56 protein-coding genes (2 of these 56 running past the window's edge) are annotated in these 57,671 nt (G+C 44.7%); 20 read left to right on the forward strand and 36 right to left on the reverse strand.

Annotated elements, in window-relative coordinates:
- Window positions 1-459 carry the 5' portion of a phosphohydrolase gene (locus KIV41_RS17915; protein ID WP_285337234.1) on the reverse strand. The gene continues 102 nt to the left of window position 1, outside the view, so the window shows 459 of its 561 coding nt (coding positions 1-459); the start codon lies at window positions 457-459; its stop codon lies beyond the left edge, outside the window.
- Between the two features lie 147 nt (window positions 460-606).
- Here KIV41_RS17915 and KIV41_RS17920 point away from each other — a divergent pair, with 147 nt between their 5' ends.
- Entirely contained in the window at window positions 607-1,044 is a 438-nt protein-coding gene (locus KIV41_RS17920) for a DUF417 family protein (protein WP_285337236.1), read from the forward strand.
- Between the two features lie 39 nt (window positions 1,045-1,083).
- On the opposite strand, the gene KIV41_RS17925 is transcribed toward KIV41_RS17920, so the two are convergent.
- Together KIV41_RS17925 and KIV41_RS17930 are read right to left on the reverse strand one after the other, a co-directional pair.
- Window positions 1,084-1,554 (reverse strand): GNAT family N-acetyltransferase, encoded by a 471-nt coding sequence (locus KIV41_RS17925; RefSeq protein WP_285337238.1) that lies wholly within the window; start codon window positions 1,552-1,554, stop codon window positions 1,084-1,086.
- Window positions 1,555-1,639: 85 nt separating this feature from the next.
- Window positions 1,640-2,041 (reverse strand): PaaI family thioesterase, encoded by a 402-nt coding sequence (locus KIV41_RS17930; RefSeq protein ID WP_285337239.1) that lies wholly within the window; start codon window positions 2,039-2,041, stop codon window positions 1,640-1,642.
- 254 nt (window positions 2,042-2,295) lie between these two features.
- Between KIV41_RS17930 and gloA the strand changes: the two genes are divergently transcribed.
- Window positions 2,296-2,682 (forward strand): lactoylglutathione lyase, encoded by a 387-nt coding sequence (gloA, locus tag KIV41_RS17935; RefSeq protein WP_010452114.1) that lies wholly within the window; start codon window positions 2,296-2,298, stop codon window positions 2,680-2,682.
- A gap of 11 nt (window positions 2,683-2,693) precedes the next feature.
- Window positions 2,694-3,794 carry an alkene reductase gene (locus tag KIV41_RS17940; RefSeq protein WP_041052864.1) on the forward strand — a complete coding sequence of 367 codons (1,101 nt, stop codon included), beginning with the start codon at window positions 2,694-2,696 and terminating at the stop codon, window positions 3,792-3,794.
- A 150-nt stretch (window positions 3,795-3,944) separates the two neighbouring features.
- Here the strand turns inward: KIV41_RS17940 and KIV41_RS17945 are convergent, their stop codons facing one another.
- The gene (locus tag KIV41_RS17945) at window positions 3,945-4,220 is read right to left on the reverse strand and encodes a nitrogenase-stabilizing/protective protein NifW (protein ID WP_005441361.1); all 276 of its coding nucleotides are present in this window, start codon (window positions 4,218-4,220) and stop codon (window positions 3,945-3,947) included.
- Window positions 4,221-4,475: 255 nt separating this feature from the next.
- Here KIV41_RS17945 and KIV41_RS17950 point away from each other — a divergent pair, with 255 nt between their 5' ends.
- Window positions 4,476-6,323, forward strand: coding sequence for an acyltransferase family protein (locus KIV41_RS17950; protein ID WP_285337326.1), 1,848 nt, complete (start codon window positions 4,476-4,478; stop codon window positions 6,321-6,323).
- A gap of 47 nt (window positions 6,324-6,370) precedes the next feature.
- On the opposite strand, the gene KIV41_RS17955 is transcribed toward KIV41_RS17950, so the two are convergent.
- From KIV41_RS17955 to KIV41_RS17965, 3 genes are all read right to left on the reverse strand, one after another.
- Window positions 6,371-6,841, reverse strand: a complete 471-nt coding sequence (locus KIV41_RS17955) for an RES family NAD+ phosphorylase (RefSeq protein ID WP_005447071.1) — start codon at window positions 6,839-6,841, stop codon at window positions 6,371-6,373.
- Between the two features lies 1 nt (window position 6,842).
- On the reverse strand, window positions 6,843-7,295 hold the full coding sequence (locus KIV41_RS17960) for an antitoxin Xre/MbcA/ParS toxin-binding domain-containing protein (protein ID WP_005426938.1): 453 nt from the start codon (window positions 7,293-7,295) through the stop codon (window positions 6,843-6,845).
- Window positions 7,296-7,408: 113 nt separating this feature from the next.
- Window positions 7,409-8,950 carry a glutamate synthase-related protein gene (locus tag KIV41_RS17965; protein ID WP_285337243.1) on the reverse strand — a complete coding sequence of 514 codons (1,542 nt, stop codon included), beginning with the start codon at window positions 8,948-8,950 and terminating at the stop codon, window positions 7,409-7,411.
- Window positions 8,951-9,079: 129 nt separating this feature from the next.
- Between KIV41_RS17965 and KIV41_RS17970 the strand changes: the two genes are divergently transcribed.
- Window positions 9,080-9,559, forward strand: coding sequence for an aminoacyl-tRNA deacylase (locus tag KIV41_RS17970; RefSeq protein WP_009699021.1), 480 nt, complete (start codon window positions 9,080-9,082; stop codon window positions 9,557-9,559).
- Between the two features lie 87 nt (window positions 9,560-9,646).
- On the opposite strand, the gene KIV41_RS17975 is transcribed toward KIV41_RS17970, so the two are convergent.
- The 5 genes from KIV41_RS17975 to KIV41_RS17995 all read right to left on the reverse strand — a co-directional run bounded on the left by KIV41_RS17975 (window position 9,647) and on the right by KIV41_RS17995 (window position 13,765).
- On the reverse strand, window positions 9,647-10,624 hold the full coding sequence (locus tag KIV41_RS17975) for a ribonuclease Z (RefSeq protein WP_045384948.1): 978 nt from the start codon (window positions 10,622-10,624) through the stop codon (window positions 9,647-9,649).
- A gap of 103 nt (window positions 10,625-10,727) precedes the next feature.
- Complete coding sequence (locus KIV41_RS17980) at window positions 10,728-12,134, reverse strand: coniferyl aldehyde dehydrogenase (protein WP_285337245.1); 1,407 nt, start codon at window positions 12,132-12,134, stop codon at window positions 10,728-10,730.
- A 128-nt stretch (window positions 12,135-12,262) separates the two neighbouring features.
- On the reverse strand, window positions 12,263-12,673 hold the full coding sequence (locus tag KIV41_RS17985; RefSeq protein WP_285337246.1) for a GNAT family N-acetyltransferase: 411 nt from the start codon (window positions 12,671-12,673) through the stop codon (window positions 12,263-12,265).
- 65 nt (window positions 12,674-12,738) lie between these two features.
- Window positions 12,739-13,299 (reverse strand): GNAT family N-acetyltransferase, encoded by a 561-nt coding sequence (locus KIV41_RS17990; RefSeq protein ID WP_285337247.1) that lies wholly within the window; start codon window positions 13,297-13,299, stop codon window positions 12,739-12,741.
- Window positions 13,300-13,312: 13 nt separating this feature from the next.
- Entirely contained in the window at window positions 13,313-13,765 is a 453-nt protein-coding gene (locus KIV41_RS17995) for an NUDIX domain-containing protein (RefSeq protein ID WP_285337248.1), read from the reverse strand.
- A gap of 149 nt (window positions 13,766-13,914) precedes the next feature.
- Here KIV41_RS17995 and KIV41_RS18000 point away from each other — a divergent pair, with 149 nt between their 5' ends.
- The gene (locus KIV41_RS18000; RefSeq protein WP_285337250.1) at window positions 13,915-14,814 is read left to right on the forward strand and encodes a DMT family transporter; all 900 of its coding nucleotides are present in this window, start codon (window positions 13,915-13,917) and stop codon (window positions 14,812-14,814) included.
- A gap of 89 nt (window positions 14,815-14,903) precedes the next feature.
- Here KIV41_RS18000 and KIV41_RS18005 read toward each other — a convergent pair whose 3' ends face one another.
- Window positions 14,904-15,218: a multidrug efflux SMR transporter gene (locus tag KIV41_RS18005; RefSeq protein WP_010452144.1), complete on the reverse strand. Its 315-nt coding sequence runs from the start codon at window positions 15,216-15,218 to the stop codon at window positions 14,904-14,906.
- 367 nt (window positions 15,219-15,585) lie between these two features.
- On the opposite strand from KIV41_RS18005, the gene KIV41_RS18010 reads away from it, so the two are divergent.
- The gene (locus tag KIV41_RS18010; RefSeq protein ID WP_285337251.1) at window positions 15,586-16,965 is read left to right on the forward strand and encodes an endonuclease/exonuclease/phosphatase family protein; all 1,380 of its coding nucleotides are present in this window, start codon (window positions 15,586-15,588) and stop codon (window positions 16,963-16,965) included.
- Between the two features lie 435 nt (window positions 16,966-17,400).
- On the opposite strand, the gene KIV41_RS18015 is transcribed toward KIV41_RS18010, so the two are convergent.
- From KIV41_RS18015 to KIV41_RS18040, 6 genes are all read right to left on the reverse strand, one after another.
- The gene (locus KIV41_RS18015) at window positions 17,401-17,934 is read right to left on the reverse strand and encodes a hypothetical protein (protein ID WP_038887235.1); all 534 of its coding nucleotides are present in this window, start codon (window positions 17,932-17,934) and stop codon (window positions 17,401-17,403) included.
- Window positions 17,928-18,314, reverse strand: coding sequence for an MAPEG family protein (locus KIV41_RS18020; protein ID WP_285337253.1), 387 nt, complete (start codon window positions 18,312-18,314; stop codon window positions 17,928-17,930). The genes KIV41_RS18015 and KIV41_RS18020 overlap by 7 nt, the downstream gene beginning before the upstream one ends.
- A 164-nt stretch (window positions 18,315-18,478) precedes the next feature.
- Window positions 18,479-19,384 carry an EamA family transporter RarD gene (rarD, locus tag KIV41_RS18025; protein WP_071234397.1) on the reverse strand — a complete coding sequence of 302 codons (906 nt, stop codon included), beginning with the start codon at window positions 19,382-19,384 and terminating at the stop codon, window positions 18,479-18,481.
- 83 nt (window positions 19,385-19,467) lie between these two features.
- Window positions 19,468-20,190, reverse strand: coding sequence for a sulfite exporter TauE/SafE family protein (locus KIV41_RS18030; RefSeq protein ID WP_285337254.1), 723 nt, complete (start codon window positions 20,188-20,190; stop codon window positions 19,468-19,470).
- Between the two features lie 463 nt (window positions 20,191-20,653).
- Window positions 20,654-21,634 (reverse strand): chemotaxis protein, encoded by a 981-nt coding sequence (locus KIV41_RS18035; protein WP_010452160.1) that lies wholly within the window; start codon window positions 21,632-21,634, stop codon window positions 20,654-20,656.
- 251 nt (window positions 21,635-21,885) lie between these two features.
- Window positions 21,886-22,611, reverse strand: a complete 726-nt coding sequence (locus KIV41_RS18040; protein WP_285337255.1) for a nitroreductase family protein — start codon at window positions 22,609-22,611, stop codon at window positions 21,886-21,888.
- Between the two features lie 291 nt (window positions 22,612-22,902).
- Between KIV41_RS18040 and ylqF the strand changes: the two genes are divergently transcribed.
- A complete protein-coding gene (ylqF, locus tag KIV41_RS18045; protein ID WP_103411635.1) occupies window positions 22,903-23,847 on the forward strand; it encodes a ribosome biogenesis GTPase YlqF in 945 nt (314 codons plus the stop codon).
- A gap of 296 nt (window positions 23,848-24,143) precedes the next feature.
- The gene (cqsA, locus tag KIV41_RS18050) at window positions 24,144-25,325 is read left to right on the forward strand and encodes an alpha-hydroxyketone-type quorum-sensing autoinducer synthase (protein WP_285337257.1); all 1,182 of its coding nucleotides are present in this window, start codon (window positions 24,144-24,146) and stop codon (window positions 25,323-25,325) included.
- 46 nt (window positions 25,326-25,371) lie between these two features.
- Here the strand turns inward: cqsA and KIV41_RS18055 are convergent, their stop codons facing one another.
- The gene (locus tag KIV41_RS18055; RefSeq protein ID WP_285337327.1) at window positions 25,372-27,417 is read right to left on the reverse strand and encodes a response regulator; all 2,046 of its coding nucleotides are present in this window, start codon (window positions 27,415-27,417) and stop codon (window positions 25,372-25,374) included.
- 243 nt (window positions 27,418-27,660) lie between these two features.
- Entirely contained in the window at window positions 27,661-28,209 is a 549-nt protein-coding gene (locus KIV41_RS18060; protein WP_010452170.1) for a GNAT family N-acetyltransferase, read from the reverse strand.
- Window positions 28,210-28,500: 291 nt separating this feature from the next.
- Here KIV41_RS18060 and KIV41_RS18065 point away from each other — a divergent pair, with 291 nt between their 5' ends.
- From KIV41_RS18065 to KIV41_RS18080, 4 genes are all read left to right on the forward strand, one after another.
- Window positions 28,501-29,625, forward strand: a complete 1,125-nt coding sequence (locus KIV41_RS18065; protein ID WP_285337258.1) for a fatty acid desaturase — start codon at window positions 28,501-28,503, stop codon at window positions 29,623-29,625.
- Between the two features lie 375 nt (window positions 29,626-30,000).
- Entirely contained in the window at window positions 30,001-31,368 is a 1,368-nt protein-coding gene (gene dcuC / locus KIV41_RS18070) for an anaerobic C4-dicarboxylate transporter DcuC (RefSeq protein WP_010452174.1), read from the forward strand.
- 225 nt (window positions 31,369-31,593) lie between these two features.
- On the forward strand, window positions 31,594-32,184 hold the full coding sequence (locus KIV41_RS18075; RefSeq protein ID WP_010452175.1) for a LemA family protein: 591 nt from the start codon (window positions 31,594-31,596) through the stop codon (window positions 32,182-32,184).
- Window positions 32,184-34,052, forward strand: coding sequence for a M48 family metallopeptidase (locus KIV41_RS18080; protein ID WP_285337259.1), 1,869 nt, complete (start codon window positions 32,184-32,186; stop codon window positions 34,050-34,052). The genes KIV41_RS18075 and KIV41_RS18080 overlap by 1 nt, the downstream gene beginning before the upstream one ends.
- A 65-nt stretch (window positions 34,053-34,117) precedes the next feature.
- Here KIV41_RS18080 and KIV41_RS18085 read toward each other — a convergent pair whose 3' ends face one another.
- The gene (locus tag KIV41_RS18085) at window positions 34,118-34,474 is read right to left on the reverse strand and encodes a hypothetical protein (RefSeq protein ID WP_005447150.1); all 357 of its coding nucleotides are present in this window, start codon (window positions 34,472-34,474) and stop codon (window positions 34,118-34,120) included.
- Window positions 34,475-35,050: 576 nt separating this feature from the next.
- Between KIV41_RS18085 and KIV41_RS18090 the strand changes: the two genes are divergently transcribed.
- Both KIV41_RS18090 and KIV41_RS18095 read left to right on the forward strand, forming a co-directional pair.
- The gene (locus tag KIV41_RS18090; RefSeq protein WP_009704178.1) at window positions 35,051-36,283 is read left to right on the forward strand and encodes an OFA family MFS transporter; all 1,233 of its coding nucleotides are present in this window, start codon (window positions 35,051-35,053) and stop codon (window positions 36,281-36,283) included.
- Window positions 36,284-36,378: 95 nt separating this feature from the next.
- Window positions 36,379-37,995, forward strand: a complete 1,617-nt coding sequence (locus tag KIV41_RS18095) for a VRR-NUC domain-containing protein (RefSeq protein ID WP_045387024.1) — start codon at window positions 36,379-36,381, stop codon at window positions 37,993-37,995.
- Between the two features lie 19 nt (window positions 37,996-38,014).
- Here the strand turns inward: KIV41_RS18095 and KIV41_RS18100 are convergent, their stop codons facing one another.
- The gene (locus KIV41_RS18100; RefSeq protein WP_285337262.1) at window positions 38,015-39,088 is read right to left on the reverse strand and encodes a tetratricopeptide repeat protein; all 1,074 of its coding nucleotides are present in this window, start codon (window positions 39,086-39,088) and stop codon (window positions 38,015-38,017) included.
- Window positions 39,089-39,098: 10 nt separating this feature from the next.
- Window positions 39,099-40,421, reverse strand: coding sequence for an anaerobic sulfatase maturase (locus KIV41_RS18105; protein ID WP_285337263.1), 1,323 nt, complete (start codon window positions 40,419-40,421; stop codon window positions 39,099-39,101).
- Between the two features lie 176 nt (window positions 40,422-40,597).
- Between KIV41_RS18105 and KIV41_RS18110 the strand changes: the two genes are divergently transcribed.
- From KIV41_RS18110 to KIV41_RS18125, 4 genes are all read left to right on the forward strand, one after another.
- Window positions 40,598-41,386, forward strand: a complete 789-nt coding sequence (locus KIV41_RS18110) for an SUMF1/EgtB/PvdO family nonheme iron enzyme (protein WP_285337265.1) — start codon at window positions 40,598-40,600, stop codon at window positions 41,384-41,386.
- 166 nt (window positions 41,387-41,552) lie between these two features.
- Window positions 41,553-42,533 carry an HAD family phosphatase gene (locus tag KIV41_RS18115; RefSeq protein ID WP_285337266.1) on the forward strand — a complete coding sequence of 327 codons (981 nt, stop codon included), beginning with the start codon at window positions 41,553-41,555 and terminating at the stop codon, window positions 42,531-42,533.
- Window positions 42,534-42,670: 137 nt separating this feature from the next.
- The gene (locus KIV41_RS18120; RefSeq protein WP_285337268.1) at window positions 42,671-43,318 is read left to right on the forward strand and encodes an AcfA family outer membrane beta-barrel protein; all 648 of its coding nucleotides are present in this window, start codon (window positions 42,671-42,673) and stop codon (window positions 43,316-43,318) included.
- A 17-nt stretch (window positions 43,319-43,335) separates the two neighbouring features.
- Window positions 43,336-43,671 (forward strand): YgiW/YdeI family stress tolerance OB fold protein, encoded by a 336-nt coding sequence (locus tag KIV41_RS18125; protein WP_005437727.1) that lies wholly within the window; start codon window positions 43,336-43,338, stop codon window positions 43,669-43,671.
- Window positions 43,672-43,736: 65 nt separating this feature from the next.
- On the opposite strand, the gene yegS is transcribed toward KIV41_RS18125, so the two are convergent.
- From yegS to KIV41_RS18180, 11 genes are all read right to left on the reverse strand, one after another.
- Window positions 43,737-44,639 (reverse strand): lipid kinase YegS, encoded by a 903-nt coding sequence (gene yegS / locus KIV41_RS18130; RefSeq protein ID WP_285337270.1) that lies wholly within the window; start codon window positions 44,637-44,639, stop codon window positions 43,737-43,739.
- 12 nt (window positions 44,640-44,651) lie between these two features.
- Window positions 44,652-45,554, reverse strand: a complete 903-nt coding sequence (locus tag KIV41_RS18135; protein WP_005437729.1) for a LysR family transcriptional regulator — start codon at window positions 45,552-45,554, stop codon at window positions 44,652-44,654.
- Window positions 45,555-45,693: 139 nt separating this feature from the next.
- On the reverse strand, window positions 45,694-46,119 hold the full coding sequence (locus KIV41_RS18140) for a bifunctional diaminohydroxyphosphoribosylaminopyrimidine deaminase/5-amino-6-(5-phosphoribosylamino)uracil reductase RibD (RefSeq protein WP_285337271.1): 426 nt from the start codon (window positions 46,117-46,119) through the stop codon (window positions 45,694-45,696).
- Between the two features lie 240 nt (window positions 46,120-46,359).
- Window positions 46,360-47,676 carry a BatD family protein gene (locus tag KIV41_RS18145; RefSeq protein WP_285337272.1) on the reverse strand — a complete coding sequence of 439 codons (1,317 nt, stop codon included), beginning with the start codon at window positions 47,674-47,676 and terminating at the stop codon, window positions 46,360-46,362.
- On the reverse strand, window positions 47,673-49,418 hold the full coding sequence (locus KIV41_RS18150; protein WP_285337274.1) for a VWA domain-containing protein: 1,746 nt from the start codon (window positions 49,416-49,418) through the stop codon (window positions 47,673-47,675). Before KIV41_RS18150 ends, KIV41_RS18145 begins: the two co-directional genes overlap by 4 nt.
- Window positions 49,411-50,502, reverse strand: coding sequence for a VWA domain-containing protein (locus KIV41_RS18155; RefSeq protein WP_285337276.1), 1,092 nt, complete (start codon window positions 50,500-50,502; stop codon window positions 49,411-49,413). The genes KIV41_RS18150 and KIV41_RS18155 overlap by 8 nt, the downstream gene beginning before the upstream one ends.
- A complete protein-coding gene (locus KIV41_RS18160) occupies window positions 50,495-51,046 on the reverse strand; it encodes a DUF4381 domain-containing protein (RefSeq protein ID WP_191118062.1) in 552 nt (183 codons plus the stop codon). Before KIV41_RS18160 ends, KIV41_RS18155 begins: the two co-directional genes overlap by 8 nt.
- On the reverse strand, window positions 51,047-52,009 hold the full coding sequence (locus tag KIV41_RS18165) for a DUF58 domain-containing protein (protein ID WP_285337278.1): 963 nt from the start codon (window positions 52,007-52,009) through the stop codon (window positions 51,047-51,049).
- Between the two features lie 12 nt (window positions 52,010-52,021).
- Window positions 52,022-53,005: a MoxR family ATPase gene (locus KIV41_RS18170; RefSeq protein ID WP_020196641.1), complete on the reverse strand. Its 984-nt coding sequence runs from the start codon at window positions 53,003-53,005 to the stop codon at window positions 52,022-52,024.
- A gap of 65 nt (window positions 53,006-53,070) precedes the next feature.
- Window positions 53,071-54,387: an anaerobic sulfatase maturase gene (locus KIV41_RS18175; RefSeq protein ID WP_050925576.1), complete on the reverse strand. Its 1,317-nt coding sequence runs from the start codon at window positions 54,385-54,387 to the stop codon at window positions 53,071-53,073.
- A 95-nt stretch (window positions 54,388-54,482) separates the two neighbouring features.
- Entirely contained in the window at window positions 54,483-56,000 is a 1,518-nt protein-coding gene (locus tag KIV41_RS18180; RefSeq protein ID WP_020196643.1) for an arylsulfatase, read from the reverse strand.
- 127 nt (window positions 56,001-56,127) lie between these two features.
- Here KIV41_RS18180 and KIV41_RS18185 point away from each other — a divergent pair, with 127 nt between their 5' ends.
- Window positions 56,128-56,997 (forward strand): LysR family transcriptional regulator, encoded by an 870-nt coding sequence (locus KIV41_RS18185; RefSeq protein WP_285337281.1) that lies wholly within the window; start codon window positions 56,128-56,130, stop codon window positions 56,995-56,997.
- Here the strand turns inward: KIV41_RS18185 and KIV41_RS18190 are convergent.
- Window positions 56,984-57,671 carry the 3' end of a multiheme c-type cytochrome gene (locus KIV41_RS18190; protein WP_285337282.1) on the reverse strand. Its footprint extends 1,619 nt past the window's final position, so the window shows 688 of its 2,307 coding nt (coding positions 1,620-2,307); its start codon lies off the right edge, out of view — the gene reads right to left on this strand; its stop codon occupies window positions 56,984-56,986. The two genes, KIV41_RS18185 and KIV41_RS18190, sit on opposite strands and share 14 nt — an antisense overlap.

Below are 57,671 nucleotides of genomic sequence, written 5' to 3' on the forward strand. Positions count from 1 at the left end.
TGGAAATGCCGCTTCCACTTCTGCAATGACTTCTTTACTCAACCCCTTACGAACGCTGCCTTTGGTTGCATCAATCCAGTCTGCTTTTCGGCATGCTTCGATGACTTTCTGGTGCGGCCCTTTATACGGCGAAATCTTATGGTGCCAATGAATAGCACCGCGCAAAGCATCAGGATCTACCCCCCAGTCAAAGTGTTCATTATCTGCCAATGCCACGGCTTCAGAGGGTTCGAGATAAGCCAATTCATGGTCAGTCCACAAACCAATGTCATGATAAACAAATGCCGTTTCAACTAACTGCTCGTATTGCTCATCATTACCGAGGAAATGCATCGCATAAGTGATGGTTCGATAAACATGATTACGATAGCCCGGAAAGTCATCTCCGATTTGATCTTTATATTTGGCAAACAGCAATTCGACGCGTGGACGCTCCAATTTAATTTCGATATTTTCCATGCTGCCCCCCTATTACTTTTCAATAACAAGAATAGCAGCCGCTCTGTACAGATGCCGAAGAACTTTCTTTAAAAACATTCATTATCTTTGAAATTTTACTTTATGCAAAGAGGTCTCCTCCAAGTAACTTATTAATGGAGCACATTTATGCAAAAAAACATGACTGCTGTTAGCGAACGAAATATTGGCTATAGTCTTGGGGTTCTGGGAGTAGCATTGGTATTAGCTTGGATCGGTATATACAAGTTTACTCCGACTGAAGCAGACCTCATTAAACCATTAGTAGAGAATCATCCTGCCATGAGGTGGTTGTACTCCGTCATATCCGTGCAAGCCGTATCAAACCTTATTGGTGCTGTGGAAATCATTGTCGCTATTGGATTGGTAGTAGGTTTAAAAAATCGAAAGGTCGGCTTCTTTTCAGGTGTTTTTGCTACCGTAATTTTTCTATCTACACTTAGCTTCCTGATCACAACACCAAATACTTGGAAAGTGTCTGATGGAATTTTAATAACGAACTTCTTCTTAGTAAAAGATATATTATTTCTGTCAATCTCAATTAGTGTAATTGAAAAGAACAGATAATATTGGCTCGTGATAAATAGAGGAATCATAGTAATTCCTCTATTTATTAAGCTCCTTTTCCATTAAAAAGTTAGTCAGCGTTTGCCCTCTGATATCTACTGACTGCTGCTTAGCTACAATGAATCCGTGACGTTCGAAAAACGGTTTTGCGGTTAAGCTGACATTAGCGTATAAGCGATGGTTGAAGTTTCGCTCACCCTCTGCGATTAGCTGCTGCATCAACGCTGTGCCAACTCCCTTCCCTTGATGTTGCCAGTGACAAAAGAAGTGATCGACATATCCATCTGGTTGTAAATCTGCATACCCAACAACTTGTCCATCAAGTAACACGACAAATGGATTTAATAACGCTATTTTCTTGTTCCAGTCTTCAGCTACATAGATGTTTGGTGCCCAAGCGCTTACCTGTGCGTCCGTATAATCGTTTATACATATTTTTCTGACCGTATAGTAGAAAAGCGTTCTCAATGTTTCTTCATCACCACTTTCAAAGCGTCTAATTTCTAACATTCTGCCTCCTTTGCTACTTTTACGTTGCCACAATCTCAACTCTATCGCTCACGCTTTCGGCCAAAAATTTGATATTAGCCGTCATCTAAGGCTTGGGGCGAACAAACTTGGCCGTTGCAGATACTCGAGTTTCATCACCGACTTCTAAGCATGCAACCAAATGGAAAATGCCTCTTGTTTCTTTCACGATGCTTGCAGTGACACGTAGCTCTTCACTGACCTTAATGGGTGCATGAAAGCGCATTTCTAATTGAGCGGTCAACGCCTTCACTCCATTTGCTAGCAAACAATGAGTCATTGCACCATCCACCAAGCATGTTGCAATGCCGCCATGCAGTAAACCGCTATAACCTTGGTGATGTTCGTTTACTATAAATGATGCGACTACGCTGTTTTTATCTTGAGTTTGGTATTCCACCCCTAATGAGTAAGGGTTCCCTTTGGAACATACTGCGCAATAGTGATGGGAGGTTAATGTTTCACACATAAGATCGTCCTTAAAAGTTATTAGCATATGCCAATTACCTTTCAATGAGCTCTCTGTAAACATTGTTTCCAATTGACACTGTTCTTACACGTCAAGTAAATCACGCCTCTATAAAAATACATTATTAAAATTATAATCAACGATAATTTTACGTTTCATTACCTTCACTTTATCTTTAGCTTCAACAAGGTTGCTTGTTGAGATGGCTCTGTCACTCCAACGATAGCTAACAAGCCGAGATAAGAAGGTTAAATATGAAATTTCTTCACACTATGATCCGCGTTGCTGATCTAGATAAGTCCATTGAGTTTTACACCAAAGTTCTTGGTATGAGCGAGCTTGATCGCTTCGAAAACACAGAATACCGCTACACACTTGTGTTTGTCGGTAACGCAGACCAACCAGGAAGCGCGACGATTGAACTGACTTACAACTGGGACACAGATAGCTATGACCTAGGTAACGCGTTCGGTCACATGGCATTGGGTTGTGAAGATATTTACGCTGCATGCGACAAAATCAAAGCACTTGGTGGCAATGTCACTCGTGAACCTGGTCCAATGAAAGGCGGTGAAACTCATATCGCATTCATTAAAGACCCTGACGGTTACCAAATCGAATTGATTCAAACAAGCAAATAACGAGGTTAGTCATGAAAGATACATTGTTTCAACCTGTACAACTTGGTTCTCTAACGCTTCAGAACCGTATCGTTATGCCACCAATGACTCGCTCTCGTGCAAGCCAACCTGGCAATGTAGCAAACGACATGATGGCTGAGTACTATGCACAGCGCGCATCTGCGGGTTTGATTGTTGCAGAAGGCACACAGATTTCACCTATGGGTCAAGGTTACGCTTGGACTCCGGGTATTTACAGCCAAGAACAAATCGCAGGTTGGAAAAAAGTCACTGACGCAGTACATGCAAAAGACGGCGCGATCTTCGCTCAGCTTTGGCACGTAGGCCGTGTAACTCACCCTGACAACATCGGTGGTGAACAACCAATTTCTTCTTCTGCACTAAAAGCAGAAAACGTGAAAGTGTTTATCGATAACGGCACGGATGAACCTGGTTTCGTTGACGTGGTAGAACCGCGTGAGATGACGAAAGAAGACATCAAAGTGGTTATTGAAGAGTACCGTCAAGCGGCATTGAATGCGATTGAAGCGGGCTTTGATGGCATCGAGCTGCACGCAGCAAACGGCTACCTTGTAAACCAGTTCATCGATTCTGAAGCAAACAACCGTACAGATGAATACGGTGGTTCAGTTGAAAACCGTCTACGTTTTTTGGGTGAAGTGGTTGAAGCGATGACTCAAGCGATTGGTGCTGATCGCGTTGGTGTTCGTCTTGCTCCGTTTACGTCACTAAACGGTACTGTAGATAAAACACCAGTAGAAACTTACACAGCTGCTGCGGCACTGCTTGATAAGCTAAACGTTGTTTACATGCACATTGCAGAAGTAGACTGGGATGACGCACCAGATACGCCTGCTGAGTTCAAAACAGCCGTTCGTGAAGCTTACAAAGGCACCATCATTTATGCTGGTCGCTACAACACAGAGAAAGCAGCTGAAGCTCTAGAAAGTGGCTTGGCAGATATGGTTGGCTTTGGTCGTCCGTTCATCGCGAACCCTGACCTACCGAACCGTATCAAGAACGATTACCCGTTAGCGGCTCACGATCCTGCGACGCTGTTTGGTGGTAACGAAAAAGGTCTGTTGGATTACCCGACTTACCAAGCAAACTAAACCGTTGAGCTTGCCTAGTTCAGCCGACTTATTTGAATAGGCAAGTTGAATAGACAAAAACCCCGCAGATGAGTTTGAATGCATCTGCGGGGGTTTCTTTTTTAGCGCCCAGTGTTATCAGACATTATGGCTTGGGTATTGAAATGCGTTCTAACGACGCTGACAAGAAGTGCAACCACGACAAGCCGAGCGTGTGGTTTTATCCAACAAACTTCGCTGCACTTTGCAGTATGCGTTCTTTAATGCACGGCGAGCCGCAAACCAATCTTCAGGCTTAGTCAGAATCAAATAGCCATTGAAGCGCTTCACTAATTCCACTCTGTGTTTATCAATAAAGCGGCTGTCAAAACCAATATCGAAGTAATCCAAAGCTTCTTCGATACAAGTAAAGCTGGCAATCTTGGCTTGAATATCGTTTTGGCTCATAGCCTCGTTTCTGAGTTTGTTCACTTGGCTTTCAGTATAAAAACTTCCGTTCAACCGTTCTTTGATTTACATCCGTAGCACGTCATTTTGCTAGAAACCGCTGAGTTTTAAATTTTCAAAATGAAAATCAATATAAGAAGTCATCCTGCAAAACTCTTCTCACCTTCAGAATAGTTTTTAACTCACTGATTTTATGAGCCTAATTTTTGGTGCGCATTTTGCGTTAGTGAGTTTGTTGACTAGGGAGAGATGATGATGACTTACCGAGCAGAAATAGATGGATTAAGAGCGATTGCCGTCATATTGGTGATCTTCTTCCACGCAGACATCGAAGCGTTCGCTGGTGGCTTTATTGGCGTAGACGTGTTCTTCGTGATCAGTGGCTATTTAATTACCACAATTGTGATAAACGATTTGGATAAGAACCAATTCAGCCTTGCTGATTTCTACGAGCGCCGTATTCGTAGGATTCTGCCCTTACTGCTGCTGGTTATTGCAGTATGTTACCTACTCTCTTGGTGGTTGTTCCTTCCACATGCACACAAAGAGGTGGGCGAGTTTTCTGTGTCTTCCATTCTGTCCGCTTCTAATGTTTTGCTTTACCTCAAAGGGCACAATTATTTTGGGCTGGAAGAACAAGCCAATCCACTCTTTCATACTTGGAGCTTAGGTGTAGAAGAACAATACTACATTGTCATCCCTCTTCTGCTCATGCTTCTGGCACGTGGCAAGCTCATGTCTTACCTCACCTTCTTCATTGCGGTGTTTGCACTAAGCCTGATGACTATTTGGTACGTCAGTGGTGATCCTGATTTCGCCTTTTACATGATTTTCTCTCGTGCGTGGGAACTGGCGGCGGGCTCTCTGATTGCCCTAGTGATGCGCAAGACCGTTATCAAACCCAACAACACCCTCGCAATGATTGGTTTAACCCTAGTTCTCGCCTCTGCTTTGTTGTTTGATAAATCAAAAGATGGCGCTGGGCTCATGCTGTTAATCCCTGTGATTGGCACCGCACTTATCATCTTGTTCTCATCCAAAGACAACACGCTGGGTAAAGCTCTAAGTCTCAAATCGGTGGTTTTTGTTGGGTTGATCAGCTACAGCCTTTATTTGTGGCACATACCATTGCTGGTTTTTTATCGATATGTGCTGACCGCAGGACAAGAGTTCAGCCTAGCGTTTTATCTTGTCGCTCTATTTGTCTTTTCTTACCTAACTTGGCGCTTTGTTGAAAAGCCTTTCCGTAGCCGCAGAAAAATCGGCATGAGCACACTTGCTGCCTCACTTGTGTTAATCACCCTGCCGCTGCTTGCTTTTGGTGTCGTCGGTCATAAAAACGGAGGCTTTCCCGACCGTAGCGCATTTTTTGAAGCCATGCGTGTAAACAATGGCTACGGCATTGCATGTAATGGTAATACAACCATCAACGACACTTGTTCATCATCTTCAGAGCCTACTGTCGCAGTATTGGGTAACAGCCACAGCATGGTCTTTGTTCAGCAGCTCTCGAATGACACACCTACGGGAGTTGTCCAGCTTACGCAAGATTCTTGTGCGGTGGGTTATGTCGACGTGATTGCAGGAGTCAATAATCTATCGTGTCGAAGCTTCTTCACCGATGCAGTAGAAACCATTCAGAATACGCCTTCAATTCGACGCGTGGTGATTTCTTCTAACTTCAATAAAGAGCTCTCTAAGCAAGACTACCAAGCTTCGCTCACCCATCTATTGAACGAGTTAGAAGACAGAGAAATCGTTGTCTTTGGTCCAACACCCTCTGCACCGCATGCTATTGGCGAATGCTTATGGAAAGCGCAATTGTTTGGTGACAACACAGGCAATGAATGTGACTTTTCGCCGAAGCAGTCACACCCGCATCATGTAGCGACGCTGGCAGCGTACTTTGACCAATTTGAACATGTGGAGTTTGTCGACCTTACTAACTACATCTGCCAAGAGGGTAAATGCGCAATGAAAGTGGGCAGCAACAATGCCATGTACACCGATTCAAGCCACCTCTCTTACAAAGGCGCAGAAATTGTATTGAGTAGCTATCAGAAGGAGTTGAGTGACAATCAACAACTGACTGCTCAGCATTAACCCAATGACAAAAGAGAGCTCAGCGCTAATCCAAACGCTGAGCTTTTTCATTTGAAGATTCGCGGGTCGAAAGCAAAATCAAGCTTCTCTGCTTTCTTCAGGATGTCTTTCATCTTGGGATGGTTTGGATTGACGACGTAGTTGTTGTCACGAGGAGAAATTGTCGAAGGTACTTGCAGTGCAGCAAACTCAGGATGTGGATCGTTGAGAAACTGGTCGCCGATGTATTGTGTGGATTCACTAGCAGGAATGGAGCGCCAAGTGACTGGTAAGTCTTCTTCATCCAGTGCAGCAATTAAGTACTCTGGCATCTCGATACGATACAAATCGTAAAGCTTGGTGATCGCCGGATCGTTGTTTACATGAACGAAAACTTCTAACGAGCAAAGAGATTCGGATTGAGAAAAGTACAGTGCTTCGGTTCCTTTCGAGTTCCATCGCCCACCGTATAGCTTGGCACCGATTGGGCTAAATGGAGACTCAGAGAACTTCTTTTGAGTCAGTCGATAGAGCTTCATATTACGAGAATACCCCGTGCTCTAGTCGTCCAATCAAATCTTTGACGATTTCAAAATCAACCGTGGTTGACACCATGTCTAGTGGGCGCTTGCCACCCAAACCGTAAACATTCTCACGCATCCAACCTAGTGCGCGTTCTTCATCATCAAACAGTTCTGTTGCTAGCTTAAGTAGCATCGCTAAACGATAGATGGCATCACTCTCTTGCGTGTTGAAGCGCTCTTCGTTTTTGAGTCGACGTTTGATGGTGCTCACCGGGATCAATGTGACGTGTTGGAATTCGCTTTGAGAAAGCTTCACACGCTCGACGATATTACGGTATACCTTTGGCTCAAAGCCTTTATGAACCGCATCGGTACGACCGGTTTCGGCATCTTCAATGCCCAGCATAAACCAGAAGTTTGCCTTATGAGGCAGCTTCGGTTTAAAGCTTTTTAATGTTGCCGTTGCCATACTGAGCTCCTATAGACCAAATGGTCTTAATATTATGGTCCATATGAGCTCAATTATCAATCGCACAAATTGCAGCCACAGTAAAACAGGCGCTAATCAGAGCAAGAGAAACGTTAAGGCTTGTCTACGCCTGCGTATTTCACCCCAGAAAGCAACGCCATATCGCGATTCCAAGTGGCGAGGTCGTGTTGATTAAACTTGCTGAGATCATCGTGTCCACACGCTCTTGCCATCACTTGCATCAACTCAACCGAGGCTTCAAAGAAGTTCTTCAATTGACCCGACGCTTTATCCACATTCAACCGCTGTCTTAAATCGGCTTTTTGCGTTGCAATGCCTGCTGGACAATTGTTGGTATTGCACATTCTCGCGGCTACACAACCTATCGACTGCATCGCACTGTTAGAAATCGCAACGCCATCTGCCCCGAGCGCCATCGCTTTTACAAAGTCCATTGGAACACGCAGTCCACCCGTGACAATTAACGTGACACGGTCACTCACACCTTGGGCATCCAGATAGCGTCTTGCTCTAGCGAGAGCGGGAATGGTTGGCACGCTGATATGATCACGGAACATAGCAGGCGCTGCGCCCGTGCCACCTCCACGACCATCCAAAATGATGTAGTCCGCACTGGCATCAAGTGCGAACTGAATATCTTCTTCGATATGGTTTGCACTGAGCTTGAAGCCTATCGGGATACCACCTGTCACTTCACGTACCCGATCTGCAAACTTTTTAAAATCTTCTGCGGTATGCAGATCTTTAAACGTCGGTGGTGAAATCGCAGATTGCCCTTCGGGAATACCACGCACTTGCGATATTTTGCCCACATTTTTATTGGCTGGTAGATGACCACCAGTCCCTGTTTTTGCTCCCTGCCCACCTTTAAAGTGGAAAGCTTGAACATTGAGCAACTTAGATTCGTCATAACCAAACTGCGCACTCGCCAGTTCATAGAAATAACGGGAGTTCGCCGCTTGTTCTTCTGGCAGCATGCCACCTTCTCCAGAGCAAATTCCGGTTCCAGCTAACTCCGCACCTTTCGCGAGTGAGATTTTGGCTTCTTCTGATAACGCGCCAAAGCTCATGTCAGAGACAAACAACGGAATTTTTAGCACCAGCGGCTTCTTCGCTTTTGGACCAATTACCAATTCGGTTTTGACTGGCACATCCTCCATCAGAGGTTTGGTTGCCATTTGTGCGACCATCATTTGCAGGTCATCCCAATGTGGCAATTGGTCTCTCGGCACACCCATCGCCGTCATCGGTCCATGGTGCCCTAACTTTGATAGCCCTTCTCTTGCCAATTGGTGAATAAACTCAACCGTGGGTTCTTCTTGCGTCGCCACTGCAATCGGGATCTCGTTATTTCCTGCCTGGATACCCGGACCTTCTTGTCCCACTTGCTCAGAGGTAAACTGCTTATGCGTACCATCGCAGAAAGGCGCATTTGCGGTGTGCTTACACTGACACAGATACGCATCCTCATCCTTCTCAGCGACAAAGCTCATGGGTTTATAATCGGTTCCGGCGTGGGAGCCATCACAATAAGGTTGGTTCTTCGATCGCCCGCATCGACAAAAGTAATATTCTTGTCCTTGCACAAGCTCAACTTTGATGGGTTTGTTATCCGCTATTACTGGTTTGCTCATTTTGCTTCCCTTTTTCAATGCCATACTCTGTGGTTGGCTTTCAGTAAGCGTAGAACAGCTCAAGTAAAGCGTCAGGGGAATAGAGATTTACCTATACTTTATGTGGGTCTCAACACTCTGGAGGCTAACATGACCATGTCAACTCGGCTCGACCACTATTTGACTGAGCACCATATTCACTTTCAAACCGTGAACCACAGTCATAGTAATAGTTCGCTGCAAAGCGGTGTTGCAGCGGGTATCCCTCTCAATAACTTGGCAAAAGGCGTGATTTTGGAAGATCACCAAGGTCGTCATATGATGGCTGTCTTGCCTGCGAATAATAAAATCAGCTTGTCTCGATTGAATGACGAGCTCAACGCCTCTTTCCATTTAATCAAAGAAAGAGAAGTCTATCGTTTGTTTACCGATTGCGATAACGGTGCAATACCTCCAGTGGGTAGCGCTTATCACATGGCAACCATTTGCGATGAAATGCTCGCCAATTTAGAGCATGTGTATTTGGAAGCAGGCGATCACGAAACCTTGATTAAGTTGGATAAAGAAGCGTTCCGTGAACTGATGGGAGAAAGTCGTTTTCTACGCTTTAGTAGTCAGGTATTTCATTAGTCTTACGCTGCAATGAATGCGGTATCTAGAACATGTTGGCTCTTGTTGTGACGATTTCATTTTAAATTGCTTTCGCGACAAGAGCCTTTATTCGTTCTTATCTTCAGCGTCTTTAACCTCCTCAACCAAACCCGCCCTGTCAATTCGATAATGCGCGAGATCGTGAGCAAGAAAGAGATGACCAGAGTAATCGGTTTGAGCTTCTTTCCGGATCTGCTCGATCGAGACTTCCGCTTCAGGGCTAAATTGATAGCGAAGACTAAAGTGAGTGAGAATCAAGCTCGGAACTTGTTTTGCCTGCGCATAACTGGCGACTTGTGAGGAATAGGCGTGACCAACTTCTCCCGCTCGCTCTTTCATCGCTTCTGAGTACGTTGATTCGTGTACCAACAGATGCGCGCCTTCAATTAGACTATCGAGCTTCTCTGGGGTGTCGTTATCACCACAAATGATCGCTTTTCTCGGTGGATGCGCAAGCTTAGTAAACGCCTTACTCATTAGGGTTTGCCCTTGGTACTCGACATCATTGCCACGGACAAGTTCTCCCCAGATAGGTCCCCTCGGTATGTTCAATTGTTCAAGCTTATCGATGTCTGGATACATTCGAATAGTTGACTCTTCAAAACAGTAAGCAAAGCTAGGAACGCGATGCGAAAGTGCAGTTGCGGTAATCGTAAACTGACCAATTTCAATCGAATCAAACTGCTCTACTTCGATGAAGTGAAGTTCAAATGGCAGATAGAGTTTGGTGAACGCTTGAGTCGCTTCAAGCCACTGTTTAATCCCCTCTGGGGCAATGATCGTCAGAGGATCTTTACGGTTATTCATACCCGCACTGGCGAGCAAACCCGGTAAGCCATAGCAATGGTCACCGTGAATATGAGTAATACAGATGGCTTGTAAATAATTAAGTGATAACGGAGTGTGGAGCAACTGGTGTTGAGTCGCCTCTCCGCAGTCAACTAGAAACCACCCTTTCCCCTTGCTCTCCAGCAAAGCAGTCGCAGAAACATTACGGGATTTTGTTGGAACTCCAGAAGACGTCCCTAAGAAATACAGCTCCATATGCCTATTCAATACTCCATTAACTACCATTATTTTAACTTACATGAATTGAAAAAGCCGTCCTACCGACGGCTTTGATGAGTGAAGTTCCGAAGCGTACGACTCACCTCATAAACAACTTTTGTAATGCTTTTATTGCCATGCCACGACGCTCCATCAACATACCCACACGAGGTAACCACGTTGGTGTATTTAGAACAGTTTTGGCATGACTAAAGGTTCTAAAACCTTCCTCGCCATGGTAGTGACCGATACCAGATTCACCAATACCACCAAATGGCGCGTCTTCCGCACCGACGTGCAAAATCGTGTCATTCACCCCAACCCCGCCACTGTGGGTATTACGGGTAATTCGATCAATAACACTCTTGTCTTCTGACATGATGTATAGAGCAAGTGGACGTTGATTCTGGTTGATGTAGTCGATGACCTCTTGAATGTCACGGTAGGGCTTGATTGGCATGAGAGGACCAAAAATCTCTTCCTGCATAATGGTCATCTCTTCCGAAACATTGGTCACTAGATGCGGATACAATAGTCGACCCTCTGCGCTCGTCTCGGACACGGTATGTATTTCTGCGCCCTTGGCTTTGGCATCTTCCAATACTGCTTTTAAGCGGTCGTACTGTCGCTGATTGATGATATGAGTAAAGCCTTGGTCGTTCTGGCCTTTGAGGTACAGCGCTTCAAAACGTTGTAGGAACAGCACGACAAACTCGTTGATTCTTCCCTCTGGTACAAAGGCATAATCTGGTGCAACACAGATTTGTCCAGCATTGATGCATTTACCAAATAGAATCGCATCAACCGCCTTATTCAAGTTAGCGTCATCCGCCACGATGACTGGAGATTTACCACCGAGCTCCAACGTAATTGGGGTTAAATTTTCCGCTGCAGCACGAGCAACCGCGCGACCAACATTGGTTGAGCCGGTAAACAGCAGATGATCAAATGGCAACTTGCTGAACGCTTGAGCAACTTCCGCTTCGCCTTCTACGACTTCAACATCTTCAGGTAAAGCTCGACAAATCTCAGAAATCACTTTGTTGGTCATAGGGGTGAATTCGGAAAGTTTCATCATCACTCGGTTACCCGCAGCAAGCGCAGTCACTAATGGCGATAAACTAAGAATGACTGGGAAGTTCCAAGGAGAGATGATGCCAACCACGCCAACCGGTTGGTATTCAACGGTGACTTTAGAAGGCGCAAGCAACAAACCTGCATGACGACGACTTGGCTTACACCATTTATTGAGGCGTTTTAGGGTGTAATTGATTTGGGCAACCGTCGGCAATACATCCGTCATTGCCGTATCAAATTCAGAGCGGTAACCAAAGTCGGCGCTTAAAGCTTCCACCAGCGCTTGCTGCTTATTCAAAATAGTCTGCTTAAGAAGGTTCAGCTTTTGCTTTCTTACCTCTAAAACTGGATAAGGCTCAGCATTGTATGCGGCTTTGAGCTTATCCAATTTTTGTTGCAGCAGTTGACCAACTTCGACGATCGCATTCATGTTTTTCTCCTTGTGCACCCGATAAAGGCCAATGTCGCACTTATGTACGATTCAAAGTTAACATAAGGGCAACATTCTGACTATTAACGCACTAAGGAAATTAGAGTTCAAACTCAGATTTATTTTGGTTAAAGCGCAAGCTTCATTTTGTAATAAGGAACGTCAGATTTGTAGAAGCGCTCACCTTCAACTTGCATCCCAAACTTTTCGTAGAAAGCCAAGGCCGATTCTCTCGCATCGCACCAGAAATACTCAACAGGTGAAAACTTAAAGCTTTCTAACACACATCGAATCATGGACGAACCAATACCCTGCCCTTGATACTCAGGCAAGATGGCAAACTTGCGCAATCGAGCTTGATTGTCATCTCGGTATATCGACGCCACCCCCACCAATGCGTTGTCGACGAATGCGCCAAAATGCTCCGCTTCCTCGTCACCTTCTACTTGGCAATGTTCGATGGGTTTATTTGCCCATAGTACTTGATGGCGAATTGGCATCGCATCTTGCCAAGTGATGGTATGAATGCTTATTTCCATTGCTCTTTTCCTTTCCAGCTCACTCATCCCTTTATATCGCCACAACGAATTTTAAGCTACTATTTTCAATTACTTATTGTAGCCAGATCCAGCTCATAAATACCCAGTCGTTGAGAAGAATCTAGGGTTTCAAAATCATGTTCAACGTATTCCTTTAATATCGCACCAGCACGTTCTGCAATTTTGATGCTTGGTATATTGTCTTCCATACAATGGAACTGGATAACGTTAGCATTGCCTCTCTCTTGAATCAGTGGCACTAACGTCATCAAGACAAGATCGATAATTTGATGACCACGCCCTTTCTCTGCCAACCAATATCCAATCTCAGTCACTTTGCTTTGTGTCTCGACACCTTTAATGCCAAGCACTCCTACGAACTCTTGATTTAAGTTTAACGCGAACCAATAGGCATCAAGTGCATTTGAATTAATTCGCTGAGAAATATACGCAACTGCTTCCCTGCGGTTCGTAACCCAATCTGTCCAAGGTAGGTATTGAGCTAAACTCTCCCGACTCTCATTAACCGCCGAGAGTAAGATAGCTGCATGCTTAGTCAGTAAAGGCTCAATGGAAATACGCTCCGAAATTTGCAGAGCCTTATGTTGTTCATAACCTTGATACATAGTGATTCAGTATTTAACTTTGCTTAATCAAAGTGAATGGCGTGAGTTCATTTTCTACGTAGTTCTTCCAGACGTGCTCGTAGAGCTGGTGCTGGTTAGCAAATGGCGCGAGCTGTTTGGCTTCTTCTAATGTACACCAACGATAATCAGTATGTTCGTGATTTAGCGTTACCGTTTGATTCGGTTTACAGAACAAGACAAAACAAGGAATGACCATGATTCGATTCTTGTGTGCCTCATAAAACTGTTCTAGAAAATCTGCGCTATGGAGCTCTACATCTTCGATTTGTGTCTCTTCCTTAAGCTCTCGTACGATGGTTTGCCAACCCGCTTCGCCCCCTTCGACGCCACCAGCAACATGACACCAATAACCACCTTTCACTCGCTCTAGTAGCAGCATTTTCTTTATGCCGTCGAACTCAGAAATCACCACACCAGACACATGCGTTGCTTGAATAGGAATCATGCACTTTCCTTATAGGTTTATTGTTTTCAAATCAGAACGGGACAGTCTACCTTGTATCAAGCGGATAAGGGGGCTTAATCACAAGGTGCTGATCTTTTTGCCAGTTTAGTGTGCTAAAGTGCGATCTCCCTCAATAAACGAGCAGTAAGATGCCTAACTCAATCAATTCGATGATTCCCATTGGCGTGCGCTTTATGGTGCTGTCCGCTTTTGGCTTTGCACTGATGTCTGCCACCGTAAAGCATGTTAGCTTGCACGGCATTCCTGTATTTGAAATCGTAGCAGCAAGGGCACTGGTCTCATTGGTGATCAGCTATCTCGATGTAAAACGCAAAGGCATTTCAGTTTGGGGTAATAATAAACCTCTCCTTTTCGCGCGAGGCGCTGTAGGCACCATGGCTTTGATGTGTGTGTACTATTCTGTTACAACGCTACCACTAGCTGAAGCGACCATTTTCCAGTACATCCACCCTGTATTTACTGCCTTACTTGCCGTTTTCTTCCTTAAAGAACGTATCCAGCCTTCGACGTTTATTTGTATCGCTCTATGTTTGCTTGGGGTATACGTGATGGTGAGGCCGGAAAGCGGTCCAGACGCCGAACATGCCTTACCCATGTTCAGTGTGATGATTGCTATCTTTGGTGCTTTTGGCAGCTCCATCGCGTACGTAATCGTACGTAAGTTAAGCCAGACCGAAGACAGCTCCGTGATCATTTTTTACTTCCCGTTGGTGGCGTTGCCTGCATCGATTCTTTTGATTGGTGATCAATTCGTCATACCAGATTTGTATCTAACCATGATGCTCGTTTTGGTCGGCGTCTTTACGCAAATAGGACAACTGGGTCTCACGAAAGCAATGCAAACCCAAGAAGCAGGCAAAGCATCGGCCTACTCTTATGTACAGATCATTTTCTCTGTCGTTTTGGGCATCATTTTCTTTGGTGAATTACCTTCGGCGTGGACATACTTAGGTGGCGCATTAATCGTAACAGGCGCGCTGATCAACGTATTTGGTCAGCATCTTAAGTTGCCGTTTGTAACACGATAGCAATCGCCCTTCTACTTACGTTTCGTTTGATCGAAAAACAATAAAGCCAGAGCATCACTCTGGCTTTTCTTTTGGCTGTATTTGTAACGCTAAGCTGCGAACTTCAAACCCGCGATACCCGCAACAATGAGCAGTAAACTGATAAGCTTAATTAGCGTCGCTGGTTCATCAAATAAATAGATACTGGCAATTGCGGTACCTATCGCGCCAATACCGACCCAAACTCCATAAGCCACACCTAGCGGTAACGTTCTAAGCGCGATACCCAGTAACCAAAAGCTTAACCCCATAAAGCCAATAGTGAATGCAGATGGTGCAAGCTTACTAAAACCTTCGGTGTATTTGAGCCCAACTGCCCATGCGACTTCGCATAGACCTGCAAGAAAAAGAATTGCCCAAGCCATTGAGAGATTCCAAATGATTGGGGTCGTCCCCGATAGTGATGAGAGCGGTGAGGTCGTCCTCACTTCTTGTGAGCACACAGTATAAAGAAAATCATCCACTACCCAAACTCCGATTGGTAACGAACTAGACCCATTTAAACTGATTGATATGAAATATAAATCCATGGCAATTAAATAAAACGGACATCATTATTTAACAGTTTGAATATAACCTTCTGGTGTTGAAAACGTTGCATTAGCCTCACAAATCACAAATAAACTGATTACATATGCAAATACGCAATCGATTGTGTGACAAGGATCGCTTACAAAAGCTACTGATAACTTTAGTATTTGCGCGAATCCAATTATAAGGTATGACATACCCATGAAACATTTCAAAACTCCCTTAGCTCTCCTTATTGGCGCAGCACTATTAACTGGCTGTGATGATGACGATATCAAATATGTTCAACCTCAAGACGTAAAGATCGCCACTTATAACCTTTCTTTTGATCGCAGTACGTTTGAAGACCTTGTAGCAGAAATGCAAGTTGAGCCAGCAAAACAAACGGAACTTGTCACCGCTTACCTTGATGGCACCATCGCAGATGAAGATAAAACAATGGCTGAAAAAGTCATTCAAATCCGTAACGTGGCAGCTATTATTCAGAAAAACCGTCCTGACGTGCTAATGATGGCAGAGTTCAACAACGATGGTACTGGCGAAGATAAAGTGGCACTGGAAGGATTCCAGAAGAACTACCTATCTATCGCACAAAGCCTTGAAGGCGCAGGCGGCGATGCAAACCTTGAGCCTATCGAATACCCTTACGCAGAATCTTACTCAACAAACACGGGCCTAAACAGCGGTCTTGACCTAGACAACAACGGCACCGCAGGTCAACTTCCTGGCGATGCGTGGGGCTTTGGTTTCTACCATGGCCAGTATGCGTTTGCTTTGATGTCTAAATACAAGATCGATACAGAAAACACACGTACTTTCCAAGAATTCAAATGGAAAGACATGGAAGGTGCTCAAATCCCAACGATTACAATCTGTGACGGTTCGCAAACTATCCCTGATGGCATGGAGTGTGGAGACGACTGGTACACTGCAGATGAGTGGGATGTCGTTCGCCTGTCTTCTAAAAACCACGTAGACGCACCAATTATCATCCCGACAGAGAAAGGTGATGAAGTTATTCACTTACTAATGTCTCACCCTACTCCTCCTGTTTTTGATCCAGGTAAAAACAAAGTACAAAATGGTGCTGAAGTTGAATTCTGGCATCACTATGTACAAGGCAAAGAGTACTTCTACGATGACGCAGGAAACAAAGGTGGTCTAGCGGAAGGTGCGAAGTTTGTAATGATGGGCGACCAAAACCTAGATCCATTGGATGGCGATGGCTTTAGCGACATCATGCAAGCGTTCCACAATGATCCACTGGTAAACCAAGATGTGATGAATGGTGAGCTTTACCCAACTAGCTTCGGTGCTGCGGAACACGCGGTAGATAGCAGTTCCACTCACCCAATCCCTAACCGCATCACTTCGACGTTCGGTCTGGGTGTTGACTATGCAATGCCTTCAGCAAACCTAAATGTGGTTGATTCCGGCGTTTACTGGGCTGCATCATATGAAGAAGGTTACCCTTTGTTCGTTGACAAGCGCATTGCTGATGTTGATGGGAATGGGATCCCAGGAGAAGGTAAAGATGTCTCTTCTGACCACCGTATGATCTGGATTAAAGCTCAGTTCTAAGCGCTGTTGTTCTTACATTTAAATACAACAAAGCCTCGATTAATACCGAGGCTTTTATTGTTCAGAACTCAAACTACCAACTAGATTTTGAATACGGGTAAAAGCTATCACAGATCTCTCGAATATTAGAGCACAAACCGTAGCAAGTAAAACATGAACCGATTATGAAAAAAAAGCCAACCACAAAACTTATGATTGGCTGTGTATACGTGTGAACAATCTGGTCCACTAACAACGTCAGTTGGCTAGGTGACCCTCGGCTTAAAAGGGTCGTAAGTACTAATGCATTCACCGTGCCAACTTACAGACGCACTAAAACCAGTTGTTATTTAACCAATTGCATTAAAACTCAATTAACAACACCAGCCTTTACATTAAATTGAGTGCATTATGCGAACATCTCTTTGCAAATCGCAATCACTTGCTTTGCAAAACTTACGGCTTACGAGCAAGATCCCGAGCTAAAATAAGCGCTAACCCAAATATCTGAAGAAACAAGCCTATGCTTTTGTACCAAGCAATCTTTTCTTCCAAGGTTGACATCACTTCGCTAATCTCTAAGTTCTCTAGATAGTAACTGTCGATTCGCTCTCTATCATTGCTCTGGGCTTGGTTGATCTCTGACATCAAATTCGATAATTGCGAGACGTTTATAGCACTGACTTTCTTACCTGTCCAAGCTGACAAATGCCCTTGTAAAACTTGACTCACCTCTTCAGATGGCAATTCGAACTGAGCAAGGTGTAAGTGCAATAACAACACTTCCCGCTTCCTTTCTAGCGTTTCAACGCTGTCCCAAGCCAACTGTATCGAATAGAGGTTCTCAGCCTTTTTCTCCGCGAGTAGTCCGGTTTCTTTACCCAATTTATCTAACACGACACTGGTTAGAATAATTGCCGCAATGTTGAGTATTAATCCAACAAGAACAAGCAACCACGCTGGAGGTAAATAGGTCGATTTTTTTACCATAAGTTTCCGTAGGGTAAATAGATTAAGTTAAGAGCCACTAAACCAATCATAGTAAAGAAGGTTAACTTCATCCCTGTCACTCGACCTTTTAGGTCTTCTGCTAATATTCCTCTGGCATGAATGACACGCCCAATAACAAAAGCAGTACCCGCAAGATGTATCCATAAAACCGATGCACCATTGTATTCCAGTAGGGCCATTAGAATCAGAGTTATAGGTATGTATTCACTGGCGTTACTTTGGGCACTGCGAGCGATTTGAAGAGACTCAACACCACCATCCGCATAAGCGATTTTGTTGCTGCGACGTTGCTTTATGACTTGAAAAGCAAGCCAGATGAGCAGTAGAGCGAGAGCGGACGCGTAGAGAGCGGTAATCATAAAACTTCCTTCTTTAGATATTGTTATGTTCGAACACTTGCACAGTACCAGCATTCTTTCGAGGCTAACTATACCCAAGTAACCGTGAGATGCTTGGTTGAGCAAGGATCACTTGGGTATATATCTTATATAAGCCAGCTCTATGAATCCAAAGAAGAAATTGACTAAAGTGAGTGGTTTGCCAACTTTTTACGTTTCGATCGCTTTACAACGCCTTCACAAATAGTGAACAACAGACCAACCCAAATAAAGGCAAAAGTCACTGCTTTTACACTATCGAACAACTCACCAAAAAAGACCACGGCCAACACGAATTGAAGGCTCGGTTCAATGTATTGCATCAGACCAACAGTAGACAAGTTAGTGATACGAATCGCGATTGAGTAGAAGATCAATGGCAATATGGTCACTGGCGCACTTCCTAAATAAAGCATGAAAGTCGTCATATCTACCGTAGACGTCAACTCACCTACTGACCACTGCTTGATCAATAAATACGCTAACGCGAAAGGCGTAAGAACCACAGCCTCTATAAATAAAGTTGTGCTCCAATCAAATTTAATTTTCTTCTTAAACAGGCCATAAAGTGAGAAGAACAACCCCATTGTAAGAGCCACTAACGGTAACTGCCCGTATTGAATCACTTGGTACATCACACCAACCGTTACCAATAGGATCGCAGTAAACTGCCCTTTTGAGAGCTTATCGCCTAAGACGAAGACTCCCAGAGCTACTGAAATTAGGGGACCAATGAAGAAACCCAAACTCGCATCAATGACTCGGTTATTCGTTAACGCCCAGGTAAACGCAACCCAAGAGATACACATCAAGCTGCTCGCCACAAACGTATAGCAAAGCGATTTTTTATCTTGCCAAATCACATTCCAGTTGGGCTTGTGACGAGTAATTGCAAGCACCAAAATAAAGCCTACAGGCACAGAACCAATAATACGTAGCGCTAATAGCTCATCCATTGACGCATTTGGTAGGAAGCGATAATAAACAGGCAGCAATCCCCAAATAATGAAGGATAGTGCAGCCATAAAATTGCCGTAACGACTGTTATTCATAACTAACTCGACAAATAAAAAGTGACGCGATTCTATAGAGCAAAGTAAGTTTGTAAAGTGAATTTGAGAACGAAGATCCGCTATTACAGGGCTAGACCTTGAATCACTGCCGTAATACCGCTGACAAAACAGAGTATCAGCGCGCCAAAGCGAATTTTTTCTTTTGGTAGAGTTTGCGTTGTTTTAATTGCTAACCAGTAACCAAGAGCCCCCGCGGGTAAAAGCGGTAAAGTTATCACCAAATGGTGAAGTGTGAAGAATCCAACCGGAATTTGCACCACTAGCGAGATAATAGAGCTAAAAACAAAGAAAGCAGAAAGATTACCACGTAACTGGTTGGCTTCTTGATGTTGCAACAACAAAGCCATTGGAGGTCCACCAATTGCAGAACTTGTACCAAATAAGCCAGAGAAGAAACCAGCAAACGTCATACGACCCGGAGTCGGCTCTATACGAAATGGAAGAACACTGACTGCCACGGCAAAAAGTACAAGAAAACCAATCCAAAGCGTGAGAGCTTCTGTTGAAACAAAAAACAGTAGCGCCCCACCCGCTAACGATCCAGGAATTCGACCAATTAGCGCCATCTTTAAACCGCCAATTTCAACGCTGCTACGATGCTTCATCGCATTCATCAAAGAAATAAATAACGCAACAAGGCAAATTGGAGCAGGCACATATTCCGGAGCCCAAAGAATAAGTAAGGGCGCAGCCACAATAGCCAAGCCAAAACCGATAGCAGTTTGTACGTAAGAACCGAGGAATATCAGTCCCATAGCAAGCAAATTAGTAGAATCGAAACCCATCGACGTTATCTTATATATGATGTAGTTATTGGAGATTTAATTAAATATAAATTACTTATAAATAATAATTTCTCACCCCGTGTAGAATTCATCAAAGTTATTAAAAAAACAATCAAAATATTTCCTGATCAGCCTTCAATCACTTCTTCTTTTTCTCGCTATTGAAAGTAGCTAATACGGTTACTGTAATAGATACCGATAATCAGAACTGACCTATACTGTTTCCAGGCATTGATGGTTTGGGTTCAGATTAGAAGATTCTATGGTATCCATCAGGTTCAAGCCCTGATGCAATACTGATTGCAACAGCCTATGCTCCACGAACAAGTCCAATATAATTCAATACGGTATTTTTTATGGGTGGCTTCAATCAGCAAACAAAAGTGGCGAGCTCAAAATTCTTCCTTACCTTGAATAAAAGAAAGGCTGCCAATCGGCAGCCTCTTTTAGTTTATTCTGGAACTTACGTGAAATTAAACACGTATTTATCCATCATATTCACCATGCGACCAATCTCTGGCTTGGTAATGGTATCATTTGCACCAAGAGCAAGGGCTTTTGCTCGGTTATCTTCACTCATCAGAGACGAGAACATAACAATAGGCATTTCCTTGAATGCTTCTGTATCACGTAGGCGCTTAACTAAGTGCATACCATCCATTCTCGGCATCTCAACGTCTGTAACAACTGCATCCAGTAGCTCTTTCACTGGCAAGTTTTCTTCTTTAGCAACTTCAATCAAACTCATCAATTTTTCATGAGCTTCACCGCCGTCTTTACAGGTTATAACGTTATACCCTGCCGATGCTAACGTATCTTGAATTAGCGAGCGAATAAACGCAGAGTCATCCACGACCATAACTGTCTTGCTATTGCGTTTGCCAACCATTCTTTGATTAAGATCCACAGACTTATCACCTGTAACATCGTATTTTTCCATACTCAGTTCAGGGTTGATATCTGCGATAATCTTTTCGAAATCAAGAATCATGATCAAGTTGCCATCTTTACGCACAACAGCCACGACACAATCTTGTTCACCAGCTTCAAGGAACTGGCTTGGTGACTCAACATCATTCCAAGAAATTCGATGAATACGTGAGATGCTGTCGATCAAGAAGCCATTGGTCATCTTGTTAAAATCTGTCACGATAACGAACTTACGCTCAATATCTTGACGAGTTTGAACACCTAACCAGCCAGCAAGATCAACTAAGGGAGTTAACACCTCACGAGATGAGAATACTCCTATCATGTGTGGCTGAGCGTTAGGATAATCCGTAGTTTCTGGTACACGAATAACCTCACGAACCTTAGCTACGTTGATGCCGTAATAGCATGTCTTCGTCGTGCCATCAGGTAATTTTTTCTCTAAATGAAACTCAATAATTTCAAGTTCATTAGTACCACTTTCTGTCAAAATTGTGCTGGTTACGTTACTCATAAAACCACTTTATCCAAGCTGTAGATCGATCAAGATGAACGATGTCTCCCATAAACATCTGGAAGCAATATTTCCAAGTCTCCTTTTTTAGTCCTTACAATAGGTTTTGTAAATAAATAAAAGGATACTTACTGCACACTTCTCTGCATCGCATTGAAATTTGGTCTCATTTTAGACAAATTCGACCTAGTTTGACTAGCAGAGATTAAGCTCTACGTATTTATCGGCATAGAGTTATAAAGCTTTACCTATTAATACATTTTAACCACCGACTCATTTTCAACGCGGTGTCGAGCTCCATAAATGCCCTCAGGAGTTCTCACTCCACAACTGATCACCATGGTAATTTGATCACTACTACGCAATCCCAGTAACTCCTTTACTCTCTTGGAGTCGAAGCCTTCCATTGGACAAGTATCGTATCCTTTGTCTCGCATCGCGTACATGAACGTCATTGCCGCAAGAGAAACACTTTTATGAAGACAAACACGGAGATCAGATTTACTGACCTCTCGCACCATTGGTTTACTGCGTCCTAACCACCAGCTATAAACCTTCCTAACTGCGCCACGGAAGCCAATCGCATCGTTGTTGTAAACCATAGGGATTAATTTTTCGTAATACTTTAGAGCGCGCTTGGCCGCAACGTCGTCACGGCCTTCGAAAGCTTGACGCACAGTCTCTGCGTTGCGCTTTGCGCGCTCTTTCCAGTTATGGGTCGTTGCTACAAATACGACTAACTCATTTGCCGTCTTGGCTGCATTTTGTCCCATACAATAATCGGCCAGTTTCATTCGCTTATCTTCTGAGATCACACGATGGAACTCCCACATCTGCATGTTGCTACTATTAGGGCTGAGTGTCGCGAGTTCTAACGCATGCGCTACATCATCATGGTTAAAGTTTGCGTTTGCATCGTATTTTCGTACGGAACGGCGCGAGTGAATAATTTGTTGAAGTGAAGAAGAATCTGACATCTTTAGTATTCGTGTAATTGATATTGCTAGTTACTCGTTAGTCTACACTTAAGCTGCAAGAAGAAGACACTGTATTTTTAACCACAATTACTTTACCGATTTCACTCCGACAAGCACAGTTTTTGTACACCCGGATAGTTAAACAAGCAACTATACAAGGTCAAACCAACTTTCCGTGTTAGAATTACCTAATTATGCGACGACGTAGCTACCTCTTGTGCTTACGGTATTACCGACGCTCCCTTTATATGTCATAGCAAGATTGAGAATTACTAAAGGTTATATATTCAAATGGTTAACAACTCTATCCAGTGGTTTCCGGGCCACATGCATAAAGCCCAAAAAGAGATTGCAGAAGCAATCCCTCAAATTGATGTCATTATTGAAGTGCTTGATGCTCGTATCCCTTTTAGTAGTGAAAACCCTATGATTGCGGAACTCAAGGGAGATAAGCCTGTAGTAAAAGTGCTTAACAAACGCGATCTTGCAGATCCGGAGTTGACTCAAGTTTGGATTGACCACTTCGAGAAAGAGCACAACGTAAAAGCGATTGCCATTACTACCTCTCAACAGTCCGAAGTCCAAAAAATTATGGAGTTGGTACGCAAGCTTGCTCCGCATCGCGAAGAAATTGGTAAGAACATTCGTACCATGATCATGGGTATTCCAAACGTTGGTAAATCCACCATTATCAATGCGTTGGCGGGTCGAACTATCGCAGTGACAGGCAACCAACCAGCGGTTACACGTCGTCAGCAACGTATTAACCTTCAAAATGGTATCGTTCTTTCTGACACTCCGGGGATTCTATGGCCAAAAGTAGAAAACCCACACAGTGGCTTCCGTCTTGCTGCAACTGGCGCGGTAAAGGACACCGCAATGGAATACGATGAAGTAGCCTTCTACACGGTGGAATACCTAGCGGCTCACTACCCTGAAAAGCTAAAAGAGCGTTACCAAATCGACGAACTGCCACAATCGGATATCGAGATGATGGAAGAGATCGGTCGTCGCCGTGGTGCATTGCGTGCTGGCGGACGAGTAGATCTTCACAAAGTATCGGAAATCCTTCTTCACGAACTTCGTCAAGGCACACTGGGTCAAATTACTCTTGAGCTACCAGAGATGATTACTCAAGAGCTAATCGAAGTAGAAATCGAAACCGCTCGTAAAGAAGAAGAGAAAGCGAAACGTAAAGAAGAACGTCGTAAGCGTTACCTTCGTAATAAGCGATAAAAATACTCTCAAATACAATTAAAAGCGCGAGTCATCGCGCTTTTTTTGTCACTATGAAACCCAAAATCAACACTAACCGGTTCGCCTATTTGGCCTCAAAAAGTCACCTTAGACTGCCTGTATTAGTAGATTGCATCCCCACAAGCCTATATGCGATTTAGCATAGTTAAAGCCTTAAATATTGAGTTTGCATGGGCTCTCAAACTTATGCAACTTGGGTAATGACACTTCTCTCACAATACGGATCATACACAGTGTCAGCGCTGACGTTTTCTGTATAACGAAGAGAGTATATTATGAGTGACAAAGCTAAAATAAAACCACTTCCTTCCTTTGTTGAGGAGCGTCTGGACTTTTACATCCATGATTTAATAGCAAAAAATCAAAACAAAAAACACCTTGTACTAGGAAAACGCCCAACGGATAGTTCAGTGGTGATGCAAAGTAACGACTACCTATCCTTGTCAAGCAACCGACAGATTCAAGCTGACCACCAGCACGCTATATCAGAAGATGATGATAACGTCGTAATGTCGGCAATTTTTTTACAAGATGAACAATCTAAGCCTAAATTTGAACAGCAACTTGCTGATTTTACGGGAATGGAAAGTTGTTTATTGTCCCAATCAGGTTGGGCTGCAAATGTTGGCTTATTACAAACGATATGTGCACCACAAACTCCGGTCTATATCGACTTCTTCGCCCACATGTCATTGTGGGAGGGAGCTCGTATCGCTGGAGCTGAAATTCACCCGTTCATGCACAACAACATGAGCCACCTTCAAAAGCAAATCAAGCGACACGGTGAGGGCATTATTATCGTTGATTCTATTTACAGCACTATTGGAACCATAGCGCCCCTCGAAACAATCTACGAAATTGCTTCTGAATCAAACTGCGCTCTTATCGTCGATGAGTCACATTCATTAGGTACACATGGCCCTGCAGGAGCCGGGCTAGTAAAAGCACTTGGTTTAACGAGTAAAGTAGATTTTATTACGGTTAGCTTAGCCAAAACATTTGCTTATCGGGCAGGCGCAATCTTGGGCCCGAAAAAGCTATCTCAATCGCTCCCGTTTGTTGCGTATCCTGCTATTTTTAGCTCGACAATTCTTCCTCAAGAAGTTGTCCGCTTGGAATCTACGCTGAACGTTATTAAAAGTGCGGATGACAAACGAAAAGCTTTGTTTGCACGTTCATCATCTTTAAGAACCGGACTAAAGCAGATTGGATTTCAGATTCGTAGTGAATCACAGATCATTGCTTTGGAATGTGGAAGCGAAGAGAACACGGAAAAAGTGAGGGACTTTCTAGAGGAGCATGATGTATTTGGAGCCGTTTTCTGTCGACCAGCTACAGGAAAAAACAAGAATATCATTCGTTTTTCTATCAACGCTGATATCACAACAGCTCAAGTCGAACACGTATTGGCCGTGTGCGAAAAGGCTTTCAATAACCCTGGACTAGAATTTGTCTAAATAACTGTTTTAGTACGAATAAACTCGGAGCTCAGTTCGCTGAGCTCTATATCCAATGAGCAATTTTGTCAAACAATCGAGCTTTATCAGCTGGCTTGACGATAAAATCAGACATACCTGATGACTCTATCTTTTCAAGTGTCACCGGTGAGCTATCACCTGTATGTGCAATAATTGGAATCGTCGAGTAAGCACACTTCGAACTACGAATCTTGCGCGATGTTTCAATCCCATCCATCACTGGCATTTCAATATCCATTAAAATTAAATCAATACTTTCAGAACTCAAAGCTTCCAGTGCTTGTTCGCCATCTTCTTTCTGAATAACATCAAACCCCTGCTTTTCTAACAACAACGCTGTGAACTTTCGTAGCGATTCGTTATCGTCAACGACCATGATAGTCCTTCTGTTATCGTGCTCTATTTCTCTAATAGGGGCCGCAGCAGACTCATAATCAACATCAAACAATAACCGTTCAATAGTCGTGTAAGTGTTTAGTAACCAAGCTTGAGTCTCCATCCAGATAGGGAAATAACCAGCCTTAATTGGGCGAGATGGTGAATGTTGCTGGAATAAGTAAACGATTCGCCCTTCTGTAAATGATAGAAGTGATTCAATTCTATCCAGCTGTGTACCTCGGATATCAATACTTTCAAGGTCGACAAAAATCACGTCATACTCGAACTCGTACTCTTTCTTATTGAAGACATCCAACGTATTAATAACATCAAACTGAAACCCCATATGACGACTTAAGTCTGTCGCCTTACTCACTAGGATCTTTTGGTTAGATATCAACAGTACTGATTTCAACTTGATTAACTCATCCTTTATTTCTTCTACTACTGGCGAATTAAGAAGAGGAAATGTCAGCGTAAATTGAGACCACTCTCCAAGCTCAGAGACACATTTAATATCACCACCGAAGGAGCGCATGACCTTCTTACAAAATGGTAAGCCAAGCCCATAATTTCCAGATTTACCGGTTGTATAGAAGTCCCTAAAAATGTTTTCAAGAGCCTCAACCGATATCCCAGCCCCATTATCAGTAACAACAATACGGTTGGCATTATCGTTCGACTCAACGGTCACGTGAATATGGAAGTCTTCTGAACTGCGATGATGAAATGCATTTTTAAATAGGTTGTAAACTACGTACTTTAACAAAGTGTCACTACCTAAAAAGTCAAAGCTACTCCGGATATCGATTGATATTGCCGCCCTATCTGACGCTCGCTTGTAGCTGAAACTTTCAATTGCATTTTCAATCACTTGTTGGACATTATGCTTTTTAAAGGTAGCGCGAGAAACTCTATTCTCATCTATTGATGTCAGCAACAAATCGATGGTCTCATTACCTGACTGAATCATTTTCATTGCGTCATCGCTAATCTCGCGCAATAACTCAATATCTTCAATGGACAGTTGATAAGTGTCTTTTTTCTCTTGTTTTGGATCTGGAATAATTGACTGCATCACATCGATGGAAGAGCAAAGCCCGCTTAACGGGTTACGCATTTCGTGAGCAATCCCCGCTCCAAATGACTTAGCTATTGATACTTTTGCTTCATGTTCAACTTGGTTTCTAAAATAAAATAGATTGCCGAAAAGATAGATAAACAAAAAGATCGGAACATGTGTCCAATCCATCGTTATATGCAGGTGAAACCCTTTCGAGGCCCACGCAAAAAACGTAGCCAGAAAAACCCCAACGAACGTTTGGATAAACATCACTCGAGTGATATGGACCAAAAGGATATGCAAAAAAATCGCCGACATAAATGACATAACCCAAACATTGGACCAATCATTCATCAGCAACATATAGAAAAAGAAAAATGGTAAGCAAAGGGTTATAGCAAACTGATAGTACCAATGCATGTTTGCTTTTAGGCGAGAGCTTAATTTGTTTCTAACGATAATCCCGAGAAATAGAAGTGAGCAAAACAAGCGCAGCGGTAAGTTTTCGTATGCCTGTGGGAACAGGTACTCCCATACAATAAAGTACGTCGGAAAGCCAACAAACCCCATCCAACCAACTAACGTCAGATTCGGCTCTGCATACTGGTATACCTTACGCAATGCATCCATACTATCGTGCCAACGACCCATTTAAACCTATTTCATTGAAATTATAGACATAACAACTCTAGAACTAATTATATATCAGTTAATACAGTGATGCAGCGCAGCGATCTTTCTTTTGTTTGTGACACGTGTTTTCTATTTGAGATCTATTGTTTCTTTGAGTGCTTTTTAAGCAGCAATAATAGATGAGAGAAACAAAAAAAGCAGCTCTTGGCTGCTTTGTTGTTGAGGTAATACTCTTAAGAATCAGGAGTAAACGACGTGCTCTTCTATCCCAGACACTAATGACTGAGCATTCGTCCATCGAAACACTTTTTCTAATACTTCACTGCCGCCTGGAGCTCGCCAATTTCGCTCTTTACATTCCTGACCACCAAGATGTCGATAGAACTCGACTGCTTGCGTATTTTGAGACACGACCTCCAAGTAAAGGCCGCTGTCTTTAAAGTATTGTTGATGCCACTCAGCAACAGCTAACAAAAGCTGCTTTCCTATGCCACGACCGCGATAGCCATCATCAACATGCAAAGCCTCAATAAAACTACCACGCTCAAAGTCGTGATTGCCAAACACACAAACAAAACCAAGAAGAAGACCGCCCTCTTCGGCTAAAACGATATGTTGGTTAAATGGTGGATTGGTTAAGCGTGTTTGCCATATCAACAATTTGTCGTCGATGGCTTCACTATCTAAGTAACTGTCACTCAAAACACCACGGTAGTGACGCTTCCAACTGTCCGCATGTAACTGCGCTATGCGTTCATAATCCTTATATTCCGCTACTCGTAATTCCATTACGTATTCCTATGTTTTCTATTGCTTCTCTAGCTAGCGTTGGCATTTTCCACCTCATATACCGCTAATTATTGGTAGATACTTCAAACCTAACGCCTCAGCTCATTGATTAATACTACTCATTATTCATTTAAAAGCAAAATATCCCACTCTAAGCTGCCAATAATGCGACATTTCTTTTAGTGATAGAACTGTCACATCTCGAAACAAAGTCAAATAACTATAATTTGACTTACACGTGTACGCTGATATTCTGGCGTACAGTTGTTAGCTCAAAGTTAGGGACACATTGTGAAGCATAATAAACCACCACTCATCTGGTTGAATATTTTGATATTTTCTGCCAGTTTCATTCTCACCTTTGTTGTACTACCTTGGTATGCATACCGCTACGGTTTAGGTTGGGAACATCTGATCTGGGGCATTATTGCCTTTAGTTTCACCAACCTCTCTATTACAGCGGGCTATCACCGCCTTTGGAGTCACAAAACCTACGAAGCTCACCCAGTCTTACGATTCATCTTTGCTATCGGTGGTGCTTTCTCTCTACAAAACAGTGCTATGCATTGGTCATCTGATCATCGAGTTCACCACAAACATGTCGACGACAACGACAAAGACCCCTACTCAGCTAAGCGCGGTTTTTGGTATTCACATATTGGTTGGATGCTTCGTGACTACAATAATTCAAAGGAAAACGAGTACACCAATTGTCGCGATTTGAAGCGCGACAAAATCGTTGTGTGGCAACACAAGTATTATGTTCTTTTGGCTATCGCGACTAACATCGGCTTCCCTCTTGCGCTTGGGCTTATCTACGGCGATATCTGGGGAATGTTCTTGATTGTTGGTGCCGCTCGCCTATTCTTGAGCCATCACACCACTTTCTTCATCAATTCGCTGGCACACGTTTGGGGCAAGCAGACTTTCACCGACAAAAACACCGCTCGCGATAACGGCATTTTGGCATTCTTTACCTTTGGTGAGGGCTATCATAACTTCCACCACATCTTTGAGAACGATTACCGCAATGGCGTCTACTGGTGGCACTACGATCCAACCAAATGGCTAATCAAATCATGCTCTTGGTTAGGTTTGACGACGAAGCTTCGCACGACTTCGACATTTCGTATTGAGAAAGCACGAGCAACTCAATTATTGAAGAAAGCCAAAGAAAAACTAGAGAGTAAGCCAAACAGCCAATCGATTAGAGATCAGCTTCAGAAGGAATTCGATGCACTCGTACACCACATGCAAGAATATTACGAAGCACGTAAAGAAGTGCTGGGTGAGAAAACAGCAACGGTAGTGAAAAAGTACGAACGTTCAGTATCAAAGCTGAAATATGAACAAATTAAGGAAGAATTTGAACGTCAACAACGCAGTTGGAACCTCTTAGTTCGACGCTACGCATAACGTGTAACTCGCGCTTCAATATAAAGACGTCTAAACAAAAGCTCCGTTCATTCGGAGCTTTTTTGTTCAACCAAGCTTCTTTAACGTGATCCAGCTCGAACTATTGCTTTTCCCACTTTTTAATCATTTCGTGCGATTTTTATTCGATAAATTGTTCATATTTTCGTTTCATTAAAAACAACAAAACCAGTGCATAACACCTAAAAAACGTAATTTAAACAATATAATCCAACGCAATTATTTATTAATCTATTATTTGTTTTAGATCATGCTAGCTCTAATTTAGTCTCGTGCCACAGGAAAGAATTCTGTAAATTCCCAGACATAAACTGAAACAGTTTCTTTCTTTTGTTCATAATATTTGGAGACAACCCTATGTTAGAGCTCTTAATTGGCTTAGCAGTGACCATTGCTGTGGGTTATTTCATCGTCAAAGGCTATAAAGCTGCTGGCGTGTTATTAACCGCAGGTATTAGTTTGCTTCTTATGACTGGCATTCTTGGCCATGACGTTCTGCCATCAAAAGTAACCTCAACGGGTAACATGGTGACGGACGCACTAGAGTACGTAAAATACATGCTTCAATACCGTGGTGGCGGTCTTGGTATGCAAATCATGCTACTTTGCGGTTTCGCGTCTTACATGACGCACATCGGCGCAAACAATGTAGTAGTAAAACAGTTCTCTAAACCGCTTTCTGTTATCAAGTCTCCATACGTCCTTTTGGTAGCGGCTTACATCGTGGCATGTTTGATGTCTCTTGCAGTGAGTTCAGCAACAGGTCTAGGCGTGCTATTGATGGCTACCCTATTCCCAATGATGACGGCAATGGGCATCTCTCGCCCTGCAGCCGTAGCAGTGTGTGCTTCACCAGCAGCAATCATCCTTTCACCAACATCAGGTGATGTGGTTATCGCCGCTGAAAAATCTGGTCTGGCTCTTGACGTATTTGCAGTTCAAACCGTACTGCCTGTGTCTATTTGCGCAATCATCGTAATGGCAGCGGCGGCCTTCTTCTGGAACAAATACCTAGACAAGAAAGAAAATACTCCGATGGAGAGAATCGACGTATCTGAAATTAAAGCAGATGCGCCAGCATTTTATGCCGTGCTACCTTTCCTACCAATCATCGGTGTATTCCTATTCAACGGCCGCACAATCCCTGGTCTAAGCCTAGATATTTACACCATCGTAGTTGGTTCAATTTTCTTGGGCGCCATTATTCACTACGTTGTGAACAAGTTCGATGGCAAGAAATCTCTTGAAGATCTAGACTCATGTTATGCGGGTATGGCGGATGCGTTCAAAGGCGTAGTAATGCTGTTGGTAGCTGCGGGCGTATTCGCGCAAGGTTTAATGTCTATCGGTGCAATCGACAACCTACTTCACCTAGCAGATAACGCTGGTGCAGGCGGCGTTGCTCTGATGCTGCTCCTAACTGGCCTTACTGTTGCAGCGGCAATCGCAACAGGTTCTGGTAACGCACCATTCTACGCGTTCGTAGAACTTGCTCCTTCACTGGCTGCGAAGATGGGTTTAAACCCTGCGTTCCTAATCATCCCAATGCTTCAAGCATCTAACCTCGGTCGTACTATCTCGCCAGTATCTGGTGTAATCGTTGCGACTTCAGGTATGGCAAACATCAGCCCGTTTGAGGTAGTAAAACGTACATCAGTGCCAGTTCTAGCGGGTCTGATTACCGTGATCATCGGTACTATGGTTCTTGTACCAATGACGGCATAAACTCCGGTTACATAGCGCAAATCAACAAAGGCTCGGCTTCTATGTCGAGCTTTTTTATCCATTCAATACTCCTTATCGTTACCTCTCCCCTCTCTTAATACTCCGCATTGAATACGCAATGTGTCTCTTATTTACAAAACACTGCACATTATGAGCAAGACCAATTTGCTTAATATCTCAGGTACTTATATAACGTTCGAATACATTCACAAAATGGAACTTACTATGACTTCACTTATTGTTTTTATCGTCATCATTTTGCTTATCGCGGTGTTTGCGGTCAGCATTTACAACAAACTAGTGACGCTACGTAATCGCTTTAAAAACAGCTTTGCTCAGATTGAGGTTCAGCTAAAACGTCGTTACGACTTGATCCCAAACCTAGTGAGTACAGCAAAAGGTTACATGGAGCATGAAAAAGAAACATTTGAGCGTGTCATCCAAGCGCGTAACCAGGCTATTTCTGGCTTGAAAGCAGCAAGTGATGCGCCAGATAGCGATGCGGCGATTAACCAACTGGCACAAGCAGAAGGCATGCTACAAAATGCGCTAGGTAAGTTGAATGTCGTGGTTGAAGCCTACCCAGAGCTGAAAGCCAACGAAACCATGACCCAGCTGCAAGAAGAGCTGACCAGCACAGAGAATAAGGTCGCTTTTGCTCGCCAAGCTTTCAATGATGCTGTTACCAGCTACAACACTTACAAACAGACTTTCCCACCAGTCTTGTTTGCCAATATGTTTGGCTTCCAAGACGGCAAGTTGCTGGAGTTTGCAGACAGCGAAGCAATCCAAGAAGCGCCAAAGGTTGAGTTCTAATGGATTTTTTCGACCATCAAGATACCGCACGTCAGCGTACCGGGCTTTTGGTGTTTCTGTTTTCCTTAGCGGTATTCGTCATCACGGGTTTGGTCAGCGTCCTATCGATTGGTATTTACTACGGGGTGACTGGTGAGCCATTTGATCAAAACACTGCCATTAGCTATGTCTTGTTGTGCTTTGCGGGTGTCGTGTTGATCGTTGCAATTAGCTCGATGATTCGCCTATCTGACCTATCTTCAAACGGCGGCCGAGGCGTAGCTGAAAGCATCGGTGGCAAGCTGATTTCCTCTAACACGATAAATGCCAAACACAGGCGACTTCTTAACGTAGTGGAGGAAATGTCGATTGCTTCAGGGATTCCCGTTCCTCCTGTTTATGTGATGCAGGAAGAACGAGGTATCAACGCGTTTGCCGCAGGGATGAGTATTGATGATGCTGTAATCGGTGTCACGCAAGGCGCACTAGACACCTTCACACGCGATGAATTACAAGGCGTGATTGCTCATGAGTTCAGCCACATCTTAAACGGTGACATGCGCATGAACACACGTCTAATTGGTGTTCTGTTCGGCATCACTTGCATCGCCCATTTCGGTCATTTGGTGTTAGATAACACTCACCACACCAGTCGCGTATCAAGAAGCTCTTCCGATTCAGATAAAGGTTTTGCGGTAATCATGCTGATCGCGCTCGTGTGCTTAGTTCTTGGTTGGGTTGGTACTTTATTCGGCTCGATGATCAAAGCAGCCATCTCGCGTCAACGCGAATTCTTAGCTGATGCGAGTGCAGTGCAGTTTACTCGAAATGACCAAGGGATTTCAGGTGCGCTGAAGAAGATTGGCGGTCATGCATCTGGCTCAAGCCTAAAAGCGAAAGCAAGTAGCCAAATGAGTCACATGATGTTTGGGCAAAGCAGTTTGTCTGGCTTCACTGGCTTATTCGCTACTCACCCGCCTCTCGAAGAACGAATTCGCCGTATCGAGCCAAGTTGGGATGGCAGCTTTTCGCGCGGAAGTCAGCGCCAAACTTCAGCGTTTGAAACTGAACAAGTCAGTGGGTTTGCGTCGGATGCCGATTTTGGCTCTCAAGATCTTAAGACTCGAGTCGAAACGCCAACTTCTTCGGAGTTGAGTGAAACAGGTAGACTGCTCATCAGCCAATTACCACAAGACTTAGTCGATATTGCACGTGAGCCCTACAGCTCTCGCTTTATTGCATTGCTGCTGATCTTTGATGGCAGTGATGTGCAGCGTGAGATGATCAAAGGCCACATTCCTATGGTTTCACACGCAAAGCTATTACCGTGGTTGGATTACGAACTGCCAACGCATCTGCGTCTCCCTCTATTAGAGCTTGCAGTCCCAGCCCTCAAAGCACTCAGTGAAGGTCAAAAGAACAGACTATGCCAAGTGCTACGAGAATTATCCCAAACCGATAATCACTACTCACTTGGAGAATGGTGTGTCATTAACTTACTGGAAAAGCAATTACTTACCTCATTTGCTTTTACTCGCCAGAGTAAATCACTGATGCAATTGATGGAGAGTGTTCATTGGCTCCTGAGAGAGTTAGCCTGGGTAAGTCACTCAGAAAAAGACAAAGCACAATATGCTTTCAACAGTGCGCTCACCTCTTTAGGCCTACCGAAAACTCAGTTGCCAGACGCTAACCAAGACTGGAGATTAAGCCGGGCAGCGTTAGAACTTTTACTACAACTTAATCCTAAACAGCGTATTTTGTTCGTCAAAGCATGTCGTTTAGCAATTGAGTCTGACGGTCAGATCACCGTTGCAGAAGGCGAATTGTACCGAGTGATAGCGTGCTTCTTGGAAGTACCAGAGCCACCGCTTACTGTGACGCTGTAAACACAGAAAGTAAAACGCCAGCGATGATCGCTGGCGTTTTTGTATTCGGCTATAAGTGACGCTGATTAAGCAGCTTTAAAGCGCTCTGGAATCTTAGTGATGCTTTGACGATAGCTGAACCACAAGTAGGTCACGGCTAGTGAGAAGAACAAGTAAGACAAAGCAAACACGATAGGAGAAGTAATCAGCTCTGCTGACATACCCCACATCACGCCAATTACCGTAATCGTCAATTTAGATAACATGCCACAGATCAGTAAGAACAAAGCAAGCTGTGGGAAACGCGAACTACGGAATGCGAAGAAGTAGCAGCTACCTACTGCAAGCGATGCAATAGAAAGACCTAGCATGAATGAATGGATGTGATCTGCTGATGCGACACCTGCAGAAACAGAAGCCATAAGTAATAGGAACAATTTCATAAGTCACCTCACTACAAGTAGAGAAAAGCATCCTTTCATTAATGAAAACTCATTTTGCGCCCTATTTTGCTCATCTATTTAGCAATTACAAGCACATTTTTCGCTCATTTTATGTTCAACCTCCTTTCTCGAATCAAGTTATTACAACCATTTAACATTCTCTAATTTATAAACCCTTTAGATCCTGAACTTACAGAAAACAGTCTCTATTTCACCCACTTTTGTTACAGAACATTAACACTAAAATATTTTGAAACTTTTTGCTTAAACTGTGAGCCAAACACTTAGCTTCACTCTATAAACCTTGTTTCACTTAGGATCTCACTACCAAGTCAACGATTCTTTACGTTAGATCAACATTTCCTTCATATAAAAAACCATCCCATTACAAACATTTTTAATGTTTCAAATTATTTTTAGTCATAAGGGTAAAAAGAGATTCCAATCACACATTTATTGGTTATAATCCGCGCTCATTACGTTATGTGTTGAAAAACGCAAACTTATTTTGAGCAAACCCCATCTTTAAACCGACCCCTCTTTGCTATCCGCCAAGAGGTATTACTGAGAACAAAAATGAGCAAGATTGATAAAGCTATGCGCATCCTGCTAGCAGGATTCTGTATCAACCTTTGTCTTGGCATCCTGTATGCTTGGAGTGTATTCAACAAAGCACTAGTGACTGAGTCTGGCTGGAGCGCAGCAGAAGCATCTGCACCTTACGCGACTGCAACTATTACTTTCTCTATCTGTCTTCTTGTTGCAGGTATTCTTCAAGACCGCATGGGTCCACGTTTGATCCTAATCCTAGGTACTGTTCTAACAGGTCTAGGCATGATCGCGTCTGGTTTTGTTAACTCACCACTAATGCTGAACATCACTTTCGGTGTGATCACTGGTGCAGGTATCGGTTTTGGTTACGCGTGTCTTTCTCCTTCAGCAATGAAGTGGTTCCACGCATCTAAGAAAGGTATGGTTAACGGCATCATCGCAGCAGGTTTCGGTCTAGCAGCTATCTACCTAGCTCCTGTGACTTCTGCGCTGATTGACAGCATGGGCATCCAAACGAGCTTCCTAGTTCTTGGTGTTGGTATCCTTGCTATCGCTGTTCCTCTAGCAGCAACAATCAACAACCCACCAGCGGATTACACGCCAGCTGAACCTAAAGTAAAAGAAGGTCAAGCGCCTAAGGTTGTGAAGAAGTCTGACGACCTAACTTGGAAAGCAATGCTTAAAACGCCACAGTTCTACTCTCTATGGATCATGTACGCGTTCGCCGCTTCTGTTGGTCTTATGATCATCGGTAACATCACAACTATCGCAAGCGTTCAAGCGAACCTACCAAACGCGGTTTACCTAGCGTCTATCCTTGCTGTATTTAACTCAGGCGGTCGTGTTGCGGCAGGTATGCTTGCAGACAAGATTGGTGGCGTACGCACTCTTCTTCTAGCGTTCGTTCTACAGGGCATCAACATGGTTCTGTTCGCAACGTTCAAAACTGAGTTCACGCTGATCATCGGTACAGCAATCGCAGCTGTAGGTTACGGTACGCTTCTAGCAGTATTCCCTACTCTAACGGCTGAATTCTACGGTCTGAAGAACTACGGCACTAACTACGGCGTGCTATACACAGCGTGGGGTATCGGTGGTGCAATCGGTGCTGCTGTTGTTGGTTTCTCAATGACTAACGGCGACGGCTACGGTCTTGCTTACACTATTTCAGCAGTAATGATGGCAGTGTGTATCGTACTAGCATTCATCACTAAGCCACTGACTGAAGCGAAAGTAGCGCAACTGAAAAACGCTTAATCGCCAGTCCAGTTCTATTTATCTAATAGATCTGCAGAAATTGATTAGAAAAAGGCTTAACCTATGGGTTAAGCCTTTTTTATTGTTAGTTGGTTATGGAAAACACCGTCGAACTCGCGCCAGATTACTATCTCGATAACTTCTTTAAACTCACTCAGCACGCTACCGAATGGTACAGCGACTTACTTTGCTCAGATGAGCACCAATGGCTATCCGCGTTTGAGAGCTTGAACAAACCCGCACAGTGTCTTCTTGTTCGCCTATACAGCCGTAAAGGTTGCTGGTTTCGAAGCGACAAACTCAACTATCAAGAAATCGAGAATATCCAGTCTGCTTTGGATGAATTGGCAGCTCATTACTTTGTCTCGCTTTCCCCTGAACTAACAACGCAAGAGTTAGCAGCAAATCTACTGACCAAGCCTGAGATCGTCACGCTCTACCCTGAGCATCCCAAATCCCTCAAGAAAGAGGCATTAGTGGCATGCCTGAGTGAAGAGCGTTTCGAGCTATTTGAGGCTCTGGATTTCACGGTGATTAAGCTTAACTCCGCACACATGATTGATGTTTTGCTGACGCTGTTTTTTGCGAATACCCATCAAGACCTCAGCCAGTTCGTGCTCGATGATTTAGGCTTACACCAATTCGAACAATACCAGTTAAGTAAAGCACGTCGATTTTTCGAGAGCAGAGAGCAAATCGACCGTCTTATTGAGCTCAGCCAGCTCTCCAACCTTTATTGGCAATGTGACAGAAAACAAAAAGAGAACCTCGATATTCTTATCGAAGCGATGCCAGAACGGGTTGAACATCGCTACGTCGACCGTAAACGTGAGCACATGATTAACGACATTGCCCGTGATTACGAACGCATAAACGAACTTGAGATTGCAATTGCCTTGTTTGAGACAACCGCACTCACCCCAAGCCGAGAACGTCGAGCTCGCATCTACGACAAGCTGGAACAAAACGATTTATTTAGTGACATTGTCACTGACATACTCGCTCATCCAATTGATGTCTCCGAGTTTGAAGTGGCACAAAAGCTTGAACAACGCGTTAAACGTAAACAAGGATTGAAAGTCCCGAGAGTCACCAAGCCAAAATGCAGCGAATACCATATCGAATTGGATCTCTCCCAGCAGCGTGTTGAGCTGGCAACCAAAGCGCATTTCGAAAGTTTAGGTTGGACCGTTTTCTATTCCGAGAATACTCTACTCAACAGCTTGCTAGGCTTAGCTTTGTGGGATGCGATTTTTGCACCAATCGAGGGGGCATTTATTAACGCTTATCAACATCGACCATTGGATTTGTATCACGCCGATTTTGCCGATAAAAGAAAGCAGCTTATCGACAATGCGCTTGAGCAAGTTCAACAAGGGAAGACGCAGGCGCTGATTGATACATACAGAGATAAAGTTGGGGTAAGTAATCCCTTCGTCAGTTGGGCGTATGTGAACGAAGAGCTGATTTCCCTAGCACTTGAACACATCCCTAATGACCTGTTGGTCGAACTGTTTAACGTGCAGTTAAGCGACCTAAAACTCTATCGAAATGGTATGCCGGATTTGATTGCATTTAAAGATGGGAAGTTTGAATGGATTGAAGTGAAAGGTCCGGGCGATAAACTCCAAGATAACCAATGGCGTTGGATCAAGGAGTTCAATCGCCTCAATGTGCCGTTCTCAGTTTGTTATGTAACGGCACAAGCTTAGGGAAAGAGCTAAAAGAGCTTTAGCGGCTTACTTTGGCGTTCTTCTGCCCTTTCTTCTCTTTCAATTGATCAATCACGTAGCTTGGTGCGACTTTCTCTAGTTCGCCCAAGCACTCATCGGTTTTCGGGTTGTCGTAACGAACATAAATATCGCAAACCGCATAAAGCTGTTCCGGCGCACCAGAAATCAAATACGCTTGCTCAAAAGACTTCACCGATTTGTCTAGGTTGTAGTCTTCTTGCAGTACGCCATTTAGATACCAGTAGTAGCTGTTATCTTTCGCCATGTTGGCCGCTTTTTCGATTTCTGTCGCTGCATTCTTCTTCTCATCCAAACGTACTAGTGTCAGCGCTTTCGAATAGTGCAAAGACGCATTGTCAGGATGAAGTTTGATCGCAGAATCCAACGTCTTGACCGCATCAGCATCGCGTTGCTGCGCTCGGTAGTTGTCGGCCAAGCTTAGCCAGATTTGTGGATTTTCAGGCTGATTGGTCACCAAAGCTTGATAGATTTTATCCGCTTTATCCCATTCATGGTGCCAACGATAAACATCCGCTAACAGCAGTTTGGAGCCGTCGTCTTTCTTGTGCTCCAAGTAGCTGATCAGTTCAGCAACCGGCGCTTCCAGCGTTTGCTGTTGCTCGCTGCTCACGTTGGAAAAGTCACGCACTAAGTTGGTCGCAGCAGTAATACGGACCATGGCCTCTGGATCACTCAACAGTGGCTCAATCATGCGCCAGCGATGTTCAATCGTGTAAGGTTCTGCTCCCACAATCGCGGCTTCACGAACCGCTGGGTCTTGGTCTTGAAGACTGCGTGCCACTGCCACCAGCGCGTTTTGACTTGGATATTTTGCCAACTCATGCAACGCTTCAATGCGCTTTTCTACTGGTTGTTTCACGTCTTGTGCTTGATAAGACCACTTCGCAACCACTTGCTGTGGCGACATCTGTGCTGAATGGGTTTCCTCAGCACTTGTCACGCTCGCAGAAGAAACTTGGTCCGGTGCCAGCAAGGTCTCATCCTGCGCTGCAACAGATTGGCTTACGGTGACGCCTAGAGCGATGGCTAATAACGTTTTTGAGAATGTCATATCAATCCCCTTAAAATTTGGTTTCGAATACAGGACGCTTTGCCGCTTGTTGGCGTAACACTGCATCACTGTATTTGCCATGTGCCACAGGATTATCCGTTGCACGAAGAATGTATGCCATTGCCTTATCAGCATGAGAGAAGAACTTTTTCCAACCTGCACACAGGTAGTTCAACCCAGGTTCACCGTCTTTGGTGCGAATGAAACGGTTTTTCGGACACTCGCCGTAGCAAGCAAATTGGTAATCACACTGTTGGCACTGCTTGGTTAGCGAGCGAGTCTTGGCAAAACCAAACTTTTGCTGCTCAGGACCATACGCCAAGGTGTCTAATTTTTCGTGGTGGATGTTGCCAATCTTGTATTCTGGGTAAACGTAATGGTCACAAGCGAAAACATCACCGTTTGGTTCCATTGCCAAGCCTTTACCACAAATCTCACCTAGCGTACAAAGTGGGTTTTTACGCCCCATCCAAGTCTCTACACTCGCTTCGAAGTACTGAACGAATACCTTGCCAATGTCGTGCTGAATCCACTCATCAAAAATTGCGATAAGGAAATTACCCCACGCCTCGTCTGCTACACACCATGGCTCAACCACAGAGTCTTTGTGACCAGGAATAAGACGTTTGTCGCCTTGTTTTAGCTGCTCTTGCGGCTCCCATGTTTGGGGTGCGGTAGTACGGAACGTTTTCTGTTCTACGATGGGAATAAACTGCATTTGCGGAGAACGCACTTCATCACGCAGGAATCGGTACACCTCAAGAGGATTGCGGCTGGTTAGATTGTTGACACAAGTCAGCGTTGCGAACTTCACTTCGTGTTTATGCAGCAGTTCAACAGCCTTCATCACTTGGTTAAACGTGCCACGTCCTGCGCGGTTGGTTCGGTAAGCGTTGTGCATCATTTCTGGTCCGTCGATACTCAAACCGACCAAGAAGTTATTTGCTTTTAGAAATGCACACCAATCGTCGTTGAGCAACGTGCCATTGGTTTGTAAATCGTTTGAAATGACCACGCCTTCTGGCTTGTACTTAGATTGAAACTCAACAATCTTTTTAAAGTAATCCAAGCCCAACATCGTTGGTTCACCACCCTGCCAAGAGAAGATGATTTCCGGCGTGTTCTGTCCTTCAATGTACTGACGAATGTAGGTTTCTAACGTCTCTTCATCCATCACGGGCGTGCAGCCTTTTTTGTACTCAAGTAAGTCCTGTTTGCTGAGGTAATAGCAGTAAGTGCAATCAATGTTACAAGCCGCCCCAATAGGCTTTGCCATGACATGTAAACGCTTAGAGGCTTTACCGTTGAACTGAGGACCTTGAGTAATGTGCATACGTCACCTTTTTCGTTATGAAATGCAGCTGAGAACGCTCATAAGCGTGCCATTCTCACCTTGATGACCTAATCATAAATCCCATTAATACAAGAGGCTTGTTATACCGTTTATAACCTTTTTTCATAGCGTTTATTGCTAATATTTATCGTGACTTTTTTGGCGAGAAACTATTGATGAAATCATTTAAAAGCAAATCGTTAACCGCACTTTCTATTCTATCATTCAGCGTATTAATGAGTGGTTGTGCGACTCAATCACCGCACCCTATCGCACTCAACATTGATCAAGACATGGTGTTGGTTGAAGGCGGTTCATTTGTCATGGGATCGGACAGCGACTCCGCCAAGAAGGCAGAAACCCCAGCGCGCGAAGTAAAGGTAGACGGCTTCTACATTTCCAAATTCGAGGTCACTCAAGAGTTGTTTGAATCTGTCATGGGTTCTTCAATGAGTTACTTCCAAGGTGCAGACATCCCCGTTAATAACTTGAGTTGGCAACAAGCAAATTACTTCATTGAGAAGTTGAATGAACTGACTGGTGAAAACTACCGCTTACCGACAGAAGCGGAATGGGAGTTTGCCGCAAAAGGCGGTAACAAGAGCCAAGGTTTCACTTACGCAGGCTCGAACAACATTTCTGATGTGGCGTGGTATGCCGAGAACTCAAAGAACCAAGCTCACCCAGTTGGTCAGAAACAACCAAACGAGCTTGGCCTGTATGACATGACAGGTAACGTCGGTGAGTTCGTGATTGATTCCTTCGATGACACCTTCTATCGCTATGGCCCAACCGACAACCCCAACAATGCAAAAGACGAAAAAGCGGGCTTAGCGCATAAGTCCGTACGAGGCGGCAGCTTTGCCTATGATTCTGATGAATCAGAGAATTTCCGTCGAGACTTCGCTAGCCAGTCTATAATTATGTCGGACATGGGACTTCGCCTTGCTAAAGATGCTGATTAAGCACGACTACGCATGAGAAGCGACGTTACTGCCCCTTTGCGCATTCTTACCAATTAACACGTCTCTTGGTTAGGGAAATGGTTAGGGAAAGAGGCTAAATCCACGTTGTTCTTCTCTATACCCAAATGTATACAAACAATACATTCAAACTTAGGTAAATAATAATATGAAGAAACACATCTGTGCCCTTGCAGTCTTATCTGGTTTATCGTTCTCAGCGATGGCTTTAGATTGCGACCCAAACTTATTGCCCTCTTGGAAAGATGGCGCGAGTAAATCTGCGATTGTGAACTATGTTGATCAATCTACTGATGCTTCGAAAAAAACCTTCGTTGCAGAGCAGGACCGCATTGCGGTGTTCGACAATGACGGTACGTTATGGTCAGAAAAACCGTTTTACTTCCAACTGGCGTATGCGTTAGATGAAGTGAAACTGATGGCAAAAGACCATCCAGAATGGAAGACACAAGAACCGTTTAAATCTGTACTGAATGACGATATTGAAGGCGTCTTCAAAGGCGGTGAAAAAGCGCTACTTGAGATCGTCAAGGTCACTCATAGTGGTATGACGGTAGAGGAATATCAGCAAAAAGTCGCCGATTGGCTGAAAGTCGCGAAAGATCCACGCTTTGGCAAAGCTTATACCGAACTTACATACAAACCAATGCGCGAAATGGTGACCTACCTGCAAGAGCATGGTTTTAAGACTTACATAGTATCTGGTGGCGGCGTGGACTTCATGCGAGTTTGGGCACCAGAGGTCTACGGCATTCCTGCAGAGCAAATCATTGGTAGCGCACTAAAATACAAGTACGATTACAACGACGGTAAACCAACCGTGACTAAGTTAGGTGAAATCCTTACGATCGATGACAAAGCCGGGAAAGTGGAAAACATTCAACACATCATCGGTAAGAAACCTGTTCTCGCAATTGGTAACTCAGACGGTGACCACGCGATGATGCAGTGGGCAACCAGTCAGCCAAACTCGATGGCGATGATCGTTCACCACACCGATGAAGACCGTGAGTGGAAATACGACCGTAAATCTAGCGTCGGCCACTTAGATAAAGCGATGGATGAAGCCAACCAACGCGATAACTGGCATCTTATCGACATGAAAAACGAATGGTGCACTGTCTACTAACACCATTACGACTTCTTTAAAGCTCCCCTTCTTGGGGAGTTTTTTTATTCATTTTCAATCGTTAGCCTTTTCTTCACGATCACTTCACGACTCTTCACACACAATGCCTCCCATCAAAACGAAGAGGTAAAAACAGAATGAAAAGAACAGTCCTGACGATTCTAGCAGCAAGCTCATTTTCGGTAGCAGCCGCGCCTTATGTGGGTTTGGAGTATGGATTCGGCACCACCGACCACGATTTTGAAACATCTTTTGACGCTGACGGTGTGAATCTAAACCCTGAATTGGAAGACGGTATTTTTGGTGGCTTTGTTGGCTACTCTATCAACGACTCTTGGGCGGTAGAACTGGGTTACAACCAATTTGAACTAGAAGATAGCCGTTCAAAAAACCTAGGCATCCAGAATATTGATGGAAAAGATTACCACCGCGAAATGGAATGGGATTCATCCATCAAGGCAAAACAAATCACTCTTGCTCCTGTGTTTAGCTACGCATTAAACGCAAAATGGACCACCAAAGTAAAAGCGGGCCTGAGCTACACACAATACGAATCGAAAGCCGGTAAGTACGAAGAGCACGAACTGGTTTCAAATGACGATGTGGAAATGAGCAAAACACTTTTCCACAGCACAGAAAAGAATAACGAGTTGGGTGCCGTGTTCTCTGTTGGTGCGGAATACAAAATCTTCCCTCAATTGACCATCGGCGCAAACGCGAAGTACCAACTTGATAGCTACGCAAACACAGCATCAATCAACGTAGGTTCTACTTACTATTTCTAAATTAGGAAGCCATTAGCATGAAAAAACTGATTCTTGCGTCAATGCTCGCCCTACTTTCAGGCTCAGCATTGGCTGCCTTTACCGGTCCTGAAACCGCTGCAATCAATACCGTCAAAGAAGCACAAAAAGCGGCTGATGACAGCTATGTGTTGTTAACGGGTAACATTGTGCAAGCGTTGGGCAATGAGACTTACCTATTTAAAGACAACACGGGTGAAATCCAAGTCGAGATCGACAACGAAGACTGGATGGGGCAAGACGTGTCACCAAAAGATCAAGTTGCTATCCGTGGTGAAGTGGATTCGGAATGGACTAAAACTCAAATTGAAGTCGATACTATTCAGAAACTTTGAGCACTAGCGATTATCGCTTGTTCCAATTAAGCAAAAGCCACCTTTAGCGGTGGCTTTTCGTTTTTCTAGTGAACACTCAAGCAAGGGCAATGTGGCGGAAGCACCAAGCGAATGCTTTGCGGTTTGACATCAAATCGAATCTTATTAGAACGGTAAGGCTCGCCGTCTAAGTTCAATGGTAACGTTTTAGGAAAATCAATCTCCAACCAACTCGCCTGAGTATGCTTAACAAACTGCCCAGTCTCAGTTGGGTTTTGAATTTCATCAATTACTTGAGGTAGCTCATGGGGCAAGAATGGATGCACCAAAGTAATGTCCATTAAACCATCATCAATAAGTGCGTTTGGCGCGAGCTCTTGTCCGCCACCAGCTAAACGACTATTACAAAACGCGCCAACGAGAATTTCTCCCTGATAACTGCCCTGCTCTATCGTCAACGAGCCATCATAAGGTTTAAACCCTAGCGCTTTTACTAGTCCTGTTAATGTGTAAGCGCCACCACCTAAAAAGTTCTTCAGCTCTACGGGCGTCTCTGCGGTAATCTCTGCACCAAAACCTGCCGCTGCAATATTCATAAAATAACGGTCGTTGGCTTGAACGCTATCTATCGCAACGGCGTCACCATTGACTGCGAGATCAATGGATTCTCGAATCGTGGTTGGGATTTTTGTTGCCGTCGCAAAATCATTCGCCGTCCCCATTGGGATAATGGCCAATTCAGGCCGAGCATTCGCGTCAATCTGGTTGAGCGCTGTGACCGCTTCGTTGACAGTCCCGTCACCACCCGCAACAACAATACGTCTAATGCCTTCATTGACCGCTTCTTTAACTAAGCGCTTCATGTCCGCAGACTCCCAAGTCACACGAACTTGCAAATCTACACCCTGCTCTCGCATTCGCATGATCTCGTTACGAAGTTCAGGGGTTCCGGCTTTCTTACCATTTAGAATGGCACGTATTGTCTTCATGCTCGCTCCTCGTTATCGAATCGTTTTACCCGCTTGTTTTAGCTGAGCTCTTAACCATTGATGCGCGCTTTCATTACTGCGGCTAGAGTGCCAGATCGCACAAAGGTCATGCACACTGTCATTGAAAGGCAACGGCACGGCTTTGATGTCATAGGTTTTTGAGAAGTGTTCGATGGTCGACAGTGGCAACATACCGATGTATTCACTGCCGTTGATCACTGGCAACATTTCCATTGCACCCGCCGCGCGATACACAATATTGCGACTCGCCAAATCTTCAATGTCTTCACCCGTTAACAAACTATTGCGAGCATGCCAACGAGATACAACAACGTGTTCTTCCGCCAAAAATTGCTCAACCGAACAGGAATCTTGAATGCGCGGGTGCTCAGAGCTGCATACCACCATCAAACGCTCAGAAAAGATTGGGTCCATTTTTAATACCGTTCGCCCACGTGGCGGCAAATCGATGATCAAATCGTATCTTTGTAGACGTAAGTCGCTTTCGTAATCTTCGGTAAACAGCGGATGCACTTCCAACCCGATATTAGGGGCTTGCTCGCGGATTTGACGCATCAGTTGTGGCATCAACTCATAGCTCGCTACAGATACACAGGCGATCGAAAAAATGCGGTTAGAAACTTTAGGATCGAAACTGCTAGAAGCGGAAAGCGTAGAGGTGAAGTTCTTTAACGCAGCAACCATCGCGGGATAGATATCCATCGCAAAGCTGGTTGGCTCGACGCCAGAAGTACTTCGGTGGAAAAGTGGTTCATCGTAGATATCACGCAGACGAGCCAGTGCTTTGCTCACCGCAGGTTGGCTGATATCAAGACGAGCAGCGGCCTTAGACAGGTTCTGCTCTTCGTAAATCGCCACAAAAATTGGGATAAGGTTTAAATCGGTGCTCTTCATTTTGCAAACATAAAACAGGACATGGTCTTATTTTAGCTAACAGTATGATAGTTAACGACTCAGAACACCGGATTTGAGCGTCTATGCATGTTTTCGCGAGTTTTAACCTCGCATTGACGAAGAATATTCTGAAAATCGCTCAGGATTTTCCTAGGTAAGGGGTTAAAAAGGCACTCACCTCTTCTCCACACAAACCAATTTCTACTTCTACGCCGCCCTCTTTTAGGATGTCGATACCACGACCAGCGTTACGTGGGTCAGGATCTAACATGGCAACCACCACTTTTTTGATGCCGCAAGTCACTAGGGTTTTAGCGCAAGCTGGCGTGCGACCAACAAATGAACATGGCTCTAGTGTTACGTACGCGGTGACGTCACTTAGATCACCGTTGTATGCGTTTAGGGCTTCCACTTCTGCATGATTGCCACCAATCGCTTGTGTGTGCCCTTCCGATACGATTTGACCATCTTTCACTAACACACAACCAACAGGTGGATTTGGCTGGCAAGCAGGGAGTGCGTTCCGTGATACTTCCAAGGCACGGAGCATAAATTTTTGTTTCATTTGATATGATTCTCGAGAGTCTGTACTTAGGTGGTCGATTTTAGCGCTGGCATATTATCTCTTCCATACAAATGTATACATAAGTAACCTTAAGGTGCTTCGCTCTTTGACAATGACTTGATTTGTTGGCGCACGCAGATTTAAAGCTCTAGTGGGTCTAAATCAACTATTGGCAACAAAAGATACAAGACCCACAATATTAGCAAAGAGTACCTAGCCACTGATTGGAGCTTTTAGAGGCTATCTTTTTCGCATGTTCCTGCTCCGTAGCTCATCAAGTTGCGGCAAAGCCTTTGGTATCGCCCACTTAAGGCGTTTTGGCTTCAGCGCTTGTATCCCTTTCCAAAGCGCATTCATTAAGCTTGCGTCCTCCTGCCCCTCTTGTAGGCGCTGTGAACGCTTCTGCCAAACGTCAGAGTCACTAGCTTTACTCATTTCAAGACCGCCTGTGTTGCTTCTCAGCTGCTTATACAAGCTTGCTCGAGCAGCGCCCCATCGATTCGCTTTCACCATTCGTCTGAACACTAACCATGGCGGCGTAGGACGAGAACGATAATAACGGTGAATGCTCAAGGCGACGATAACGAGAACAAATAGCGTCACTGCGCTGCCAATCAACCAGCCAGAATAAGCTCTAACAAAGGATTTAAATGTATGCTTGGCTTTGAAGGTCTTACCCTCAATCACCACCGTTTCCAGCGCTTTACTCTTGCTATTCCACCATTGGAACTTATGTTCAGGCAATGTGAACTCACCGCCCTGTTGGATCACATACACGCTTTCTTCTATTCGACTCGACTGGTAATCGCCACGTGTTTGCTTATCGTCTAAGCGGTTTGGTTGAGGATACGCTTGATAACTGGCAGTAGAATCATTGGATAACAAGTCTGGAAGCAACACTGACAAACTGTCTTGTGCATTGATCGTTATGGTGCGAGTGATTGCATCACCGACTTTCAGCTCATCGTTAGACGTTGTCCATTTCTGATCCACACTCACTTTAGTCGCGGTAAACCATGCAGAGTCATCACTGAGCAAACCAGAAGGCATAGACGCTTCGAACTTAATTGGCTGCGTATAAAGCGTACCAGCCACTTTTGAACCATCAGGCGCAGAGACCTGCACACCAACAGCGACAGGTGGAATTACAAATTGCCCCGAGGCTTGTGGATACAAAGTTATTTCCCAACGCTGACGAGACCACGTTTGCCCCCCTTTGCGCTCGGTATAGTTAGTTGCTAATTGGTTACGCTGCTTCGCAATCACGTTGGGGATTTCTACGCTGCCAATGCGTGTACCACCAGTGAACCAACGAGGCGTTGCAACTTCGATGTACAAGATCACCTGCTCATTCACACTGAACTTAGGGGCTTCCTTCGTATCGGCCCCTGCTCCCTGCTTGCCAACCCACGCTAATAACTCTACGTCATTGCTGCGCTGCAAGTCTTGAATATCTTGTGCGTTCGCCAAGCCAGTAAAAAACAAAGTAAACATCATCAAGATGGTGCTTAAACGCCCAACCACGGAGTCAGCGCCAAGTTTGACTGCATTCATCATTGTGCTTGCTCCTCTTCTTGTTGTGGTTGCGGTTTCGGATCCGTTGTCACGGGCTCACGCAGTTGAATTTGGAATTTAGCGCGCAAAAAGTACTTGGGATCGGCCTCTACGCGTTTTAACCACTTATCCGCCAGTTCTTGGCTACCAAGGATTTCGTTCGCATTGAGTTTCTCTTTCAGCATTAATTCAGCAGCGGTTTTTTCGTCTGCCCCATCTGCCGTTTGCGGGTTGTCACCCAGCTCAAACGACTCTTCGGGTCCATCTGTTGTCCCCGCTTGGCTTTCACTGGTGCGGTTAATCTCTTCGACAATGCCACCAATGACTTTTAGGTTGTGCTCAACGTCTGGTCGCAATTGCTCACTCAAGGTGTCTTTGTCTGCCAGTGTTTGCAACAAATTACGCGCGGCCAAGTACTCACGTTGACGCGCCAACGCACTCGCAGCGTTGTACAAGCCATAGTCTTTTACCGCATCTGATGGATCGTTTTGCATCTCCAAGAAAGCGGTATGAGCCAGTTTGTATTCGCCTGCGTAGTAATAAGCCGTCCCTTTACGCAACGGATCCGTAAAGTGCTTTGCTGCCTCAAGGTATTCGTTTTTGTTGAACAAACGCTGTCCTTGCTGATTTGGGGTGAGCCATAAATCCCACCACCATTGAGACGCTTTATCCCAGACGGTTACCTCTTGCACCACTTCAGGTTTGTCCGCTTTGAGCGAGACCGTTTCCGCCATGGCTTTTGGCGTCATAAACAAAGACGTAGATACCATCGCCACCACACACCATTGCACTAGCCAACCTTTGCGGAACCAAAGCATCATAATAAGAGCAATTGGGAACAACAATTGATAGCCCATATCTTTCCAGGGCATGGATGATTCGCCATTAAGTTGCATGTTTCGCTCAACAAAACGATTCAGCTTCTCAATGTCGCTGTTGTCGACCGTCACTTCCACAAGGCGCCCACCCGTCGCGCTGGCAAGATTATTTAACGAGTCCAAATCGACCGGGTTGTTAGAAACAATGTCCGAGTTACCCGCAGCCAAGATAAGCAATTGATAAGGCTTGTCGGCAAAGTAGTTTTTGTAAGCGGTAATGGTTGCAGGGTTGACCCCATCCGTAACCAACAGAACCGTAGAACCCGGTTGTCCTTGTAATTGTTGGTCAATCAAAGGCAACGCCGTTTCAGCAAGTTTACCTTCCACTGGCATGATTTCTGGTGTTATCGCCGCTAGAAACGGTTCGAATACTTTGCTGTCCTGCGTCACAGGCATTGCGACATGAGCAGAACCCGCATACACAACCAACCCAGTGCTGCCACCTTTCCGTGCGGCCAAGAGGTCACGGATCTTTTGCTTAGAACGTTCCAAACGGCTTGGCGGAAGGTCTTTTTGCAACATCGAATCGTTGTTATCCAACACCACCAGCATGGAGGCTTTATCTTCGCCAAACGGTGAAGCTTGGCGCTCCCAAGAAGGTCCCGCACAGATGATGATGGCAATCGCCACTATCACCATAAGCAGCTTGAGCGGCAGTTGTTTTCGCCAACCATAGTCGCCAATCGTTAAGGCTTTGCGTAAATGCTCAGGAAGAATGTCTTTCCAGCTTGGTTTGGATTCTTCTCGCCATCTTAACCAAAGCAAAAGAAACATTGGGATGAACGCCAATAGCCACATTGGACGAATGAAATGGAACTGTGTGACAAACTGTTCTAGCCCCATGCTAGAGAAAGGAGAATCAAACATGGCGCTCTCCTTCTACGTTGTCTGATTGTGCAGAAGCTTCGCTGTTCACTGATAGTCGACGACGCTTAAATGTCGCTAACGAGAACGCGGTTAAATACATCGCAACCACCAAAGCCATTAAGTAATGATGCAAACTTTGCTTAGGACGGTAAGTGGTACTTTCATAAAGCTGTGGCTCTAACTTACCAATCTCAGCATAGGCTTTAGCAAGTTCGTCACGGTTGAGCGCTTCAAACGCCTCACCACCGGACTCTTTCGCAATACGTTTGATCGTATTCATATCTAGTGCAGTTTCACCCACGGTTTGTGGATCACCCATTGCAATCACGTGGATGCGTACATCTTTGGCTTTCGCGACTTTCGCCGCATCAATCGGCTCAACGAAGCTTCCGGTATCATTACCATCCGTTAGAACAATGGCGACTTTTTCTTTACTCTCTTCCACGTCGGTACGCGACTTTTCGCTTTGCTCAAACACCTTAATCGCCAAACCAATTGCATCACCTAAGTGAGTGCTTTGCCCAGCCATCGCCACATCCGTTTGGTTAAGCAACTCTAGCCACACTTTTTGATCGGGCGTGAACGGGGTTTGCACAAATGCCGCATCGCCGAACAAGATCAAACCTAAGCGGTCGCCTTTGCGCGTTTTGGCAAAGTCACTCAAAACTTCTTTGGCTGCATCGAGACGAGAGATCTTTTCACCAGTTTTGGACGTGAAGTCTTGCTCTGCCATTGAGCCAGACAAATCGACAACGACCATAACATCTCGGCCTAAGCTTTCACGGACCTGTGGCTCGCCAAGCACTGTCGGCTTTGCCATTGCGGTCACGACCAAAAGCCAAGAGATGATGAGTGTTGCGCGCTGCCACCAGCTCGGAGTGAGTTGGCTTGCGCCTTCTGACGGCGTTTCACCAATGGCGTCCACAAGCTGACTAAAGAACGGCACTTTTATGGCCATTTGTTTGGTGCGGTAAGCTGGGACGAGGAAATACACTACTAAAGGCAGTGGCAAGATGATGAACCAAAGCGGATGCTCAAACTCAAAACTGCTCATGCCAAGCCATGAAGCAAGAAGATCACCCATGGCGACCTCCTTTTAATGCACGCGCTTTGTAGGCAAGCGTGCGCTTTTCAATGTTGTGAGCGTTCTCATCGTGCTCTTTCACCCACTCAGTTGCGCGTTCAAGAAGTTGTAAACGCTCTGTTTTTACCAGTTCAACACTTGGGTCAACGATACTTTGCAGCCATCGCTTCGAGACTTCGTCATCAAACATTTTATGCTTGGGGTTAAGCTCATCTAACTTGCGCAGGAACGCGGTATCAAACAAGCGAGCATGAGAGCTATCAAGATGGATCAAGACGATTTTCAGAATCGAGAACAGCGCTTTCGGCATGCTGGCATCATCTGGGGTCAAACGAGAAATCGCTTCAATAGCTTCTTTACGGTAACGGTTATCCCACCAATGGTGTGCCAGTCGGTAGCCGACATACATGAGTACAATCGCACCGACAATTGCAAGGATCTTCCAACCAATGGTTTGTGGCACCCAGCTTACGCTTTCTGGCACCGCGACATCATGCAGCTCACGCAGAATATACGTGCTTGGAGGCGTGTGTAAGTCTGTCATTTATCGGCCTCCAACGAGTTTTTGGAATTGAGTAATGTGGTCACCGGTTGTATCGATTTCGATATGAGGCAGCTTTTTGATCGCCATGAGTTGTGCCAGTGACTGACGTTGTAACTGAGCTTTCTCAACCAAACTGGCGCTGGCGGCATCGACTTTGGCTTTACTGTCTAAATTGAGCTGGTAACGACCATCACCAATCACCCATTTTACTTTCGCCAAATCTTGAGGAAGCGACTGCTCTAAAGGATCGCTTACCATCACCGCGAGAACATCGTTGTGCTGTTGAAGCTGCTTAAGGTGATCTAGGTGGTGCTCTTCGCAATCGCGCCAATCACTGATAAAAATCAGCGTGGATTGTTTTAGCTTCATCCGTTTGATGAGCTCAATCCATTTACTGAATGTCACTCTGTCTGAATCTAACGAGTCCACATTTAAGCGCTGGTTGGCTTGAGAGAGTCGTTTCAGTTGAGCGAGCAAATCGTTTTGGGAACGCTGAGCCTTGCTGTGATATAAAGCAGAGTCAGAGGCGATAACAAATCCGACTCGGTCACCGTCTTTCAATACTCGCCAACCACACATAGCCGCCACTTCAGCAGCAACCACAGATTTCATGACCTCGGTAGAGGCGAAAAACATCGCACTGCGCTGATCTACACAGACAATCACATTGCGGTCTTTTTCTTCGGTGTAACTGCGCACATGAGGCTTGCCTGTGCGCATGGTGACTTTCCAATCGAGGTTTCGGATGTCGTCCCCTAGTTGGTAGTGACGCAGTTCTTCAAAGTTCAAACCACGTCCGCGAAATAATGAGTTATGACGACCAGAAAGCACACTGCCCGCTTTCAAGTGAGGCAGTAAGCTAAAAGATTCGGCTTGCGCTTGTAAACGCACCAAGCGTGAGTAATCGCAATACAAGCGAGGGTCGAGCCCTTGGGATTGAGGAGCAAGCGTTGGCTTTGCCATAGTCCCTCCCGCTTATCCGATTTCTACACAATCAAGCAACTCTTGCACTACACGTTGATGATCAACACCATCGGCAAGTGCATCGTAAGAAAGTGAGAAGCGATGTCCCAGTACCGATGGCACCATTGCACGCACATCATCAGGCGTTACATGGTCACGCCCTTGTAGCCACGCATAAGCGCGCGCACATTTGTCTAAGGCAATTGAGGCGCGAGGACTTGAGCCGATTTCGATCCATTTTTGTAGTTGGGAATCGGCGTAACGCTCTGGTTTACGTGTCGCCATCACAAGCGCCACGATGTAGTTCTCGACTAAATCGGAAACAGTAATGTTTGGTAATTGGCGTCGCGCTTCAATAACGAGCTCTGGTTCAATGTGTTGTGGCGTCACTAATTCGCTACTGATTTCTGAACCCAACTCTTCGCTGCGCACCAAGCGAATAATGTCACGCTCTGCTTCATCTTCTGGGTAGTCGACGGTCACTTTCATAATAAAGCGGTCCATCTGCGCTTCTGGCAATGGATAAGTACCCTCTTGTTCAACTGGGTTTTGCGTTGCAAGCACCATAAACAACTCAGGCAAGACGTGGGTCTTATCACCCACCGTAATCGTACCTTCTGCCATGGCTTCTAGCAGTGCAGCTTGTACTTTTGCTGGCGCACGGTTCACTTCATCCGCCAACACAATGCTGTTGAAGATTGGTCCCGGTTGGAAGTGCAACTGAGGCTTACCATCCAACTCTTGGTACACTTCGGTACCTGTTACGTCTGAAGGTAATAAGTCGGGAGTAAACTGAATACGACCAAAGCTGGTGTTAAGTAGATTTGCAAGTGACTTTACCGAGCGCGTTTTTGCCGTTCCCGGTAAGCCCTCTAAAAGTACGTGACCATTGGTCAGTAACCCTATCACCAAAGCCTGAACCACATGGCTTTGTCCAATGACGCTTTTTTCAGTTTGTTCGATTAATTCATTAATGGCTTGTTGTGCGTGGTTCATAGTCTACCTATTGAGTTTACGGGAGCCTGAGCGTTAAAAGTTGAGTATAAGACTGAAAGTAATAACTAAAGGTTATATTCGCTATATTCACCTGAGTTGTAAGACTTTATTAACCTTGATATGCCAACCAGAATTGGCAGCGAATGGTCAAAGAACATTTTTATTCCCGGACACAAGTAGTTTAGACCAGCCTCACCATTCGGCGCGGTAAGTAGCCGATTTTTTGGGCATTCTCCCCAGCAATACTTCAAATATGGGCAATCAAGGCAGTATTGCGGCAAAGAAGACTTTTTCGCCATGCCAAAGCTGTATTGACGAGTTGAGATAGCAATTTCATTCAGAGATCGGTCATGAATGTTAGCCAGCTGGTATTCCGGATAAACGTAGTGATCACAGCTAAACACGTCTCCATTGTGTTCAATCGCTAGACCCTTGCCGCAGAACTCTGCACTAACACACAACTGCGAAGGCATCCCCATCACTTGCGCGACGGCGGTTTCGAACAGGTTGACCAAGACTCTGCCAAGATCGTTGTTCACCCATTCTTCAAATACAGCAATCAGAAACTCGCCCCACTCTTCTGCATCGACCGACCAATCAGTAACAACCGACATCAAATGCCCCGGCTTTGCTAATTCGCTGCCAAGTTTTGGCGACATGTTTTCTTTCCAGAAATGAGGAGCAGTTTGAGTGAAAGACCGAGGTTCAACACAAGGTGTGAATTGGATATAAGTGACGCCAAGTTCTTGAGTGAGGAAGCGATACACTTCGAGCGGATATTTAGCGTTAAAGCGGTTCACTGTCACCAAAGCATTGAATGACACATTATGACGCTTCATCAGATCAACGGCTTGCATGACGCGTTGAAAGGTCGGTTTTCCACTTCGGGTTTTGCGGTATTTATCGTGAATAAATTCAGGGCCATCTATCGATAGACCAACCAGAAAACCATGGTCATGCAGAAACTGACACCAAGCCTCGTTTAATAACAGGCCATTGGTTTGAAGGTCGTTTTCGATGCGAACGCCCGGTTTAGCGTATTTGTTCTGCAGTTCGACAATCTTTTTGAAGTAATCCAACCCCAACAGTGTTGGCTCACCACCCTGCCAAGAAAACACAATCTCGTCACCGTCTTGGCTTTCGATATAGCTCTTTATGAATGCCTCAAGTGTTGCATCATCCATTTTTGGTTGAGTGCCTTGATTGAGTAATTCATCTTTGTGCAGATAAAAACAGTACTGACAATCGATATTGCATTTCGCCCCGCCCGGTTTCGCCATCACGTGAAAACGTCGTTCAACTTTTTCACTGTTAGATGCAAACGCCGTTTTGAGAGGAGTTAATGCCATTTGAGTGGTATGAATGTGAGTTTGTTTTTTCATAAAGAACGATCTCGAAAGCAGAAGAAAGTCAGCGCCCAAGTTGGGCGCTGTATTTAAGGACAATAACTAGGGCCTATCGACCTATGGACAAAACGTTATTTCGGAACAAACGAGCCCGGAGCCATACGCGGCGGGTACTCTTTGAAGGTTTCCATGACCTCTTTTACTTTTTCAACCGCAGGCATCATCAAGAATGAACGTTCGTACATCCAACGGTCGTAACCCATACCAGTATCGCCACGCTCAAATGGGTCGATACTCAAATCATAGATTTGTGGTACACGGAGTTTGGTAAATGGTTTCTTCCAGATATCCAAACCGGTTTCGTTTTCTTGGATCATGAAGTGGTATTTGTATTTACCGTAGCGTAGAGCCAGTAAATCGCCGTCATCACTCCAGTAAACAAACTCGTTGCGAGCAGACTTGTCTGTTTTACCCGTTAGGTATGGCAGTTGGTTGTAACCGTCTAAGTGAACGTTGTAGTTCATATCGCCCACTTTCTTGCCTTTCAACAACTCTTCTTTGACGTTACTGTTACCCGCCGCAGCCACCAATGTTGGTAAGAAATCTTCCAAAGACATAATGCCGTTAAACGTCGTGCCCGCTTGGATATGACCTGGCCACTTAATTACTGCAGGAACGCGGAAGCCACCTTCCCAACCGGTGTTTTTCTCACTACGGAATGGCGTCATACCCGCGTCAGGCCACAAGTTGATCATTGGGCCATTATCTGTGGTGTAAACAATGATGGTGTTGTCATCGACGCCAAGCTCTTTAATCTTATTGAGCAAGTGGCCAATTTGATCATCGTGTTGCTTCACACCATCGGCGTAGAAACCTGCGCCTGTTTTACCTTTATAGTCGTCTGGAACGTGCGTGAAGTTGTGCATGCGCGTGGTGTTAAACCATGTAAAGAATGGCTTGTCGGCTTTGACTTGTTTCTCGATAAACTTCTCAGCTTCATCTAGGAACTCGTCATCAACCGTTTCCATGCGTTTGCGCGTCAATGGACCCGTGTCTTCAATCTTGCCATCCGCATAAGAGTGGATCACACCACGAGGACCGAACTTCTTCTTAAATTCAGGATCTTGTGGGTAGTCTACGTTCTCCGGCTCTTCTTCCGCATTTAAGTGGTAAAGGTTACCAAAGAATTCGTCGAAACCGTGGTTGGTCGGCAAGTGTTCGTCACGGTCGCCAAGGTGGTTTTTACCAAATTGGCCCGTTGCGTAACCAAGGTCACGTAGCAGTGTCGCAATAGTTGGATCTTTCTCAGAAATCCCTTCTTTCGCTCCTGGCAAACCAACCTTAGACAAGCCGGTACGTTTTGGCATTTGTCCCGTGATGAACGCAGAGCGACCTGCGGTTGAGCTTTGCTGAGCGTAGAAGTTCGTAAACTTAGCACCGTCTCTTGCAATGCTATCAATATTTGGTGTGCTGTAAGCCAGCATGCCACCGTTGTATGCACTCAAGTTCCAGTAACCGACATCATCACCAAAGATAACGAGAATGTTAGGCTGTTCTGCCGAATAAGCGGTCGCTGATGCCGCTCCAATCGCAAGCGTACAAGCGTTTAATACCAGCTTCTTGCCGCGTTTTTTATCGTGGTTTGCCATAAAAGGGCTCCATAAATCCGTTGCTGCTAATCTTGGTAGAAAATCAGATACCAAGATTTGATTAAGATAAAACTTGTTATTTGACGGATAAATAGAGTTCAGATACGTTGATATATAAATTTAGTTTATGGGTAACAAGATGGACTTAAACTTGATTCAAACATTTTTGGTGGTGGCTGAGTATCAGTCCTACACCAAAGCGGCCGACCATTTAGGCCTTACGCAACCTGCGGTGAGCGCTTCGATTAAACGGCTCGAACAAGTGGTCGGAAAACAACTTTTCGTCAAACAAGGACGAGGGATCGCCCCCACTTCAACCGCGTATCAACTCATGCCGCAGTTTCGTCAGGCAGTGAGCATCGTAGACAACGCCATTTCAGAAAGAACCACTTTTCAAGTCTGCTGCTCAGAAACCTTACTCCACAGTTTAAATCCGATTGAAAACGTGGTTTTCCACGAGTCTCCACCGGAAAAGTACTTGTTGTTTGAACAAATTCGTCAGCAAAAAATGGACTTGGTGATTGATACCATCATCACCAAAGACTCTTCTTTCGTGATTGAAAACGCCTACCATGAACCTGCAATGATCATCTGTCGTCAAAGTCACCCAAGAATCCAAGGGACATTGAGTCGGGAGGATTTTTATCGTGAAAATCACTGTATGTTTTCAGGCAAATGGAATAACGCTTCTGGCTTCGAACAGCTTGCAAAAGAGCCGATTCAGGAGCGAAATGTAGAGATCGTAACGTCATCTTTGGCAGGTATGGCCATGTACGTAGCACAGCGGGATTGCTTGGGTGTTGTCTCTCGTTCGTTTGCGATGAAATGGAGTAAGGCACTCAAGTTACAGGTCCTTGAGTGCCCGATAGAAATCGACCATATTCCTTATAAATTTGTGTATCACAAGCGCGATGAGCACAATCCTGCTCATCAACGCTTAAGGGAACAGGTCAAGCAACAACTTGAGTTTGCCCATGCTGCTCCTATTGATTTATAGAGGCTCTTAAACGCTGAATCACATCAGCTGGCGCAAAGTCTCCTAGTTGCTTCAAACACCGCTCAAAAGCAAATGCAACAGAGCCGTCTTTGTAGTTTCTAGCCAGCACCTCACATTCCGCAAACAAGTGCTGTGGGTTGCCACCTACTTTGTAAGCGGTGTTCAACGCTTTGCTGGCCGCAAGCACGTCTGATTTCTCCAGAGCGAGCCCATAAACATACCAATACTGTGGGTTTCGCTCTGCGGTTTCCGCTGCTTGTTTTAAGTATTGGTTGGCTTTCACACTGTCACCTACTCGCAACCAAGCTAATCCTGCACTGTATGGCAAAGCACTCGATTTCGGCTGAGCTTCAATCCCTGCCATCAAGGTTTCTAATGCTTTTTTGTCGTTGCCCTGTGCACGATACAAATCGGCTAAGTTTGCATAGCTGTTCTCGAAGTAAGGTTCTATTTCAATCGCCTTCTGGTAAGACGCAATGGCTTTGTCTGTGTCACCAAGGTCTCGATAGACATTCGCTAGGTTCGTTCGCCCAAAGCCTCGGTCAGCATTAAAGCGTTGGATTGCCATGTAGTCTTCCAATGGCTGTTTAATCTTGTCACGTTGCAACGGATTCATTTCCGGATAATGGCGAACCAGTGCGCCTGCGGCTTCTGCACGTACAGATAAGACTGGG

This window comes from Vibrio sp. D401a (assembly GCF_030248515.1).
Lineage (GTDB): Bacteria > Pseudomonadota > Gammaproteobacteria > Enterobacterales > Vibrionaceae > Vibrio > Vibrio rotiferianus.

Coding starts and splice junctions, on each gene's coding strand:
- KIV41_RS17920 (WP_285337236.1), top strand. CDS start 607: ATGCAAAAAAACATGACTGCTGTTAGCGAACGAAATATTGGCTATAGT.
- KIV41_RS17925 (WP_285337238.1), bottom strand. CDS start 1,554: ATGTTAGAAATTAGACGCTTTGAAAGTGGTGATGAAGAAACATTGAGA.
- KIV41_RS17930 (WP_285337239.1), bottom strand. CDS start 2,041: ATGTGTGAAACATTAACCTCCCATCACTATTGCGCAGTATGTTCCAAA.
- gloA (WP_010452114.1), top strand. CDS start 2,296: ATGAAATTTCTTCACACTATGATCCGCGTTGCTGATCTAGATAAGTCC.
- KIV41_RS17940 (WP_041052864.1), top strand. CDS start 2,694: ATGAAAGATACATTGTTTCAACCTGTACAACTTGGTTCTCTAACGCTT.
- KIV41_RS17945 (WP_005441361.1), bottom strand. CDS start 4,220: ATGAGCCAAAACGATATTCAAGCCAAGATTGCCAGCTTTACTTGTATC.
- KIV41_RS17950 (WP_285337326.1), top strand. CDS start 4,476: ATGACTTACCGAGCAGAAATAGATGGATTAAGAGCGATTGCCGTCATA.
- KIV41_RS17955 (WP_005447071.1), bottom strand. CDS start 6,841: ATGAAGCTCTATCGACTGACTCAAAAGAAGTTCTCTGAGTCTCCATTT.
- KIV41_RS17960 (WP_005426938.1), bottom strand. CDS start 7,295: ATGGCAACGGCAACATTAAAAAGCTTTAAACCGAAGCTGCCTCATAAG.
- KIV41_RS17965 (WP_285337243.1), bottom strand. CDS start 8,950: ATGAGCAAACCAGTAATAGCGGATAACAAACCCATCAAAGTTGAGCTT.
- KIV41_RS17970 (WP_009699021.1), top strand. CDS start 9,080: ATGACCATGTCAACTCGGCTCGACCACTATTTGACTGAGCACCATATT.
- KIV41_RS17975 (WP_045384948.1), bottom strand. CDS start 10,624: ATGGAGCTGTATTTCTTAGGGACGTCTTCTGGAGTTCCAACAAAATCC.
- KIV41_RS17980 (WP_285337245.1), bottom strand. CDS start 12,134: ATGAATGCGATCGTCGAAGTTGGTCAACTGCTGCAACAAAAATTGGAT.
- KIV41_RS17985 (WP_285337246.1), bottom strand. CDS start 12,673: ATGGAAATAAGCATTCATACCATCACTTGGCAAGATGCGATGCCAATT.
- KIV41_RS17990 (WP_285337247.1), bottom strand. CDS start 13,299: ATGTATCAAGGTTATGAACAACATAAGGCTCTGCAAATTTCGGAGCGT.
- KIV41_RS17995 (WP_285337248.1), bottom strand. CDS start 13,765: ATGATTCCTATTCAAGCAACGCATGTGTCTGGTGTGGTGATTTCTGAG.
- KIV41_RS18000 (WP_285337250.1), top strand. CDS start 13,915: ATGCCTAACTCAATCAATTCGATGATTCCCATTGGCGTGCGCTTTATG.
- KIV41_RS18005 (WP_010452144.1), bottom strand. CDS start 15,218: ATGGCTTGGGCAATTCTTTTTCTTGCAGGTCTATGCGAAGTCGCATGG.
- KIV41_RS18010 (WP_285337251.1), top strand. CDS start 15,586: ATGAAACATTTCAAAACTCCCTTAGCTCTCCTTATTGGCGCAGCACTA.
- KIV41_RS18015 (WP_038887235.1), bottom strand. CDS start 17,934: ATGGTAAAAAAATCGACCTATTTACCTCCAGCGTGGTTGCTTGTTCTT.
- KIV41_RS18020 (WP_285337253.1), bottom strand. CDS start 18,314: ATGATTACCGCTCTCTACGCGTCCGCTCTCGCTCTACTGCTCATCTGG.
- rarD (WP_071234397.1), bottom strand. CDS start 19,384: ATGAATAACAGTCGTTACGGCAATTTTATGGCTGCACTATCCTTCATT.
- KIV41_RS18030 (WP_285337254.1), bottom strand. CDS start 20,190: ATGGGTTTCGATTCTACTAATTTGCTTGCTATGGGACTGATATTCCTC.
- KIV41_RS18035 (WP_010452160.1), bottom strand. CDS start 21,634: ATGAGTAACGTAACCAGCACAATTTTGACAGAAAGTGGTACTAATGAA.
- KIV41_RS18040 (WP_285337255.1), bottom strand. CDS start 22,611: ATGTCAGATTCTTCTTCACTTCAACAAATTATTCACTCGCGCCGTTCC.
- ylqF (WP_103411635.1), top strand. CDS start 22,903: ATGGTTAACAACTCTATCCAGTGGTTTCCGGGCCACATGCATAAAGCC.
- cqsA (WP_285337257.1), top strand. CDS start 24,144: ATGAGTGACAAAGCTAAAATAAAACCACTTCCTTCCTTTGTTGAGGAG.
- KIV41_RS18055 (WP_285337327.1), bottom strand. CDS start 27,417: ATGGATGCATTGCGTAAGGTATACCAGTATGCAGAGCCGAATCTGACG.
- KIV41_RS18060 (WP_010452170.1), bottom strand. CDS start 28,209: ATGGAATTACGAGTAGCGGAATATAAGGATTATGAACGCATAGCGCAG.
- dcuC (WP_010452174.1), top strand. CDS start 30,001: ATGTTAGAGCTCTTAATTGGCTTAGCAGTGACCATTGCTGTGGGTTAT.
- KIV41_RS18075 (WP_010452175.1), top strand. CDS start 31,594: ATGACTTCACTTATTGTTTTTATCGTCATCATTTTGCTTATCGCGGTG.
- KIV41_RS18080 (WP_285337259.1), top strand. CDS start 32,184: ATGGATTTTTTCGACCATCAAGATACCGCACGTCAGCGTACCGGGCTT.
- KIV41_RS18085 (WP_005447150.1), bottom strand. CDS start 34,474: ATGAAATTGTTCCTATTACTTATGGCTTCTGTTTCTGCAGGTGTCGCA.
- KIV41_RS18090 (WP_009704178.1), top strand. CDS start 35,051: ATGAGCAAGATTGATAAAGCTATGCGCATCCTGCTAGCAGGATTCTGT.
- KIV41_RS18095 (WP_045387024.1), top strand. CDS start 36,379: ATGGAAAACACCGTCGAACTCGCGCCAGATTACTATCTCGATAACTTC.
- KIV41_RS18100 (WP_285337262.1), bottom strand. CDS start 39,088: ATGACATTCTCAAAAACGTTATTAGCCATCGCTCTAGGCGTCACCGTA.
- KIV41_RS18105 (WP_285337263.1), bottom strand. CDS start 40,421: ATGCACATTACTCAAGGTCCTCAGTTCAACGGTAAAGCCTCTAAGCGT.
- KIV41_RS18110 (WP_285337265.1), top strand. CDS start 40,598: ATGAAATCATTTAAAAGCAAATCGTTAACCGCACTTTCTATTCTATCA.
- KIV41_RS18115 (WP_285337266.1), top strand. CDS start 41,553: ATGAAGAAACACATCTGTGCCCTTGCAGTCTTATCTGGTTTATCGTTC.
- KIV41_RS18120 (WP_285337268.1), top strand. CDS start 42,671: ATGAAAAGAACAGTCCTGACGATTCTAGCAGCAAGCTCATTTTCGGTA.
- KIV41_RS18125 (WP_005437727.1), top strand. CDS start 43,336: ATGAAAAAACTGATTCTTGCGTCAATGCTCGCCCTACTTTCAGGCTCA.
- yegS (WP_285337270.1), bottom strand. CDS start 44,639: ATGAAGACAATACGTGCCATTCTAAATGGTAAGAAAGCCGGAACCCCT.
- KIV41_RS18135 (WP_005437729.1), bottom strand. CDS start 45,554: ATGAAGAGCACCGATTTAAACCTTATCCCAATTTTTGTGGCGATTTAC.
- KIV41_RS18140 (WP_285337271.1), bottom strand. CDS start 46,119: ATGAAACAAAAATTTATGCTCCGTGCCTTGGAAGTATCACGGAACGCA.
- KIV41_RS18145 (WP_285337272.1), bottom strand. CDS start 47,676: ATGATGAATGCAGTCAAACTTGGCGCTGACTCCGTGGTTGGGCGTTTA.
- KIV41_RS18150 (WP_285337274.1), bottom strand. CDS start 49,418: ATGTTTGATTCTCCTTTCTCTAGCATGGGGCTAGAACAGTTTGTCACA.
- KIV41_RS18155 (WP_285337276.1), bottom strand. CDS start 50,502: ATGGGTGATCTTCTTGCTTCATGGCTTGGCATGAGCAGTTTTGAGTTT.
- KIV41_RS18160 (WP_191118062.1), bottom strand. CDS start 51,046: ATGACAGACTTACACACGCCTCCAAGCACGTATATTCTGCGTGAGCTG.
- KIV41_RS18165 (WP_285337278.1), bottom strand. CDS start 52,009: ATGGCAAAGCCAACGCTTGCTCCTCAATCCCAAGGGCTCGACCCTCGC.
- KIV41_RS18170 (WP_020196641.1), bottom strand. CDS start 53,005: ATGAACCACGCACAACAAGCCATTAATGAATTAATCGAACAAACTGAA.
- KIV41_RS18175 (WP_050925576.1), bottom strand. CDS start 54,387: ATGAAAAAACAAACTCACATTCATACCACTCAAATGGCATTAACTCCT.
- KIV41_RS18180 (WP_020196643.1), bottom strand. CDS start 56,000: ATGGCAAACCACGATAAAAAACGCGGCAAGAAGCTGGTATTAAACGCT.
- KIV41_RS18185 (WP_285337281.1), top strand. CDS start 56,128: ATGGGTAACAAGATGGACTTAAACTTGATTCAAACATTTTTGGTGGTG.